Annotated in this window: 52 protein-coding genes and 2 pseudogenes (1 of these 54 running past the window's edge); 19 read left to right on the top strand and 35 right to left on the bottom strand. The window is 41.7% G+C overall.

The window, feature by feature from the left end:
• On the top strand, window positions 1–69 hold the 3' portion of the coding sequence (locus Q0541_RS27215) for a hypothetical protein (protein ID WP_298918529.1). Its footprint begins 156 nt before the window's first position; only the last 69 of its 225 coding nucleotides appear in the window; its start codon lies beyond the left edge, outside the window; its stop codon occupies window positions 67–69.
• Window positions 70–241: 172 nt separating this feature from the next.
• The gene (locus Q0541_RS27210; protein WP_298918527.1) at window positions 242–1,081 is read left to right on the top strand and encodes a NifU family protein; all 840 of its coding nucleotides are present in this window, start codon (window positions 242–244) and stop codon (window positions 1,079–1,081) included.
• A gap of 168 nt (window positions 1,082–1,249) precedes the next feature.
• Here the strand turns inward: Q0541_RS27210 and Q0541_RS27205 are convergent, their stop codons facing one another.
• On the bottom strand, window positions 1,250–1,492 hold the full coding sequence (locus Q0541_RS27205; RefSeq protein ID WP_298918524.1) for a hypothetical protein: 243 nt from the start codon (window positions 1,490–1,492) through the stop codon (window positions 1,250–1,252).
• 186 nt (window positions 1,493–1,678) lie between these two features.
• Here Q0541_RS27205 and Q0541_RS27200 point away from each other — a divergent pair, with 186 nt between their 5' ends.
• The 7 genes from Q0541_RS27200 to hypB all read left to right on the top strand — a co-directional run bounded on the left by Q0541_RS27200 (window position 1,679) and on the right by hypB (window position 9,322).
• Window positions 1,679–2,896, top strand: a complete 1,218-nt coding sequence (locus Q0541_RS27200) for a hypothetical protein (RefSeq protein WP_298918521.1) — start codon at window positions 1,679–1,681, stop codon at window positions 2,894–2,896.
• Window positions 2,886–5,234, top strand: coding sequence for a carbamoyltransferase HypF (hypF, locus tag Q0541_RS27195; RefSeq protein ID WP_298918518.1), 2,349 nt, complete (start codon window positions 2,886–2,888; stop codon window positions 5,232–5,234). The genes Q0541_RS27200 and hypF overlap by 11 nt, the downstream gene beginning before the upstream one ends.
• Before the next feature lie 83 nt (window positions 5,235–5,317).
• Entirely contained in the window at window positions 5,318–5,578 is a 261-nt protein-coding gene (locus Q0541_RS27190) for a HypC/HybG/HupF family hydrogenase formation chaperone (protein ID WP_298918515.1), read from the top strand.
• A gap of 168 nt (window positions 5,579–5,746) precedes the next feature.
• The gene (gene hypD, locus Q0541_RS27185; protein WP_298918512.1) at window positions 5,747–6,931 is read left to right on the top strand and encodes a hydrogenase formation protein HypD; all 1,185 of its coding nucleotides are present in this window, start codon (window positions 5,747–5,749) and stop codon (window positions 6,929–6,931) included.
• Between the two features lie 76 nt (window positions 6,932–7,007).
• Complete coding sequence (hypE, locus tag Q0541_RS27180; protein WP_298918509.1) at window positions 7,008–8,111, top strand: hydrogenase expression/formation protein HypE; 1,104 nt, start codon at window positions 7,008–7,010, stop codon at window positions 8,109–8,111.
• 12 nt (window positions 8,112–8,123) lie between these two features.
• On the top strand, window positions 8,124–8,465 hold the full coding sequence (hypA, locus tag Q0541_RS27175) for a hydrogenase maturation nickel metallochaperone HypA (RefSeq protein ID WP_298918506.1): 342 nt from the start codon (window positions 8,124–8,126) through the stop codon (window positions 8,463–8,465).
• A complete protein-coding gene (gene hypB / locus Q0541_RS27170) occupies window positions 8,456–9,322 on the top strand; it encodes a hydrogenase nickel incorporation protein HypB (protein ID WP_298918501.1) in 867 nt (288 codons plus the stop codon). The genes hypA and hypB overlap by 10 nt, the downstream gene beginning before the upstream one ends.
• Window positions 9,323–9,457: 135 nt before the next feature.
• Here hypB and Q0541_RS27165 read toward each other — a convergent pair whose 3' ends face one another.
• From Q0541_RS27165 to Q0541_RS27140, 6 genes are all read right to left on the bottom strand, one after another.
• Window positions 9,458–9,832, bottom strand: a complete 375-nt coding sequence (locus Q0541_RS27165; RefSeq protein ID WP_298918498.1) for a hypothetical protein — start codon at window positions 9,830–9,832, stop codon at window positions 9,458–9,460.
• Window positions 9,822–10,829 (bottom strand): LLM class flavin-dependent oxidoreductase, encoded by a 1,008-nt coding sequence (locus Q0541_RS27160; RefSeq protein ID WP_298918494.1) that lies wholly within the window; start codon window positions 10,827–10,829, stop codon window positions 9,822–9,824. Before Q0541_RS27160 ends, Q0541_RS27165 begins: the two co-directional genes overlap by 11 nt.
• A 21-nt stretch (window positions 10,830–10,850) precedes the next feature.
• Window positions 10,851–11,186: a hypothetical protein gene (locus Q0541_RS27155; protein WP_298918491.1), complete on the bottom strand. Its 336-nt coding sequence runs from the start codon at window positions 11,184–11,186 to the stop codon at window positions 10,851–10,853.
• 347 nt (window positions 11,187–11,533) lie between these two features.
• Window positions 11,534–11,845, bottom strand: a complete 312-nt coding sequence (locus tag Q0541_RS27150; RefSeq protein ID WP_298918488.1) for a hypothetical protein — start codon at window positions 11,843–11,845, stop codon at window positions 11,534–11,536.
• Between the two features lie 2 nt (window positions 11,846–11,847).
• The gene (locus Q0541_RS27145; RefSeq protein WP_298918486.1) at window positions 11,848–12,129 is read right to left on the bottom strand and encodes a hypothetical protein; all 282 of its coding nucleotides are present in this window, start codon (window positions 12,127–12,129) and stop codon (window positions 11,848–11,850) included.
• 39 nt (window positions 12,130–12,168) lie between these two features.
• Window positions 12,169–12,591 (bottom strand): hypothetical protein, encoded by a 423-nt coding sequence (locus Q0541_RS27140; protein ID WP_298918480.1) that lies wholly within the window; start codon window positions 12,589–12,591, stop codon window positions 12,169–12,171.
• A 1,022-nt stretch (window positions 12,592–13,613) separates the two neighbouring features.
• On the opposite strand from Q0541_RS27140, the gene cysK reads away from it, so the two are divergent.
• The 3 genes from cysK to Q0541_RS27125 all read left to right on the top strand — a co-directional run bounded on the left by cysK (window position 13,614) and on the right by Q0541_RS27125 (window position 17,419).
• Window positions 13,614–14,573: a cysteine synthase A gene (gene cysK / locus Q0541_RS27135; RefSeq protein WP_298918477.1), complete on the top strand. Its 960-nt coding sequence runs from the start codon at window positions 13,614–13,616 to the stop codon at window positions 14,571–14,573.
• Window positions 14,574–15,097: 524 nt separating this feature from the next.
• Window positions 15,098–16,327, top strand: a complete 1,230-nt coding sequence (locus tag Q0541_RS27130; protein WP_298918474.1) for a vanadium-dependent haloperoxidase — start codon at window positions 15,098–15,100, stop codon at window positions 16,325–16,327.
• Window positions 16,328–16,549: 222 nt separating this feature from the next.
• Window positions 16,550–17,419, top strand: a complete 870-nt coding sequence (locus Q0541_RS27125; RefSeq protein ID WP_298918472.1) for a hypothetical protein — start codon at window positions 16,550–16,552, stop codon at window positions 17,417–17,419.
• 511 nt (window positions 17,420–17,930) lie between these two features.
• Here the strand turns inward: Q0541_RS27125 and Q0541_RS27120 are convergent.
• From Q0541_RS27120 to fdxB, 7 genes are all read right to left on the bottom strand, one after another.
• Window positions 17,931–18,437, bottom strand: a complete 507-nt coding sequence (locus Q0541_RS27120; RefSeq protein WP_298918468.1) for an ArsC/Spx/MgsR family protein — start codon at window positions 18,435–18,437, stop codon at window positions 17,931–17,933.
• A 266-nt stretch (window positions 18,438–18,703) separates the two neighbouring features.
• A complete protein-coding gene (locus tag Q0541_RS27115) occupies window positions 18,704–19,315 on the bottom strand; it encodes a cupin (protein ID WP_298918465.1) in 612 nt (203 codons plus the stop codon).
• A 202-nt stretch (window positions 19,316–19,517) separates the two neighbouring features.
• Window positions 19,518–20,003 carry a hypothetical protein gene (locus tag Q0541_RS27110; RefSeq protein WP_298918462.1) on the bottom strand — a complete coding sequence of 162 codons (486 nt, stop codon included), beginning with the start codon at window positions 20,001–20,003 and terminating at the stop codon, window positions 19,518–19,520.
• Window positions 20,004–20,113: 110 nt separating this feature from the next.
• Window positions 20,114–20,713 (bottom strand): heme-copper oxidase subunit III, encoded by a 600-nt coding sequence (locus Q0541_RS27105; protein WP_298918626.1) that lies wholly within the window; start codon window positions 20,711–20,713, stop codon window positions 20,114–20,116.
• A 426-nt stretch (window positions 20,714–21,139) separates the two neighbouring features.
• Complete coding sequence (gene ctaD / locus Q0541_RS27100) at window positions 21,140–22,828, bottom strand: cytochrome c oxidase subunit I (RefSeq protein WP_298918459.1); 1,689 nt, start codon at window positions 22,826–22,828, stop codon at window positions 21,140–21,142.
• 96 nt (window positions 22,829–22,924) lie between these two features.
• Window positions 22,925–23,929: a cytochrome c oxidase subunit II gene (locus Q0541_RS27095; protein WP_298918456.1), complete on the bottom strand. Its 1,005-nt coding sequence runs from the start codon at window positions 23,927–23,929 to the stop codon at window positions 22,925–22,927.
• Between the two features lie 522 nt (window positions 23,930–24,451).
• A complete protein-coding gene (fdxB, locus tag Q0541_RS27090) occupies window positions 24,452–24,745 on the bottom strand; it encodes a ferredoxin III, nif-specific (protein WP_298918453.1) in 294 nt (97 codons plus the stop codon).
• Between the two features lie 1,063 nt (window positions 24,746–25,808).
• Between fdxB and Q0541_RS27085 the strand changes: the two genes are divergently transcribed.
• Complete coding sequence (locus Q0541_RS27085) at window positions 25,809–27,404, top strand: helix-turn-helix domain-containing protein (RefSeq protein ID WP_298918623.1); 1,596 nt, start codon at window positions 25,809–25,811, stop codon at window positions 27,402–27,404.
• Window positions 27,405–27,828: 424 nt separating this feature from the next.
• Here Q0541_RS27085 and Q0541_RS27080 read toward each other — a convergent pair whose 3' ends face one another.
• Window positions 27,829–28,806 carry a sucrase ferredoxin gene (locus Q0541_RS27080; RefSeq protein WP_298918450.1) on the bottom strand — a complete coding sequence of 326 codons (978 nt, stop codon included), beginning with the start codon at window positions 28,804–28,806 and terminating at the stop codon, window positions 27,829–27,831.
• Between the two features lie 1,104 nt (window positions 28,807–29,910).
• Between Q0541_RS27080 and Q0541_RS27075 the strand changes: the two genes are divergently transcribed.
• Window positions 29,911–30,663, top strand: a complete 753-nt coding sequence (locus Q0541_RS27075) for a Mut7-C RNAse domain-containing protein (RefSeq protein WP_298918620.1) — start codon at window positions 29,911–29,913, stop codon at window positions 30,661–30,663.
• Window positions 30,664–30,681: 18 nt separating this feature from the next.
• On the opposite strand, the gene Q0541_RS27070 is transcribed toward Q0541_RS27075, so the two are convergent.
• The gene (locus Q0541_RS27070; protein WP_298918447.1) at window positions 30,682–30,903 is read right to left on the bottom strand and encodes a hypothetical protein; all 222 of its coding nucleotides are present in this window, start codon (window positions 30,901–30,903) and stop codon (window positions 30,682–30,684) included.
• A 111-nt stretch (window positions 30,904–31,014) separates the two neighbouring features.
• On the opposite strand from Q0541_RS27070, the gene Q0541_RS27065 reads away from it, so the two are divergent.
• Both Q0541_RS27065 and Q0541_RS27060 read left to right on the top strand, forming a co-directional pair.
• Window positions 31,015–32,007, top strand: coding sequence for an ROK family protein (locus Q0541_RS27065; protein ID WP_298918444.1), 993 nt, complete (start codon window positions 31,015–31,017; stop codon window positions 32,005–32,007).
• A 20-nt stretch (window positions 32,008–32,027) separates the two neighbouring features.
• Window positions 32,028–32,168 (top strand): hypothetical protein, encoded by a 141-nt coding sequence (locus Q0541_RS27060; protein WP_298918439.1) that lies wholly within the window; start codon window positions 32,028–32,030, stop codon window positions 32,166–32,168.
• Between the two features lie 102 nt (window positions 32,169–32,270).
• On the opposite strand, the gene Q0541_RS27055 is transcribed toward Q0541_RS27060, so the two are convergent.
• The 11 genes and pseudogenes from Q0541_RS27055 to Q0541_RS27005 all read right to left on the bottom strand — a co-directional run bounded on the left by Q0541_RS27055 (window position 32,271) and on the right by Q0541_RS27005 (window position 42,285).
• On the bottom strand, window positions 32,271–32,861 hold the full coding sequence (locus Q0541_RS27055; RefSeq protein WP_298918436.1) for a Uma2 family endonuclease: 591 nt from the start codon (window positions 32,859–32,861) through the stop codon (window positions 32,271–32,273).
• 52 nt (window positions 32,862–32,913) lie between these two features.
• Window positions 32,914–34,023, bottom strand: coding sequence for a glutamate 5-kinase (gene proB / locus Q0541_RS27050; RefSeq protein ID WP_298918433.1), 1,110 nt, complete (start codon window positions 34,021–34,023; stop codon window positions 32,914–32,916).
• 353 nt (window positions 34,024–34,376) lie between these two features.
• Window positions 34,377–34,916 carry a YqeG family HAD IIIA-type phosphatase gene (locus Q0541_RS27045; protein ID WP_298918430.1) on the bottom strand — a complete coding sequence of 180 codons (540 nt, stop codon included), beginning with the start codon at window positions 34,914–34,916 and terminating at the stop codon, window positions 34,377–34,379.
• 53 nt (window positions 34,917–34,969) lie between these two features.
• Window positions 34,970–35,597, bottom strand: a pseudogene (locus Q0541_RS27040) (hypothetical protein).
• A gap of 262 nt (window positions 35,598–35,859) precedes the next feature.
• On the bottom strand, window positions 35,860–36,432 hold the full coding sequence (locus tag Q0541_RS27035; RefSeq protein ID WP_298918427.1) for a DUF3727 domain-containing protein: 573 nt from the start codon (window positions 36,430–36,432) through the stop codon (window positions 35,860–35,862).
• Between the two features lie 141 nt (window positions 36,433–36,573).
• Entirely contained in the window at window positions 36,574–37,071 is a 498-nt protein-coding gene (gene ruvX, locus Q0541_RS27030; protein ID WP_298918424.1) for a Holliday junction resolvase RuvX, read from the bottom strand.
• The gene (locus tag Q0541_RS27025; RefSeq protein ID WP_298918422.1) at window positions 37,052–38,308 is read right to left on the bottom strand and encodes a GNAT family N-acetyltransferase; all 1,257 of its coding nucleotides are present in this window, start codon (window positions 38,306–38,308) and stop codon (window positions 37,052–37,054) included. The genes ruvX and Q0541_RS27025 overlap by 20 nt, the downstream gene beginning before the upstream one ends.
• A gap of 205 nt (window positions 38,309–38,513) precedes the next feature.
• The gene (locus Q0541_RS27020) at window positions 38,514–38,720 is read right to left on the bottom strand and encodes a hypothetical protein (protein ID WP_298918420.1); all 207 of its coding nucleotides are present in this window, start codon (window positions 38,718–38,720) and stop codon (window positions 38,514–38,516) included.
• Between the two features lie 145 nt (window positions 38,721–38,865).
• Complete coding sequence (locus tag Q0541_RS27015; protein ID WP_298918418.1) at window positions 38,866–39,357, bottom strand: hypothetical protein; 492 nt, start codon at window positions 39,355–39,357, stop codon at window positions 38,866–38,868.
• A 236-nt stretch (window positions 39,358–39,593) separates the two neighbouring features.
• Window positions 39,594–41,753 (bottom strand): pentapeptide repeat-containing protein, encoded by a 2,160-nt coding sequence (locus tag Q0541_RS27010; RefSeq protein WP_298918414.1) that lies wholly within the window; start codon window positions 41,751–41,753, stop codon window positions 39,594–39,596.
• A 187-nt stretch (window positions 41,754–41,940) separates the two neighbouring features.
• On the bottom strand, window positions 41,941–42,285 hold the full coding sequence (locus tag Q0541_RS27005; RefSeq protein ID WP_298918411.1) for a hypothetical protein: 345 nt from the start codon (window positions 42,283–42,285) through the stop codon (window positions 41,941–41,943).
• A gap of 382 nt (window positions 42,286–42,667) precedes the next feature.
• Here Q0541_RS27005 and Q0541_RS27000 point away from each other — a divergent pair, with 382 nt between their 5' ends.
• The gene (locus tag Q0541_RS27000; protein ID WP_298918408.1) at window positions 42,668–43,099 is read left to right on the top strand and encodes a hypothetical protein; all 432 of its coding nucleotides are present in this window, start codon (window positions 42,668–42,670) and stop codon (window positions 43,097–43,099) included.
• 260 nt (window positions 43,100–43,359) lie between these two features.
• Here Q0541_RS27000 and Q0541_RS26995 read toward each other — a convergent pair whose 3' ends face one another.
• The 6 genes from Q0541_RS26995 to petB form a co-directional block, all read right to left on the bottom strand.
• On the bottom strand, window positions 43,360–43,731 hold the full coding sequence (locus tag Q0541_RS26995) for a hypothetical protein (protein WP_298918406.1): 372 nt from the start codon (window positions 43,729–43,731) through the stop codon (window positions 43,360–43,362).
• A gap of 270 nt (window positions 43,732–44,001) precedes the next feature.
• The gene (locus Q0541_RS26990) at window positions 44,002–45,192 is read right to left on the bottom strand and encodes a glycosyltransferase (protein WP_298918403.1); all 1,191 of its coding nucleotides are present in this window, start codon (window positions 45,190–45,192) and stop codon (window positions 44,002–44,004) included.
• Entirely contained in the window at window positions 45,174–46,193 is a 1,020-nt protein-coding gene (locus Q0541_RS26985; protein ID WP_298918400.1) for a GDP-mannose 4,6-dehydratase, read from the bottom strand. The genes Q0541_RS26990 and Q0541_RS26985 overlap by 19 nt, the downstream gene beginning before the upstream one ends.
• Window positions 46,194–46,821: 628 nt before the next feature.
• A complete protein-coding gene (locus Q0541_RS26980; protein WP_273768440.1) occupies window positions 46,822–47,265 on the bottom strand; it encodes an anti-sigma regulatory factor in 444 nt (147 codons plus the stop codon).
• A gap of 651 nt (window positions 47,266–47,916) precedes the next feature.
• Window positions 47,917–48,399 (bottom strand): cytochrome b6-f complex subunit IV, encoded by a 483-nt coding sequence (petD, locus tag Q0541_RS26975; RefSeq protein WP_298918393.1) that lies wholly within the window; start codon window positions 48,397–48,399, stop codon window positions 47,917–47,919.
• 261 nt (window positions 48,400–48,660) lie between these two features.
• The gene (gene petB, locus Q0541_RS26970; RefSeq protein WP_298918390.1) at window positions 48,661–49,308 is read right to left on the bottom strand and encodes a cytochrome b6; all 648 of its coding nucleotides are present in this window, start codon (window positions 49,306–49,308) and stop codon (window positions 48,661–48,663) included.
• A gap of 548 nt (window positions 49,309–49,856) precedes the next feature.
• Between petB and ctpA the strand changes: the two genes are divergently transcribed.
• Window positions 49,857–51,101 (top strand): carboxyl-terminal processing protease CtpA, encoded by a 1,245-nt coding sequence (ctpA, locus tag Q0541_RS26965; RefSeq protein ID WP_298918383.1) that lies wholly within the window; start codon window positions 49,857–49,859, stop codon window positions 51,099–51,101.
• A gap of 276 nt (window positions 51,102–51,377) precedes the next feature.
• The gene (gene aroQ, locus Q0541_RS26960; RefSeq protein ID WP_298918379.1) at window positions 51,378–52,058 is read left to right on the top strand and encodes a gamma subclass chorismate mutase AroQ; all 681 of its coding nucleotides are present in this window, start codon (window positions 51,378–51,380) and stop codon (window positions 52,056–52,058) included.
• A gap of 290 nt (window positions 52,059–52,348) precedes the next feature.
• Here aroQ and Q0541_RS26955 read toward each other — a convergent pair whose 3' ends face one another.
• Together Q0541_RS26955 and Q0541_RS26950 are read right to left on the bottom strand one after the other, a co-directional pair.
• Window positions 52,349–56,971, bottom strand: coding sequence for an AAA family ATPase (locus Q0541_RS26955; RefSeq protein WP_298918376.1), 4,623 nt, complete (start codon window positions 56,969–56,971; stop codon window positions 52,349–52,351).
• 402 nt (window positions 56,972–57,373) lie between these two features.
• A pseudogene (locus Q0541_RS26950) lies at window positions 57,374–57,671 on the bottom strand (hypothetical protein); the annotation flags it as partial.

The raw sequence follows: 57,671 nt of genomic DNA, 5'->3' as shown, positions 1-57,671 counted from the left end.
ATAATATTATCTAGCTTAGTAACGGGTATGATGATGCCATATCTCCTCAAGGATTTCAAAATGAAGTGAATTGTCCTTTGTGAATAATTAATAACCAATGCCTAAGTAGGTAGGCGCAAATAATTAGAAAATGGTGTAGGGTGTGTTACGGCTTGCGTAACGCACCGAAAACCTGAAATGGTGCGTTACGCTAACGCGGTAACACACCCTACAGTTACTAAAGCCTAATGCCCAATCACCAATGACTAACCTTGAAGAATTAGTTCAGGAAATTAACCGCTTTGAGACAATTATATCCGAGTGGGATGAAAGCCAACGGTGTGTAGCAGTAGGTCTAAAAAGAGCAATTGAAGCTTTGCATAAAGCTGCTTTGACTAGTTTGATTAAAAGCCTGAAACAAGAATCAATGTCAGCTTTACGTCATGCTGTTACTGATGAAGTAGTGTATGCAGTGCTACTGTATCACGAATTAGTTAAACCACCAAAACCACCATTAGCACAACGTGTTGAGACAGCACTTGAAGAAGTTCGCCCAGATTTAAAAAGCCATAATGGGGATGTAGAACTAATGGCAATTAAGCTACCAGATACAGTAGAAGTCAGATTAATCGGAACTTGCAGTAGTTGTCCGGCTTCTACTTTGACTTTATCTCAAGGAGTAGAACAGGCAATCAAAAACCATTGTCCCGAAATTACCAAAGTAGTTGCAGTCAATAACAACCCTACTGTTAATAACGCGAATTCTGGTTTAATCAGTCCCTTTTCTTCAAAAATAACTTCTACTTGGATGAAAGTGGCGACTATTGATCAAGTTCCGGAATTTAGTGTGTTGGCAGTACAACTTGCTGGGAATTTACTAATTTTACATCGTCAAGGTGTTAGGGTAACATGTTACCGTAATGCTTGCACTCATCTAGGATCTCCCTTAGAAAAGGGTAAGGTTGAAAATGGTATTATTACCTGTCCTTCCCACGGATTCCAGTACAAGTTAGAGACAGGTGAATGCTTAACTGCACCTGATATTTCGCTTCAGTCGTATCCAGTACAGATTAAGGAGGATAAGGTTTTTGTAAAAATCTAAAAATCATCATGCGAAGCTAACATCTCAGCAAATATACTTGACGATTAGGAAATCACGGCTATATTGCTTTTTAATTTCAATACTTCGCGCATTCATTTTAGTGTTTTGTGCAAATAAAAAGGTAGATTTCTTTCTCAATATATCTGAATTGTTTCTCATTTGTGTAATTCAGTTATTCATTTTAGTGTTTTGAGAAAGCAAAATGGCTAAATGCTTTCTCAAAATGTCTGATTGCTTTCTCATTTTGGTGTTTTCCGCAAGCAAAATGGCTAAATGCTTTCTCAAAATGCCTGATTGCTTTCTCATTTCAGTAGATTTAGCAAGCATTTCGGTAGATTCAGCAAGCAAAAAGGCATATTGCTTTCTCAAAATGCTTGATTGCTTTCTCATTTCAGTACATCCCGCACTCATGACAAATATTGCTATGTAGCAAAAGCCACTGAAGATTTGCATAAATCTTTTAATATTGATTAATACGGAAGTTTTTTAAAGATTTTTACTTAATCCAAAATAAAAACATATCCAAAATTGTTAGTGTTGTTACATGTTTATCAACATTAATGATTTTAAATAATTATCAGCGTCTATCTGCGGTTCATGGATATCCCAATCAAAATTAATCCCACATCACAATTACCGCCAGAAGCAACAGAAATTTCTCAAGAATTACCTCTATCACCTCAAGGTGCAAAGGTAATTTTAGGCAACATTATTGAACCACAAGGATTAGTGATACCTGTAGCACCCAGTCCCACAACAATGTTCGGCCCTCGTGCTGCTTGTTTGTTATCAGAAACTGGCCCCTTATGGGTATCAGATACGGGACATCATCGATTATTGGGATGGCAGAATTTACCCACGAGAGATAGTCAACCTGCTGATTGGGTAATTGGACAACCTGACTTTTATCATGAAGGACAAAATGCTAAAAATACACCAGGAAGGGCAACCCTAAGTGTACCAACAGGGATTTGTGCTTGCGGCAAAGGATTAGCTGTAGCAGATGCTTGGAATCATCGGGTTTTGATTTGGAAAAACTTACCAGAAGATAGCAATGTTCCAGCGGATTTTGTGTTAGGACAAGTTAATTTTACTAATAATGAACCAAATCGAGGAAATCAAGCAGCATCAGCCAATACAATGCACTGGCCCTATGGTGTTTTCTATCATCAAGGACGACTATTTATTGCTGACACTGGTAATCGAAGGGTATTAATTTGGGATCAATTACCAACAGAAAATGGTCAAGCTGCTGATTTAGTTTTGGGACAACCGGATATGATATCTCGCAATGAAAACGGCGGTGATTCTCCAACCGCAGCGAGTATGCGTTGGTGTCACGATATCACCTTTTGGGGAGAAAATCTGGTTATCAGCGATGCAGGTAATCACCGGATAATGATTTGGCAGGGAATACCAACAGAAAATAATACCCCTTGTGCAGTGGTTTTAGGGCAACAAAACTTTGATTTTGTGGAAATGAATCAAGGAGTTTATTATCCTAGTGCTAGTAGTTTGAGTATGCCTTATGGTGTGGGGGTAACTAAGGATTGGTTAGTAGTTGCAGATACTGCTAATTCTCGTTTGTTAGGATGGAGAAAACTAGAATCAATTTTATCACTGCAAGGTGCAGTAGCAAATGGGTTAGCAGGACAAACAAATTTTCAAAGTAAAGGTGAAAATCGTAATTTCGGACTACCTAAACGAGATAGCTTAAATTGGTGTTACGGAATTAAAATTTGTGGCAATACAGCGATAATAGCTGATTCTGGAAATAACCGAATATTGCTGTGGCAGTTTAACTATGCCAACTGAAGAAATTAGAGTTTGTGGTACTGTTCAAGGAGTAGGATTTCGCCCTACTGTATATCGTCTTGCTAAAGCCTGTGGTTTGCAGGGAGATGTTTGTAATGATGGTCAAGGTGTTTTAATTAGGGTATCTGGTAGCGAGGAAGCATTAACAGAATTTGTTGCCAGATTGCAAACAGAATGTCCACCGTTGGCAAGAATTAATCAACTAACAAGAATTATTTATGAAGGTGAATTGAAATTTGATAATTTTGTGATTTCTACTAGTGTCAGTAATGCCATGAAAACAGAAATTACCCCTGATGCAGCCACTTGTCCGCAATGTCAACAAGAAATATTCGACCCCTTTAGCCGCTTTTATCGCTACCCCTTTACTAACTGCACTCATTGCGGCCCCCGCCTGAGTATTATTCGTGCCATTCCTTACGACAGATGCAATACCAGTATGTCTGCGTTTGCCATGTGTTCAGAATGTGCAAAGGAATACCACGATGTCGAAAACCGCCGTTTTCACGCCCAACCCGTCGCTTGTCATGCTTGCGGCCCCACAGCTTGGTTAGAACGCGCTGATGGTAAATCGGTTACTGCTTCCATGTTCTCCATGATGGATGATGTCGATGCCGTTTGTACCTTGTTGCAAAAAGGTGAGATTGTGGGAATTAAAGGGTTAGGTGGTATTCATCTGGCTTGCGATGCAACTCAGGAAACTGCTGTACAAAAACTGCGTCAGCGCAAAAGGCGCTATCACAAACCCTTTGCTTTAATGGCGCGAGATATTGAGATAATTGCAGAATACTGCACTGTCAATGCCAAAGAAAAAGAATTATTGACAAGTCCTGCTGCACCAATTGTTTTACTACAAGCGACAGGTAAAAAAGTAGTAGCACCATCAATAGCATCGGGGCAGAATACCCTCGGTTTCATGCTACCTTATACGCCTTTACATCATTTAATTCTGCGGCGGATGAATCGCCCAATTGTTTTAACAAGTGGCAATCTTGCTGATGAACCACAATGTATTGATAATGACGAAGCAAGAGAAAAATTAGGGAAAATTGCTGATTATTTTCTCTTTCACAATCGAGAGATTATTAATCGGGTAGATGATTCAGTTGTGCGGGTTATCGGTGATAAAATCCAAACAATTCGCCGTGCCAGAGGATATGCACCAGCACCGATTAGTTTACCATTAGGATTTCAGAATGTGCCGCAAATTTTAGCAATGGGTAGTGAGTTAAAAAATACCTTTTGCCTATTGCGTGAAGGAGAAGCAATTCTTTCTCAACATTTGGGAGATTTAGAAAATGGTGCGACTTTCAATGCTTACCAAGATACTTTGAATTTATACTTAAATTTATTTGAACATCAACCAGAAGTAATTGCTATCGATAAACACCCGGAATACCTCTCTAGCAAACTTGGGAAAGAACTTGCAGATACAAATCAAATCAAAATTTATCAAATCCAACATCATCACGCGCATATCGCTGCTTGCATGGCAGAAAATGGTATTCCTATAGATTCACCTCCGGTATTAGGCATCGCTTTAGATGGTTTAGGTTACGGTGATGATGGTACACTCTGGGGCGGAGAATTTATTTTAGCTAATTACCGAAAATTTCAGCGACTAGCAACATTTAAACCAGTAGTAATGGTAGGTGGGGAACAAGCAATTTATCAGCCTTGGCGTAATACCTATGCTCAATTAATATCTGCTAACCTTTGGAATGATTGCCAACAACAATATAGTGATTTAGAAATCGTAAAATTTCTGAATAAAAAACCACTAAAGCTACTCAATCAACTTATGGATAAAGGGATTAACTCTCCTCCAGCTTCCTCAGTGGGGCGGTTGTTCGATGCAATGGCAGCGGCTATCGGTATTTATAGAGAAGAATGTAACTATGAAGGGCAAGCTGCGATCGCAATGGAAGCTATAGTAGATGTTAGCAGCTTAAATAATTATAAAGAAACGCCAAAATATCCTTTTAACTTTATATTTTCAGATAGGATTTATTGTATAGACCCGCGCCCAATGTGGCAAGCCTTGCTCAATGACTTACAGCAGCAAATTCCAGAACCAGTTATGGCTGCAAAATTTCACAAAGGTTTAGCTAATGCGATTGTGGAAATGGTTAAGCATCTTTGTCAAGAAAATCTGATTAATCAGGTTGTCCTAACAGGAGGAGTATTTCAAAATTGTATATTGTTAGAGCAAGTTACCAAACGATTACAAACCTTGGGAATAAAAGTACTTACTCACAGCTTAGTTCCAGCTAATGACGGCGGGTTATCTTTAGGACAAGCAGTTATTGCAGCCGCACAATTAATACATGAGTGTTAATATTTGGCAAACTGTTTCCTCAGAAATAATTCTCTCTGCATTCTCTCTTACCTCGTGTGGTTCCTTTATCTTAAAAAATAAAAATGTGCTTAGGAATCCCCGGACAAATTATAGAAATTACCAATGTTAACCATAAATTAGCCATAGTTAACATTGGTGGTGTTAAGCGCGAAGTAAATATTGCTTGTATCGTAGATGAACAACATCCCCCCGAAGCTTGTATTGGGGATTGGGTATTAGTACATGTTGGCTTTGCCATGAATCGAATTAACGAACAAGAAGCCGCAGAAACATTAGAACTATTGCAAGAATTAGCAGCAGCACAAACAGGGATTAGTACTTAAATAATAGAGCTTTTTTGTTTCACACAGAAGCGTAGAGGTGTAGAGAAAGAGTCAAAAACTCATGCCTTTCTTTCTTCCTTCGCGCCCTACCCTGCGGGAAGCCGCTTTGCGTCTACGTTAAAAAAAACTTTATACCACAAAAGCGAAATTAACTATTCGCCAATCCTTATGAAATATGTTGACGAATTCCGCGAACCTGAAAAAGCTGAAGCCATCCGCCGCGAAATCGCCAAATTATGCAACCAGCTAGAAAAACCCATCAAAATCATGGAAGTATGCGGCGGACATACCCACTCCATATTTAAATATGGTATTGAAGAAATATTACCCGAAGCCATTGAACTAATTCATGGGCCTGGTTGTCCAGTATGCGTTATGCCAAAAGGGAGATTAGATGATGCGATCGCAATCTCCCAAAATCATAACGTCATCTTTGCTACCTTTGGCGACGCAATGCGAGTTCCTGGTTCCAATACCACTTTACTGCAAGCTAGGGCACAAGGTGCAGACATCCGTATGGTGTACTCTCCCCTAGACAGTCTGCAAATTGCTAGAGATAACCCCGATAAAGAAGTAGTCTTCTTCGCCTTAGGCTTTGAAACCACAGCCCCCAGCACCGCCTTCACCATCCTGCAAGCCGCAGCCGAAGGAATTCATAACTTTAGTATGTTTTGCAACCACGTCCTCGTGGTTCCCGCCCTCAAAGCACTATTAGATAATCCCGACTTGCAACTGGATGGATTTGTTGGCCCTGGCCATGTCAGCATGGTAATTGGCACTGACCCTTATGAATTTATTTCCGAACAATATAATAAGCCAATAGTCGTCTCAGGATTTGAACCCTTAGATATTCTTCAATCCATTTGGATGCTATTGCAACAGCTAGTAGAAAATCGTTGTGAAGTCGAAAACCAATATAACCGAATTGTCCAAAAAAGCGGGAACACAGTAGCGCTACAAGCAATAAACAAAGTTTTCGCCATGCGAGATAGTTTTGATTGGCGTGGCTTGGGTGATATTCCCTATTCAGGATTACAAATTCAACCTGAATATGCCCAATTTGATGCCGAACTTAAATTTACCATTCCTAATCTCAAAGTAGCTGACCATAAAGCTTGTAAATGTGGAGAAATCCTCAAAGGAGTCTTAAAGCCTTGGGAGTGCCAAGTATTCGGTACAGCTTGCACACCAGAAACACCCATTGGTACTTGCATGGTATCTTCTGAAGGTGCTTGTGCAGCCTATTACAAATATGGGCGACTCTCCACTATTGCCAAAAGAACAATCGCCCAAAAACCAAAAGTAGCTATAACTCAAGAACCTCTCCCCGCCTGCGGCTTCTCTTCCGACTAATACATCTCACAAATACTCTGCGTACCTTTGCGCTTCCCTCTGCGTACCTTTGCGTTAAAAAAAAGTCAATTTTAATATGGATTTATCCTCCAAGAATCAAGTACAAAATCCTCTATTCCAGAAAATGGAACAAGTCCGCCGTCGCCAAGGAAAAGTGCGAGATACTCATATAACTCTTGCACATGGTAGCGGTGGTAAAGCCATGCGTGATTTAATAGATGATATCTTTGTCAGTAATTTTGATAACCTAATTCTCTCACAATTAGAAGACCAAGCCAGCTTCAACTTAGCCCCTCTCTTGCAACAAGGAGACAGACTTGCATTTACTACAGATTCCTATGTCGTAGACCCCTTATTTTTTCCCGGTAGTGATATAGGAGAATTAGCTATCAACGGCACAGTTAATGATTTAGCTGTCAGCGGTGCTAAACCTTTATATTTAACTTGTAGCGTCATTTTAGAAGAAGGATTACCCGTAGAAACCTTACGACGTGTAGCAGCCAGTATGAAAGCAGCCGCGAAAAAAGCTGGTATTCAAATTGTCACTGGTGACACAAAAGTTGTACATCGAGGTGCTGCCGATAAACTGTTTATTAATACTGCTGGTATTGGTATTATCCCGCGAGGTGTTAATATTTCCGCCCACAATATTCAACCTGGAGATGCCGTAATTGTTAATGGTGAATTAGGTAATCATGGGGCAGCAATTTTAATTGCTCGTGGGGAATTAGCCTTAGAAACTAATATTGAAAGTGACTGTCAGTCGTTGCATAGTTTAGTGGAAACTATTCTCCATGCATGTCCCCAAGTTCATGCTATGCGAGATGCTACACGCGGTGGTTTAGCTACAGTCTTAAATGAATTTGCTCTCAGTTCCGATGTAGGAATTCGTCTCTACGAAGAATCTATCCCAGTACGTGAAGAAGTTAACGGAGTTTGTGAAATTCTCGGTTTAGACCCATTGTATTTAGCTAATGAAGGTAAGTTAGTTGTGGTGGTTTCAAAAGAGAATGCTAACAAAATTTTATCAGCTATGAAATCCCATCCAGCAGGCAAAGATGCTTGTATTATTGGCGAAGTTATTACCTCACCTCCAGGTATCGTATTGTTACAAACAGTTTTTGGTGCGGAAAGGATTGTTGATATGTTGGTAGGCGACCAATTGCCACGAATTTGTTAATCTTTTAATAGTATGCACGAACTTGGAATTACCCAAAATATTGTAGCAATTGTAGCTGAACACGCCAAAGGTGCAAAAGTGCAACGAGTTTTATTAGAAATCGGCAAACTTTCAGCTATTATGCCCGACGCTATCCGATTTTGTTTTGATATTTGCACTCAAGGTACAGTTTTAGAAGGGGCGACATTAGAAATTTTGGAAATTCCTGGCTTAGGGCGATGTCGCCAATGCAGTGCAGAAATTTATTTAGATAAACCATTTGGTATTTGTAACTGCGGTAGCGGGCAATTAGATTTAATTACTGGTGAAGAACTGAAAATTAAAGAAATAGAAATAGAGGAATTATGTGTGTAACTTGCGGTTGTTCTGATGATGGCGAAACTAAAATTACCAATCTGGAAACAGGTAAAGCTGAAGATAATCACCATCATCATACTCACACTTTACTAAATGGGACTGTAATCACTCATTCCCACAGTCATGATCCTCATATAGAAGCACCTCAAATTCATGCTAAAATACACAACACAACAATATCCTTAGAACAAGATATATTAGCAAAAAATAACTTGTTAGCTGCCCAAAATCGAGGATGGTTCAAAGGTCGAAATATTCTCGCCTTAAATTTAATGAGTTCTCCCGGTGCAGGGAAAACAACTCTTTTAACGCGAACCATTAATGATTTAAAGTATCAATTATCTATCAGTGTTATTGAAGGTGACCAAGAAACTGCTAACGATGCCAAAAAAATTAAAGAAACAGGTTCTAAAGTCATCCAAATCAATACCGGAACAGGCTGTCATTTAGATGCATCAATGATAGACAGGGGTTTACAACAACTGAATCCGCAGCTGAATTCAGTTGTGATGATTGAAAATGTGGGAAATTTGGTTTGTCCAGCTTTATTTGATTTAGGAGAAAATGCAAAAGTCGTGATTCTCTCTGTCACGGAAGGAGAAGATAAGCCGATAAAATACCCGCATATGTTCCGTGCTAGTGATATCATGATTCTCACTAAAATTGATTTGCTACCTTATGTAGATTTTGATGTTAAAAAATGCATAGAATATGCTAAAGAAGTAAATCCTAAAATTCAGATTTTTCAAGTTTCTGCAACTACTGGTGCTGGCTTAGAGAATTGGTATGCGTGGCTAACTGAAAAGGTAACAAGCTTGTCAACACTAATCTCTTCCCAGTTGACGAATAGCTAAATTTTTTTGAACATAGACAATATTGTAACTGTTATAAAATTGCAACACCCTGCACTTTAGGAGTACAGGGTGGAAGACAGCGATAAGGATGAATAAGCTATATTTTGTGTGATTCCCAGTTCGTACTTATTTACCTCAAAGCCAATCTCGATAAGCTGATATTTCATTTATGCTGATTTCAAACGGCATCCCTTTGCCAAATGGGGGATAAACGCGGATTTTGCCATTTGTAGCAAACCGCTCTAACCTATTACCTAACTGGGGAATATTGCTGACTATATGCCAGTAAGATAAGATGTCAGGGCAGTCAATTATTAGTGTGAGGATGCTAGCATTTGTTGTCAGATACCACTGACAATTAGATAACAGTACTCGTGTAATGCGATCGCAAGCTTGAAAAAAGCATCTGCCAGTAGACTGTTCTAGTTCCATCTGCAACATTCCATCCTGTTTTGTTACCTCAGCGGGAGGTAAATCATCGGGAGGAAGCAGGTATAGTTTAGAAGACATAATTTCGCACCTCTTGGTTGTAGCGCGTCAAACTCTCTAGGTTTTTTTGCATATCTGAAGACGAGGGTTTGAGTGCTAGCGTACCTAAATTTAATTCGTCCTGAAATTTCTTGATTTTGTCTCGACAAGTCTCCACATCACCAATAATTGAGTTCTCAATCAAATAATCTTCGTCGAAACAAATGTTTGTGCGATCAAATGGTTTTTGGTTGGGATTGGTACTATTTTGCAATAATTGAGCCGAATTAGCTTTCATTTTCTGGCTAAATTGGCGGATGAAAGGTAACGCTTCACTCACTGCCTCATCAGATGTTTTGCCAACATAAAAAAAGCGTGCCAGCACGAAGTTTTCTGCACCACCAGAATTTAAGGCTCGATATTTAGCAAGAGTATCCTTCAATCTCTCCAGAGAAAACGGCGGCCCACCCATCAAGCTGAAGGAATGTTTAGCGGCAAACTCGATACCATCATCACCGCCAGTGGCAACATACACTGGTATTTGACTCTGCAATGGTTTTGGATAAATTGTCAGGCGATCGCATTGATAATGTTGCCCATTAAATGATACATCAGTTTCATATAACAGCTTCTGAATCAATGCGATCGCTTCTAGCATCTTGGGACGGGATTCACTTGGGAGTGTCGCAAAATGCTTGTTTTGTTGGGGGAAGGGCCCGCCTTTGGCAACTCCAAATAATAATCGTCCATTGCACAGGTTATCCAGCGTGGCGATATCTTCCGCGACTCTAATCGGGTTATGGAATGGCAGTAACACCGCCGCAGTGCCTAATTGGATGGTTGAAGTCAATCCTGCTAGGTGTGCCATTAAAACCAACATCGACGGGCTGAGATTGGATTCACTAAAATGGTGCTCACTCACCCAGGCTTCCTCAAAACCTAAGCTTTCTGCCTGTTTTACTAGCGCGACTTGCTCAAAGATGGCACGACGAGCATCTTGGTGATGATTATCGTAATTGCAGAAAATTCCAGTTTTCATTACTTATTTGTGATCGCTATTTTAGGTGGCAACCCACTGCAACTCCAACCATAGGCGTGGGTTGTTTTGTTTGAGCTTCGACATCGGATCGCGCAACAATCGCTTGGCATTCATGCAGACTACTTGCACTAGACCCATGTTGTCTGCTACTTCTCTGAGTATTTCTTTGTGGGCTTGCACATAGGAAATCATTTCGTCAGAACAATAAATTCCTATATATTGCAAGCGTCTGGCAGGCAGTCCCCAAAAACAGGTGATAACTTTCACATAACACCCATCTAGTAATTCCCCAACTTGCGGGTAGTAATGGTTGAGGACTTTTGTAAATTCCTTGGCTAAGATGTCTTCAGCAATCATTTGAAATGATATTTATGTAGCGTCTATCACGCTATTTAATATAACATAATTTGTCAGTTAAATATGACAAAATAGCTGATATGCTTGGAATAAAATATTAAATATTCAATTTTACATTACATAAAAAAAGAGGTGTACCTTGTTTGGTTTCACCTCATATTTGCATCAAGCACTATTATTAGAAATTAAATATAAAAGTATTGGGGTTAAGGCAGAAAAGAGGTATCCTAAAATTACCTAATTCCCAAACACAAATTACATTCAATTGAAAATTATGAATTCAAACAAAGTGCATTGAAGTAGCACATTTAAATTTGGAATTCCGAAAATTAAATTATTAAGTTTTCTTATCGAGTATTCCGTTCACAAACTAAGACCTCTGCTATAATATCTGGCACATTTTTGACGTCTGTGAATCCTTCAGAACCACCGATAGGTGATATAAATGTATAGTTTGGATCACATACTCCATTGTCATATACTTGAAGAAACCATCTATCTGGAAATCCTTGTACACCTAGTTCCACAGTGTACCAACTCTCGCCAATTAGACGAGAGTTAAAGATTGTGAACCACTCCCTATTCTCTTCTGAAATGTTCCAATCTGCCATGAGCAGTTCTAAAGCTATCTGTCCCGCATCCGTTGAAGTCAACAGCATTTTTACTCCTTATTTGCAGTTTCAGGATTTGCAACTTCAGTATTGGGAACTTCCGGGTATAAACCGAGTTCTTTAGCTAGCTCACGCCCTACAAAAAATAAGAATTTTGCACCATCTTGATTGCCTTCATGGGCAAACATGGTTGCGACTTGTAGGATTGCTTCTACTAAGCCAGAATCAATCAATTCTGGGTGAGATTCTAAAACTTCTGGTTCCTGACCATTAGGGCATTTAAGTAATTCATCAATCAGATTAAAATACAGTTGTTCGCGTTGTTCTGTCATGGTATTTTTGTTGAGTTGAGTGAGTAAATTGCAAATCGGTTACTGTTCGATACTTTGCTGCCACAGTCTTTCCAACATTTCAACTTGTTCTTTTAAAACAGCTGCACGATGAACAAGATATCTGTCGTAAAAGAGAATCCCTAACCCAATACAAATAGGGGTTAACAAGAAGAACCATTGCAGGATAGTGGTAAATTTATATTGTTCAGCAACAGTCAGCATTTGATGAACTACATTACGGTCAGAGAATTGGATGCTAGTCTGAGGGGAATGTGTACTTTCTGTCTGGGGAGCCAAGGCGGGAGCATCTCTACTAGTCTTGTTAACTTCGCAGGCTAAATTCTGGGATTTTACTAACTCCAGATGTCGCTCCCAAACTATGCCAAGTACTATTAGTTCTGGAGAAAGCACTGCTAAGGTAACTACGCAAACTATAAGAACATTTAAAAGTTTGGCTTTCATCTTGGCTCTCCCTTGCTAGGTAGTATGCACCCAGTAAGAAAATATCTTTTGCTGTTTATCCAAAGTAGTTATATATTTCTACCTTTCAAACAGTTTTGATATTAAAATATATGTAATAGGTAATTTTCACAATCATTAGTGGCCAGTTATTTTTCTAATTACCACTGACCACTGACCACTGACCACTGAAAAGTTACCAACCTTATCACAAAATGTAGGATTATTCAGTCATAAATAACGCACTCAGATTCAAAGAATATGGTTTCATCCTACTCTCAAAAGAGAGATTAAGAAGTCCCCCCTAGTTCACTAAGCTTTCACTCAGGAATGTTGGGGGGTAGAGGGGAATCTCTGCGTAAATCCTATATGATTTATATCAGCCGCTCTCCACAAAACAGTTTACTCTAGCCCCGTTAAGATTATTAAATTTATTAGAATAGTACTCAAAGCTTGTAATTCCCATCTGATAAGTCTTACAAAAATTTATTGGGGTATGGGTGCTAGTGTTTTTAGGACGGGGTTCTAGTATTTACGAGGTGGGGTTCTGGTATTTCTGCACTCAATCTCAAAGCAGTGTAGGCAATGGTTAAGGACTGTTTTTGATGCAATTTTGAGCAAACAAAACCTGCACTCAAAATCAAATATCAATATCTCTTGATAAAGATAGACTAATAAATTAGGAAAAACAATTAAATGTTTTGAAAGCAAATTATATTTCCATAACAAATAGAAAATGGTAAAAATTATATATATACAGAATTAGAGAAATTGAATTTCAGCCAAGAGGCAATAGTCAGCAATTCCAAATGGTAAAATAGAAGTATGGCTTGCCAGACCTCTGCTGAAGTGAGAATCAATGGGAACATCGGATAAAAGTTCTTCCTAAACTTTCGTTTTTTGTGGTTGAGTTAGAATATATAGTATATGCACTCATGGACGCTAAACTAAAAATTAAATACACAAAAGCTTACTGTTATAAGTAAATACTCTGTACTTAGATTTAGGATTTTAGGAGTTAAATAATGCGAATTGCTCAAGATGTAACAGAACTTATCGGACGAACTCCTTTAGTTCAACTGAACAAGATTCCTCAAGCTGAGGGAGTAGTAGCAAGAATAGTTGTCAAATTAGAAGGTATGAACCCAGCGGCTTCGGTGAAAGACCGCATTGGGTTAAGTATGGTGCTCTCAGCAGAAGCAGCTGGCTCAATTTTCCCTGGAAAAACCATTTTAGTAGAGCCTACCTCAGGTAATACAGGAATTGCTCTAGCGATGGTAGCAGCGGCGCGTGGCTACCGTTTGATTTTGACAATGCCAGAGACGATGAGCCAAGAACGACGAGCTATGCTCAGAGCTTATGGTGCGTCTTTAGAATTGACACCAGGTGTTGAGGGGATGCGGGGAGCTATTCGCAAAGCCGAAGAAATTGTGGCTAATACTCCCAATGCTTTTATGCTGCAACAGTTCCGCAACCCTGCTAATCCCAAAGTTCACCAAGAAACTACCGCAGAAGAAATTTGGACAGATACAGACGGGGAAGTGGATATCGTTATTGCTGGGGTAGGTACTGGTGGGACAATTACTGGTATTGCAGAAGTAATCAAACAGCGCAAGCAGACTTTTCAGGCGATCGCAATTGAACCCAGCAACAGCCCAGTTCTCTCTGGTGGTGAAGCCGGGCCCCATAAAATTCAAGGTATTGGTGCCGGATTTATCCCAGATGTTCTCCGTCTGGAATTGGTTGATGAAGTAATTAGAGTCAGCGATGAACAAGCGATCGCTTATGGACGACGTTTAGCAAAAGAAGAAGGCTTATTGTCTGGGATATCCTCTGGTGCAGCTTTGTGCGCCGCAATTCAAGTAGGTAAACGTCCAGAAAATGCCGGACGTTTAATTGTGATGATTCAGCCTTCCTTTGGAGAACGTTACCTCAGCACACCCATGTTTCAAGACTTGTCTTTAGAAACTGCTGCCGTCCGTTAAGGAAACTTGAACAGATCCAACAAGTTAGGAGCCAGAAGACTCGTGAATTCTGGCTCCTAAATGATATTTACATATACTTTCGACTACCTAACTCTACTGTTTAGTTAGCTATATACCTTAACGGTGTTTTTGGGCGATCGCTAGTTGAACTCCAACACTAGTTGAGGCCAAAACGATATTTTTCTCTACCTTAAGATAGATTTTAAAAGTTAACAGGAACAAATATGCTGTTACAAGCTACATTTTTGTTCCTGATAGATCATTTATAAAGTAAATTTTAAGAGCTTAACTGATATTTATTTTCGGTTAGGTTGGTGTTCCCGTATCCAGCAAAATTAAGTAAATGTTAGATTTTGGTTTGTGATAATCAAAGTTATTTTTAGCTTGCCAACCCATCTAGGTGCTGGCTCCCTAACCTACACAGGCTTAATCTTTACCTTATAAGTCATCTTTGATCAGAGCGATCATTTAGATTGTTCTCCAGTCTTTTTGACGACACATTTAGTATTTACTAAGCACTGGCAATGATGAAAAATTCGTTCTTCCTCAAGAGTGCATCTGTTGCATATCTGCTTGCTTTGACTGTTATTCCAGCGGCTTTTGCTCAGGTTCCCAATCAGCCTGATAGTGTACGCTTCAACCCTAAAGATACTTTCACGAATCCGCAGTTTCCAACAAGCTTAGATGATTCGCAGATTGTTGCTCCTACTGCTCCCAACTGGGTGATCCCCCAGAATCCGGTGAGAAGATTTGACAAGTTCATCCTTCCCGCACCGCCCTCTAATACCTCTGTCCAAACCGCAGATGAACTGAGGGAATTGAACCAATTGGCAGCTACTCGTAACAATCCTAATGTCATCAAAATTATCACTCGTTGGAACTTTGACCCACCTGCTTCAAACTATAACTACTATTTTGACCATTTAGTTCAACTTTATAAATACAGTCCACCCTTGGCAGCACGTTGTAGCGCCATGCTGAACGAAGGCATTTATGCTGGTCTTCTATCTGCGTGGTACAACAAATTCATCTACCTGCGTCCCCGCCCTGATCAAGTAACTGGTTATACTTTCAAAGCTGATAATCCGAAGCTACCCACACCTTACCACCCGTCTTACCCCTCTGGTCATTCCACCTCCGCTGGCGTATTTATGGCTGTGGGTCCAGCATGTTTTCCTGAAGAACCAGTGGAGAACTTCGTTGCCTTGGGTAGAGAAGCCTCCCTTGCCCGCAGGCAAGGAGGTGTACACTACTACTCTGACTCAGTAGCTGGTGAAGCCTTGGGGTATACCGTTGGTAGTACAGTAGTCAGGGGTTATAGAGACGACGGTTCTCCACTTGGTGGCAATACTGCTATTTCTGTGTATAGTCGTCCACCATCCTTTAATTCTAATGGTACGCCGACTACTACACTCGTGCAAAAGAAAGCCACCATTACTGTAGGACCACAACTGAGTTCAGACCCAAGTAATCCTGGCAAACTGAGGATCATCTTGGTACCCATCAGACAAAACGGACAGTTTTCAACTGCTCCTGTGGTGAAGAATCCACCTGACCCACTGTTCAATATCCCGGCAGCTAGTACAACACAACTTGGCCCTGTTACACCAACAACTGTCAACCCGACTGGAAGAGAAAGGAACGCCCCAGCTAGTTTCTCTGATCCAAAACCAGTCCCCGGTACAGGGAATGTAAATAAGTCTGCCCCTCTGCCCTCCTTAAATCAGATAGATTCCGCTCCCTCAAGCAAATAAATTTCCCAAAGCATTGGTTTATAAACCGTTTAAAATCAGCTGCTGTGTATTTAACTGGCATACACAGCAGCGTTTTAAAGAAAATTAGGAGTGAAAAGTTAAAAATCAAGAATTTATAACTCTAATTCCTGTACAGACGCGATTAATCGCGTCTCTCCTTAGCACAGACGCGATTAATCGCGTCTCTCCTTACTATTGACTTCCATACAAAAGATAATCCCAATGAAATTGCGGCTTCATTTGTGCCTTATGGTATTTAGTCTCACAGCTACCGCTATACCCTCAATAGCTCAAACTCCCACCTCCAGACAGAATCAAGTTCATACTCAGTCCCAAGCTGATCACAAACCGTCCTTTTTGCCAAAAATCCTCACTGATATTAAGATTGAACGTCAACCGCTTAAATCTAGTTTGTTATACGAAGGTATGACGCAAACTGAGATTGAAAAGGTGATGGGAAAACCAACTGATATCAAGGTGTTCTCCAACTCAGATTTGCACATTGAAATCCTGAATTATCGCCAAGAGCCAATTATCACCAAAGTCTCAATGATTGATGGTTATCTGTCGGGCGTTACTAGTGAACTCAAAACTATAACTACTAATAATATTCCTCGTTTTGCTCAGGGCATTAAAATTGGGATGAGCCGTCAAGAGGTGCTGAAGTTGATGGGCGAGCCTTTCTCTGAGCAGCGCAATGACATTTCTATTTACAAGCTTGAGCGACTCGCATATGTAAAAGATGGCCAGCTACCAGTAAATATAATTCTTACAGATGGTCGAGTCGAGGGTATGAACGTTGGATTGGAAACTCCAGATAAAATTTTGGGAGTCATATTGCCAGCAGAACCAGCCATGCCCAAAAGCGGGCCTGTTTACCAACGCATCCGGATTGGGATGAACCCGCAGCAGGTAATATCAATTTATGGTCAGCCTACTTTTGTGCAACCTTCAGTGTTTAAGCAGCAGCAGGTAGTAGACTTCGTGTACGCGACACTCAATACAGATGCTTCCACTAGGTTTACATTTATCAATAACGTGCTGACACGCTTCTCTTTTATTCCCCAAGCAAATTTATACCATTCTAAGTAGTGGGGCGCGAGTAGCAAATTCAGTTAATGTCGGCTTTTGCATGAATATAATTTTCTAATTTTCTGGAAAATCATAAGGAATAACGAGGTGATCTACTAGCTCCAAAATCTATATTCGTAAGTGAATGCGATCGCTCAAAATTGAAAAATTACTCAAAAATCGCTAGCGGACTTTTCAGGCGATCGTTATCTCAGCATTATCCCGATATGCCCCGATTAACAATAAATATTTGCGATCGCTATCTGTCATCAATAAGGATTGAAATGCTTGAATCAACGATGCATAGGGAATATTGCGCTTGAGCTAACCTCCCCGCTTGCGGGGAGGGGTTGGGGGTGGGTTCTTATGGGTAATTTGGCGGATATGATATCAGGTTTTAGGGACTTCCAGTTAAAATAACATCCCATTGTAGGGGCGCAAGGTCAAGATCCCCTACAAATGTACAAATAATTTTGGATAATTTATTTTTTGTCAGTCCCTTAACAGATTACATCACTGCAAAAATCCTGTATTAATGGTTGCAGCTGCCTTGCTTTTGATGTTGCTGAGAACCCTGACCGTGATTACAATCACCTTGTTTCTTAGGCTGATTATGACCGTGGGAGCAGTTTTGCAAATCTTGCTTCATCAGGTTTTCGCTCATTTCCTGCAAGGATTCATCCGCAGGCTTTAAGCCAATCCAAGCATCAATCTTTTGTACATCGAATCCTACCTCGCGGCGATTGTCTATTTCTAACAAAGGACGGCGAATTAACAGTGGCTCTCTCAACATCAACTGCAAAGCGGTTTCTGCATCAGTTTTTTCAGGAACTATTTCACCAGATTTTATCTTTGGAGAGGAAGGATTAAACCATTCGGCTACGGGGCGATCGCCAAAAAATGAACGCAAACGCTCAACTGTCCAAGGTTCTGTTAGCATGTCGTATGCTACCACCTCATGACCCGCAGCTGTTAGCAAAACTTTTTGCTTAGTACCACCTTGACAGCCTGGTTTACTATAAAAAATTACTCTTGCCATATTAACTACCTCCTAATTACTCAATTGTTTGTAGTTGGTGCTGCGTTAACTACGAAGCGATGAAATTAATCCTGACGATTCCTAATCAGGACTTACGCACTGAAAACCTGAAACCTAGATCCCCCCTTCCCTTATCTACGGTGTACACACAAGTCGGAAAACCTCATCCACTAAGACTTGTATAGACCGTAACCTTAAAAAGGGGGAACCGTAAAAGCGCACTTTTTAAGGGGGTTGGGGAATCTCTTATGCGTAAGTCCTAGTAATTAAAAATTCCTAGCCTTATCGGTAACTGAGTCAAACTCAAATCTCTCTTTCGGATCAGTTTCGCCGTAAACATTAAAAGTCACAGTTGGTTGATCACCGACTGCTTCTACACAATGAATTGCATCGGGAACGAAGCTGATAATATCCCCTGGAAATAGAGTTATCTCTCCCGTAGGTTCAATTTTGTCCTGAAATTCTGGGCTATGGGTGCGTCGCCAAAAAGTATTTTTTTCTTGACCTTTTAACACCGCCACTATTCCCCATGTCCCATGATTATGAATGGTTGATCGGGTTCCCGGTGCAAATGTTACTGTTTGCACTGTCAACGGAAAACCCAATTCATCGTATAGGAGTGAAACAGAGGTTCCCGTTTTGGGCGAAGGCTCTAAATATTGACTTCGCACCCAGTAAGAATTTACTATCAAGCGCCTTACGAGCATCTGAAGTTCTGGTAGACGACTGGCTTCATCGTCAACGCTATTGAGAACATCTTCCACCTCAGTTAAAAACCGATAAAGGCGGTAATTTTCTCTCAATAAATCCCATGCTCTCACAGATTTACAGGCTTGATACTGACCGTCCCCCGTTAGCAGCCAATCCTTACCTTTCATAACTTTTAAAATGATAGCTTATAAGATTGGAGGACAATGATTGGAGAGACATTAGGAACACTGCCTACATCAAGCTTAGTAGGTATGTTAATAGGAGGAATGATAGAGTTACTATTAGTACCCGCTCCCAAGAGGGAGTAAGAGGAATACGATGTAGTAGATAACCAATTGTTCATGATTGTTCACCTTGATACTTAACTAATTAATCATCTTCTTCTGCTGGACGTGTCAAAATATCCAGGAGAATTCCAGCTCCAAAATCATTCTTTTCGTCTATCTCTTTGACTTTGGTGCTGATTTCTTTTGCTTGCTCAAGTTCTCCTAAATTTGCTAGTACTAATCCAGAAGCGGCATAAGCATTTAAGTACAATCGGATTTGTGGGTCTTCTTTGCGATTGACTAATATAGGCTTAAGTTGCTCCCAGTCATCAGGAAATTTCTCTCGTTCTTTAATTTTATCTAATAATTTGACTGTTGTTTGCAAAGCAAGAGAATAATTATTTTTATAATAGAAATATCTATATGCTGCTACCAATACATCTGTATTTTCACCAGTCTCGGCTAAAGCTTGTTGAATATACTTTTCAGATTCTGATGTATTCTCCCAGCTTTGTGCAGCTAAAATTAATAAATTTTTGATGTCCTCTGGAACCTGAAACCATGAGAATTTGTTTGCATCAAGTTGCATAATAAACTCCTGGAGATGGAGAGTTAGGAGTAGAGACGCGATTAATCGCGTCTGTACAGGAGTTAAGAGTGAGGAGTTAGAAATTCTTAACTTCTAACTCCTAACTTTTGTTAAAACAGAGTCAGAACGTACACCAAGGTGAATAATACAATCCAGATAATGTCTACGAAGTGCCAGTAAATTTCTGTCATTTCGATGAAAGTATGATTGGTTGCAGAATATTCACCGGGACGGCGCGATCGCCACAATACACGTAATATCAATAACAGTCCCACAAAAACGTGCAAACCGTGGAACCCAGTCATGATATAAAAGCAGTTGGCGAAGACGTTGGTAGTCAGACCATATCCTAAAGTCGAGTACTCATAAACCTGACCACCCAAGAAAATTGCACCCATGATTGCAGTAATTCCATACCACAGTTGCATTCCCTTGACATCATTCTTTTTAATCGCCGTATCACCGAAGTGAATCACGAAACTACTGGACACTAGAATAATGGTGTTAATCGTCGGTACAAGTAGTTCTACTTCACTCCCTTCTGGAGGCCAAACGGCTGTAGTACCTCTAAAAAACAAATAAGTGGCAAAAAATCCCCCAAACATAAGGGATTCAGAGGCGAGGAAGGTTAACAGTCCCCAAACTCTTAAATCTGGATGTTCTTCGTGTCCTACACTGTGATCTTCGCTCGTTGTTGTAGCTATAGTCATAGATTTATTGACAATATTATCCACTGTGTCTGTTGTGGAAGTTTGAATAAAGAATGAAGTCTGAAGCGGCAAATTTTCATTCCTCATCCAAAATCCTTATTTAACCAAACTCTTCACTTGTTCAGAAATTCTCAAAATTCCGAGTTTCAAGTTCCAAGCTCGGAGTTCCGAGTTCTAATCTCGGAGTTCCGAATAATAATGCTCAAGTTTCGAGTTCCAAGCTTGGAGTTCCGAGTTCCAAGCTCGGAGTTTCGAGTTCCAAGCTCGGAGTTTCGAGTTCCAAGCTTGAAGTTCCAAGTTCCAAGCTTGGAGTTTCGAGTAATAATGCTCAAGTTCCGAGTTCCAAGCTTGGAGTTTCGAGTTTTCAAATCAAATAACTAGAAATTGCAGTCACCTTGAGTGCGATCGCAGTACTCACTCTACTAACTAAGCAGTAGCTTCCGGCGTTGCAGATGGCTGTATTTTAGTACTGTGACCATTACCATAGTCATAAGGGCCATGAGTCACAACCGGCAACACTTCCCAGTTTTCAATTGCAGGTGGTGAGCTAGTTGTCCATTCTAAGGTCAAAGCTTGCCAAGGATTATCACCTGCCAAGGGCCCCTTTAGCCAACTATAGATAATATTGATCGCAAAGGGAATTACCGATATCCCCAAAACAATTGAACCATAGGTACAAATTTTATTGAGGTCGATAAATTGGGGGTCATACATTGCCACTCGTCGCGGCATTCCTTGCAAACCCAACTCGTGCATGGGTAAAAAGGTCAGATTTGTGCCGATGAAGGTGAGGGCAAAGTGAATGCGACCCCAGGTTTCATTCAGCATTCGTCCGGTCATTTTGGGGAACCAATGATAAATGCCGGCGTAAATGCCAAACACGGAACCGCCAAACAGAACGTAGTGGAAATGTCCTACTACATAATATGTATCGTGGACATGAACATCAAAGGGGGCTGTTCCCATCGTCACACCACTTAAGCCGCCCATGACAAACATGGACAATAAGCCAATGGCGAAAAGCATCGCGCTGGTGAAGCGGATTTTACCACCCCAAAGGGTAGCAACCCAGGCAAAAATTTTAACGCCAGTGGGAACTGCAACTATCAGTGTGGAGATGGTGAAGAACATCCGCATCCAACCGGGTGTGCCACTGGTAAACATATGGTGTACCCAGACGAACAAACCCACAACGCAGATTGCCACACTAGAATAAGCGATCGCTTTATAGCCAAAGATTGGCTTGCGGGAGTGAACTGGAATTACCTCCGACATGATGCCGAAGATGGGCAGAATCATTAAATATACTGCCGGGTGAGAATAAAACCAGAATAAGTGTTGATAAATTACAACGTTACCGCCTGCATCTGGTTTAAAGAAGGAAGTACCAAAGTTGAGGTCAAACAACAGCAGAATTAAACCCGCTGCTAATACAGGTGTGGAGAGAAGTGCTAGCAGGGAGGTTGCCAAGATTGCCCAGCAAAACAAGGGCACTTGATCCCATTTCATGCTAGGAACCTTCATCAACAAAATGGTGATCACAAAGTTCAGCGAACCCAAAATTGAGGAAGTTCCCACCAAGACGATCGCAAGTATCCACATAGTTTGAGCGATTGGTGCTGTCACCAAGCTCAAGGGTGGATAAGCTGTCCAACCCGATTGCGAACCGCCAAAGATGAAACTACCTAATATCAGCGCACCTGCTGGTGGATTTAACCAAAAGGCGATCGCATTCAGCTTCGGGAAAGCCATATCCCTAGCACCGACCATCAAGGGCACCAAAAAGTTACCAAATCCCCCAATGGCGCTGGGGACAATCCACAGGAAGATCATAATCGTCCCGTGATTGGTCATGAAAGCGTTATACAGATTGGGGTCGAGGAAGTCTGCATCTGGTGTTGCTAATTCGACACGGAGAGCGATCGCCATCAGTCCGCCGATCAGATAGAACACGAACGCCGTCACTAGGTATTGGATACCAATAACCTTGTGGTCAACATTAAATGTAAAATAGTCTTGCCATTTCCACGCCTGCGGATGGGAGGTGTGGCCAACTACCATTTTCGGTTTATTTTCTTCTGGTGGAGTATTCCGTGGAAATTCTACCTGCGTCATATTTTTTCCCGTTATGCAAAGTCCAGGGTCAAACTTTTGACTCTTGTACAGACGCGATTAATCGCATCTCTACTCTTGACTCTTGTACAGACGCGATTAATCGCGTCTGTACTCTTGACTCATGACTACTGACTCTAGAGTTGCTGCACTAATTCCCATATCATGGGTGTGGGGCGCGAGAAACTCTGATATTGATAAGTCGGCTGGATTAACTGCAACGACTTGATTTAGGTTTTCCTTTTGAGCAATCTGGTTTTCTGTCCGCCAGCTTTTATATTCTTCCGGTGTGTGGACAATTACCTGTGTCCGCATTGAACCGTGATAACCACCGCACAACTCAGCACAAACTACGGGATATGTACCTGGTTTGGTGGCAACAAATCGTAGTTCAGTAGGGATACCGGGAAGTGCATCTTGCTTCAAGCGGAAGTTTGGCACCCAGAATGAGTGAATTACATCTTGTGCTGAAAGGTTGAGTTGGACATCAGCACCGACGGGAATGTGCAATTCCCCAGAGGTAATGCCACTATCAGGGTAGTTAAATAACCAGGCGTACTGCATCCCTTTGACATCAACAACTAAGTCGGCTGGTTTGTTTAAGGTTTGAGGAGACGCGCCGATACCAATTGTTGGGGCAATTGACGGGGCAGTTGTCGCTTGGGAAGTATCGCTTAATGTGGCAGCCAGAGCGGTTCCCGGCATCTGAGCAACATGAGCTGCTGAATGAGGATGACCCGCAGGATCAAAGCCTCCCATTCGGTTAAAAACATCTACACTGTAGATGCCCAAGAGGAGGACAATCACTGTTGGAATTGCTGTCCAAAAGACTTCTAAGGGCAAGTTACCTTCTATTGACACCCCATCGGTATCGTCACCCCGACGGCGACGAAACTGAATCAAAAAAACTACAATTGTTCCTTCTACCACTAAGAAGAGTGCGATCGCAATGGTAAACATGACGTTGAAAAAACCGTCTACCAAAGGCGCTTGTAGCGATGCTTGCACCGGCATGAGAGTGTGGTTTTGACCAATCCAAATGCTGATTGCTGTAACTACTATCCCAGCAACCAGAGTCCATAGTGAAACAGGAACTTGTTGCATACATGCTACCTGCTTTGTAAACCGTCTTTTAAGGTGTGATTTTCTGGGTTTTGGGCATTGGGCATTGTTATCTATTCCCTATTCCCCATTTCCCATTCCCTGTTTGTAACTACTAGGTTTTACATTTTCACAGGGCAGCGTTTTTTTGTTTTCACTTATTAACTTTCTAACGTGCAGCTAGAAAAAAGGGGGGAAACTTCCAGATTTTTTCCATATCTTTCCCCCATAAAATTACAAATTATATTTCCACTCCTATGACAAAGGTAGCCCCCTGCTTCCAGAAAAGCTAGTTGTTCCAAGAGGGCACTGTTAGTCCTAATATTGATTAGGCTATATTAGCAGCAAGTTTAAATTTGTTAATAGCTAACAATTTGCGATTTACGGATTTGTTTACTGTGAACTTTTTATCTAGCTCCAGTAAATATTGAGTATTCCCCTCAAGTTACCTTGCCTAGCACATTTGCGCTTTATACAAACAGTGCCTCCTTGAATGAACAACAATTTTGACTAACTCCAAAAACTTTAATTGCTTAATTCAACATGGGTGTAGCAGTTCTTGGGACAAATCCGTGAACACGCTTCACAACCAATACAGTTATCTGGAGAAGTAACTGCCATTACTTTCCGTTCAACTTCTTCTTCATCTTCATCTTCCACAAATTCCCCTTCTTCATTGAGTGCCTTTAAACCTAGCACATTGTACCCGCATACTTTAACGCATCTGCCACAGCCGATACATTTTTCCTTGTCAATTTCCTGAGCAAATTTTGGTGTCCAAGTCTTACCGCCAAATGTCAAACCAGTGAGTTGTGCCATGAAGAAATCCTCGGCAATTTTGCCTGTCAATCTGTTTGGACTTTAATCATATTATCCTAATATTTTATTTATTTATATTCAAAACTTACTTTTGTCTCATCAAATTTCGATAACCTTGAACACAATTTTACATCCTTTTTTATTTCAAATAATAGATGAAATTTATTCCTAATAATAATTACGAATGTTTAAGTTTTCCTCGTTCCCATGCTCCGCATGGGAACGCATTCATAGAGTCTCTGACTCAATGTATGACTGGAGGCAGCAGCCCCTAATCAAACAACCATAGGAACGAGAGAAGGAGAAATTGAGGGTTTCCAACCTACCTCCGTGAGTAAAGCCTTATGTAAATTCAGTTTCTAACCGCCGATTTAACTATTATTTCTAGCAAATACAACTATATCTATAAGAGTAATGATATTATTTTTCAACTATATTTATATTTTGGCAAACAAATCTAGATAAACAGTATATTTATATACAAAACCAAATGTTTATTAGTTACAATTTCATATCTGCAATATGTATTTTATAAAGCAACAATAATCATCAATTTAGTTTGATTTAAATATTTAGGTAAATGCTGACAAAACAAATATTGCTTTTTGCCATAAATAAACAAAATCAATTTATAAATTAACTGTAATTTTTATGGCAGAATATTATTAGATATTAAATATTAAAATTATTAATAAGTCAGGTAAAATATAATTAGAATAGATTTAAATATTTTCTATAAACAGTTTGTAGTCAAAATTAAAATGTTCATTAAGTGCGTAATTAAATAAATGTTAAGTTTTTTTTCTAAGCTCAGGACGAACAAACTCATCATTTTTTTTATGAAATGTATAGTTAATAAAGAAGTTTTATTAGGCTATGTTTTCAAGCCTTAAATAGCTTTTAATTGGATACAAAGTAAAAATATGGATGTGGGGAGTGAGTGTGGTGAGAAAATATTATTCTCGCCAGAAAAATAATGTGGTAGCGAGTCATGAATAAACAGGACTCATCCAGGGGAGACCTGAGCCAGACATCTCAACGATTAGAGTGGGAAAAGAGCCATATGCCTTATACAATTCCTAACAACAGTTGCGTTGGATGTGACAACTGCCGCCCCCAATGTCCTACGGGTGCAATCAAAATAGAGAACAATGAATACTGGGTTGATCCTGGTCTTTGTAATAATTGTGAGGGCTATTATTCAGAACCCCAATGTGTGATAGCTTGTCCAACTAATTCTCCAATTCCCTGGCAGGCGAAAAAGGGGAGATGCAAAGTTGAACCTAGAGATGCTACCAGCTTAGACTTGTTTTCTAACGGCAAGAATAACCCATTTGCTTCGGCGATCGCTATTTGGGAAGCTTGTAATGTATTGGCGCAACGCACATCGCTACATTGGGAAGCTGATGAAGAAGGCTACCTATCTTATGGGCGACAAGTCAACCAAGGCCGAGGTGCGATCGCCTTTCACATCCAAGATCCATTCAAAGTTAGCGACAAGGCCACAGATTTAGCAGCAATTGAGGGACTTGACATTAGAGCCGCTTGCATACATCTGATTTTTGCAGCTTATGCCACAGCCTTAGAGCAACCTTGGGAGCAAGAATTTGCGATCGACGAGCGACAAATTGAGAAATATTTGGGGATGGAGAAACGCAAAGACTTGAGCAAAGCTGCCAAGCTGGCTTTAATGAAAAATATCGTTCAGCAAGCTTGCTCACTGATTATCTCGATTGATTGGCCTCAACAAGGTCGAATTAACGGATTCTCTATTACAGGCAGCCGCTTATGGCATCTGGTGGACATTCAGCACCACTTTCAAGAAGACAATCTTGGATGCAAATATCTTGTTGGGCTAACTTTTAAAGTAAAAGCAGGCATTTGGGCACAATATTTCTTAAACAAACAAGCATGTAAAGAGCGAACTGCATTCTATCAATACGGCAGTCTCCCCAAAACGCTGTTAACCACAGTCATGAGCATTTGGCAGCAACATGAAGGTGCAGTCCGACTAATGCTGTGGCTGCTGTTTAAAACCAAAATGGGCAAAGAACAACGCATTACTATTCCTACCTTGCTGCGGATTGCTTACGGTGAAGAAAAAGTCGCCCTTGCATCCAGACAACGGGAAGAACGCAAACGTCTACTGCGAACTTTTGAAAGCGATTTGGAAATTCTTAATCATTATGGAATGAAACCACTTTTCGACCCAGTTACTTACCCACCAGAAATTCAACCTTTGTGGGCGAAGTTAGTTGATCTTCCTGAAGATCCAGATGAAGCATTAGAATTTTGGACTAATGACGGTGGTGCTGAAACTCGCCTCACAGACACAGGCCCCCGTGGTAAGTGGAATTTGCTAATGAATGCGCGGATTTTGGCTTTTGAACTCCCACCAGAGTGGGAACAGCAAATCTCAGAATCAGAAAAAAAGAAAACAAGAACTGCTAAAGCCAAAAGGAAGCCCAAAACTACAAACGATTTGCTGGGTGAACAGATTTTGCAGGCGCGAAAAAATTTGAATCTCTCCCAGAGGGAGTTGGCAAAGCTTACAGGTAAAAGCCAAAGCTGGATTCGAGATATCGAAAATGGTCGTTTAAAAGTCAAATTAGAAGACCAAGTACTGCTACGAAAAGTGCTAAATATGGATCAATCTTGATTTTGGATTTTGAATTTGGATTCTAAATGAGGAGTTATACCAATTTTCTAAAATCAGGCTACAGGTACAAGCCTGGAAACCCAGATGAAATCTGACTGACTTTCTTAATTACGTTAGCGAGTCTGCGTACCACTACGGGGAAGTAAACTACACGCAGCGTCTTATAGAGAGCGTCAGCCCCTTCCCTACGGGACGCTCTTGCGTTCGGGGAAGTCAAAAGTCACTCATTCAAAAGTCACTCATTCAAACATTTTGAACCCCATAAATAAATTTAGTTGCTCTGAGTCAACTGACGTAGTATTTCTTGTACTACGTATCTCGAAATACATTTTTTTTATTTTCCATAAATAAATTTAGGGGCTTGTACCTTTTTCTTTCTGGTCATTACAAATTACAAATTAGGTAGATGCATACCCTTAGCTTTTTATACACTATAACTCATCACTTTACTAGAACTAAGCCAAAGACTAGCTACAGCATATTTAGTGACGACCAACTCTTGTGTAGCATTGCATGAACTCTTCAGTTGTTGAGTTTTAGTTTCATCTTTCACAAGTTTAGCCTGGTAAGTGTAGAGAGAACCAGAAGGTTGTTCAAAACTTAGCTCACCCAGAATAGTATTATTGTCTAAACTTTGCTCCAAAATTTTGCCTGCAACTTTGTAGTTAAACCAATCCCATCCATTGCAGAGGATTAATTCTCTTTCCAAAATCTGAAGTGCAGCAGGCAAAATTCCCCAGCCTCGATAGACTTTATTTAAGCATTGAATATCGCCAGTCCGAGTCAAAATTGATCTAAATGAATCTTGATCGATACGACCATAGTATCTTCCTTCTGGCAAGTCTATGATTGTTGGTGCAAACCGATGTCCACCAAAGTGCGATGATTTCCAAACTCGCACATTGTCCAAGCACAAATCAGCATTACTCCCTGTAACATTGAAATAAAAGGGAGCGCCATATCTGGCACAGCACTTATCATGGCTACCGTGGGTACACACTAAAATATCTTTAGTTGCACTGGTTTCTACCTCAGAATTAGAACTGATACCCCATAACCATTTTTGGACAACTGCTGCTACTTGCTCAATATTTGCTAGCTTAAACTCTTGCTTATGGCATCCAGTACTTAGTCCCTCTTCTTTTTGATAAATCAAAAGCGTAGTGTGGTTTATTTTGTGTGATACATCATTAGCAATTAAGAGGAATCTAATCGGTAGTTTAGCACGCTTCACTTCCTTCACCAAAATCCTCAAATTCTCAGGTACCCATTTGGAATTAAAGGCTTCTGACGTCCAAGGTAAAGGACATTCAACTAAAATATAAGCTTGATAATTGGTGGCGCTACCAATAACATCTTCTCCCGCTTGCTGTGAATCATCAGAACAAAAAAAAGTATTCATCTCGCTGCACTCATTAGCATATTTTATGGACAAAAGGTATTACAAAATACAATTGTGTTTTTAGCTACAATATCCTTAGCTAAAGGAGATAAAAAAGAACAATATTCATTTCCCATTTAAAACTAGGTAGCCACTTAATAACATCATTATTGCTCAAGGTCTTTCCGGTTAATAAATTATCCATAATAGAGATAAACAGCGTCAAGATAGATTTTTCCGTATGAGCAGTGTTAATTTTGTATGTAGTTTTATTGCTATTTGGTATTTTATAAATTTTCACTTGTTGAAACTCGGCTTTTCTGAACTTGGTTTCTTTCTCAAAATCAAATATGTTCAATTTTGTGCAATCCCTTGGAGAGTAATAGGCAATAAACTCGCTTATAATATCGATGTAGCTGATATTACAATCAAAAATATTCCTATAGCAATATAGTTATTTGAAGTTTTGCTGAAATTATCTACATAGCTATCTACAGTAATTTTTTACACATAAAAATTTATTTTTGTACTGATGTTGTGATAAATATATTTCTAAAGATAGATGCGATAACACATGACAAAAATGTAATTCTTTGGTAGTCCAATACTGCTTTAAAACTTTTTCCCCACTATCTGCTTTTAATGCATTTTTCCATATAGCCATATTGCAAATAATTCTCAATTGATTGAAAAAAATAAAAACAATTAAGTTAGGGGTAAATGCTTTAGTGCCCCGTATTTCATGCCCCATAAGTTAATGTTCAAAACTAGTGACTAATTATTAGCAGCGTCACTAACATCAACATTAACAAACCTGTTATTTACCCTTCTACCTAATCTAACTTCCTGAAGCTCATGTCAGGGTTTCATTATAGGCATCTGACTTGACTGTAACTGAACTCAATAATAAATGCAAGTATTTGAGAATCTTTATAATTTCTTTACACTTTGTCGCCTCTAAAAGGTTAGTTAAATCAAGGTTAACGGGCATTGTATAGTGAAGATAGCTCACTTGAGTAAGCATTGATTCTTTCAAGACAATAGATAAAGTTTAGCAATTGTGACAAATTGTTGCCAGTAGGGGTACACACCTGTGCTACCCTACTAATCCAAATATCTGTAGCTATGGCGATCGCATATTTCTATTTTCATGCAGAATTGAATCATTTTTTACCACGGCATCACAAGCAAGTGAGAATCTCCCATTTTTTTGAGGAGAAAGCCTCAATTAAGGACATGATTGAGTCTTTGGGTGTCCCTCATCCAGAAGTTGATTTTATAAATGTTAATGGTGAATATGTAAATTTTTCTTACATAGTTTCGGATGGAGATACGATTAATGTTTATCCAATTTCAGCTAGGGGTGTTATTATACCAAGCGTTTCGGTTCTACCAAAACCGCTCAGTATTATTCGTTTTGTTTTAGATATTCATTTAGGTAAACTAGCGACATCTCTACGACTTTTAGGCTTTGATACTTTATACCGCAATGACTATGAGGATGAAAAATTAGCCCAAATATCCTCTAGCCAAGGGCGGATTCTCTTGACTCGTGATAAAGGTCTATTGATGCGTAGTTTGGTAACGCATGGGTATTACGTTAGAAACACTAACCCTGAACAACAAATCTTAGAAGTACTGCAACGCTTTGACTTGTTTAAATTAATCTCACCATTTAAACGGTGTTTGCGTTGCAATGGGTTATTAGAATCTGTAGATAAGCAATCGATCATTGACCAAGTGCCAGAAAATGTCCGATCGCAGATTGATCAATTCCAGTGTTGTCAAGACTGCGATCGCATTTATTGGAAAGGTTCGCATTATGAACGATTACAACAGTTTATTGATGGAGTACTTAACTCCCAAAGAGATAAGTAACTTAGTAATGGCAATTATTTAACCAGCTGAAACATTGCCACTAATTATTTGACTACCCCCAATTCTGGGATCTTCATCTTGGCGATTCAAATCATCAGGAGTGGGGTTTTGCTTACTCTGTCCACTAACTTCGTCTGGTTCAATGGGATCTGCTTCTTGAGCTTTATGGATATCAAGAGAGCGAGGAGGTTCTTTGGCGTGAGAGAAATCTATAAGTGGATTGGGTTGATCGGGAGTCATAAGTGGCTAAATGATCTAGTTTTCTTTAGTGTTGAATTTATTTTGCTTGCAAACATCTTTCTTGAGAAAGAAACCACGTATTGTAATAATTCAAAAGAGGTATAAAAAACTATGACATTAATTTTAGCTCTCGATTTTGGTGGAACTAAGCTGGCGGCAGCATTGGTAAATATCGGTTCTAGAAAGTGGTTGCGTTATGAACGTCATCTCTCGCCAGCGAATGCAAATGCTAGTACTGACTTGGAAATTATGCGATCGCTCATTTACTCTTTGCTGGAAGACACAAAACCTGCTGCGATCGGTGTCAGCTTTGGTGGCCCAGTAGACGCTTCTACGGGGACGGTGCGACTATCTCATCATGTCGTTGGATGGGAAAACATTCCCCTCAAAGCGTTGTTGGAGGAGGAGTTTGGTGTTCCTGTGGGTGTAGACAACGATGCCAATGTTGCTGCTTTGGGAGAACATCGTTTTGGTGCGGGACAGGGATACGATAGTTTGTTTTACATCACTGTCAGCACTGGTGTGGGTGGTGGTTGGATACTCAACGGTAAACCTTGGCGGGGTGCTGGTGGAATGGCTGGCGAAATTGGCCACATGGTTGTAGATCCTGCTGGGCCAGTTTGTTTATGTGGCAAGCGGGGATGTGTGGAACGTTTGGCTTCTGGGCCTTATATGGCGCAAAATGCTAGGGAAATTTTGGAAAATGTAGACGCACCAGCGGCTTCCCCGAGGGTACCGCAGAGGCGCAAAGGACTCAGAGATGGAGAAGTTTTGAGGGGTTTGGTGGGGGATAATTTAACGCTGTTAACGGGACAGTTGGTGGCTGAAGCTGCGGTGGCTGGAGATGATTTGGCTAAGGAAGTTTTGCACAAGGCTGCTTGGGCGCTGGGTGTAGGTATTGGTAATGTGGCGAACCTGATGAATCCACAGCGCTTTGTTTTGGGAGGCGGTGTAACGAAGGCGGGGGAGGATTTCTGGCAGGTGATGCGTCAAGTGGCGCGGGAGACGGCTTTGCCAGAAGTTGATTTTGAAATTGTGCCGGCGGTACTAGGTGATGATGCGCCGTTGTGGGGGGCTGTGGCGATCGCTTCTATGTTAGTCTGACATCTGCTGTAAGATATTTAATGCAGCTACAGTTTCTACAAAATTTTATGGCTGAACGAGAAATTATTCAAGAAATCATATTCCGTGAGAGCGTGCTATCTGAGGCGGAGTTATTGAAACAAGTTGAGCAAGCACCCGTATACCCATCCAATCCAAGTTGACAGTGGTTCGGCATACACAACTTAGTACAGCTTTGCATTAATTCGTAGCGCTATAGATAGATGTCATTCTGAACGTAGCCAAGCAGAGTGAAAAATCTCAGTCTACATTTGTTGAATACCCTGGCGAAACTCTCTAATTGCTTCTAAGGGAGACGATAACAAAAGACAACGATTGAGCAGGGATAAATCTAATTCTGCTAGCAACTCACTTTTAACAACTTTCTCATATTCTTGTTCTCGTAACCGATAAACCTCAAATGTCCCATCTTCCCAAAACCAAACTTCTGGGACTTGCATTAATTTGTACTTCTGTAATTTGATGGGACTACCGCTAGTAATCACTACTTCAATGCAGAGGTCTGGTACAGGTTTATCGGTTCCAAAGCAATAAGATAAGTCAGCTTGATATTCCACTATCTTGGGAATAACTTGGCTAAAACTCCCACTGGGGAAAAATTCAATACCCTGTTCCACGAAATACTGCCCCAAGAGCAAACCAATTAAACACTTAATCGCCTCATGAGGCTTACCAATACTTACAATTTCTAAAATTCCCTCACAATAAAACAGACGCACCCCTGGTACATTTTCAAAGCTAGCTTGAATCGCTTTGAACTGTTCCCAAGTTAATCCATGCCTGAAGAAGCGTTGTTCTTCTGGTAAGTTAATAGCATTTTCTAACGTTTGAGTCATAATATTTTTTACTCTCCCAGTTAGTAGTCACGAAATTTATCTTATTTACATCTTAAGTCAAAACCAAATTATCCCGGTGAATCACAGTTTCTACACCGACATAACCTAAAATAGTCGAAATTTCCCGTGAATGATGTCCACAAATCTTTTGCAGTTCATTGCTGTTGTAATTTACAAGTCCTCTACCAATTTCGTTACCGTTGGTGTCACACAATTGCACGGCGTCTTGTGCGTCAAACTTTCCTTCTAGTGCCTTAATTCCAGCTGCTAATAACGATTTTCCCGCTAGAGAAATTGCCGCGATCGCACCTTCATCTAAATACAATTTACCCGCAGGTAGAAGACCGTAAGCTATCCAACGTTTACGCGCAGAAGTTGGTTCAGGTTGCGGTTCAAAATGCGTCCCAATAAGTTCACCTTGGATAATTTTTTCTATATTTCGGGGAAATCGCCCTTGGGTAATTACAGTCCGCACTCCAGCAGCAATCGCAATCCTTGCAGCCGAAATTTTTGTCACCATACCGCCAGTACCCCACTGAGAACCTTGGGAACTTGTTTGTATCTGTAATTGAGCCAATTCTTTAATGCTACTAACTAAAGCGATCGGTTGAGCATCTGGCACGGAACGCGGATCGGCTGAGTACAGCCTATCGACATCTGTGAGCAAAAATAGCCAATCTGCTTTTACTAGGCTGGCAACCAATGCCGAAAGGGTGTCATTGTCGCCAAATTTTAGTTCGTCTATTGCTACGGTATCATTTTCATTGACTATAGGAATCACTCCCAGTCCCAGTAATTCTTTAAAAGTGTTGTAGACATTGAGATAGCGGCTGCGCTGTACCAAGTCATTCCGAGTTAGTAATACTTGAGCAATTGGCTGTTGTAAAGTAGTAAATAAATCATCGTATACCCGGATTAACCTGCCTTGTCCAACTGCTGCTACAGCCTGTTTTAGAGCGATCGCTTTGGGACGTTCAGTTAAGCCCAACCGCGCACAACCCACGCCCACAGCCCCAGAAGAAACCAAAATTACCCGGTGTCCCTGGTGTCTCAAATGGCAGAGTGTTTCCGCCAAAGTGGCGATCGTAGAAAGTGCTAATTGTCCTGTTTCTGGTTGAGTTAGGCTAGAAGTGCCGATTTTGACAACAATTGTTAGTGACATCTTTCAATTTTAGATTTTAGATTTTAGATTTTAGATTTTAGATTAGACATCTTGTATAAGTTTTTTTAGACTTGCCTACGCTAACAAACTAAAGCCTATGGAAACAGCCTTTTAGGCTTTAAATCCACCCACAAAGAAGTCTATTTTAGATTCAATCCAAAATCTAAAATCCAAAATTGTAAAGCGCCAATCCTTCTATAGTGAAGGCTGACGCTTTAGGGGTGTATATTTACTTAGTATGATTTAGGGTCTTTTTTGGCTGACCCCATGTTATTAATACTTATAATCCCCGATTTGTTGCTTCCAATAAGATTCCTTAATCATTTTTTTAGATTTACTTTCCTGACGATTTCTCAACTTTTGTGAATCTTGGTTTTCTTGGGGGTAATAGAGGCTCCGAGAATTTCAGATATCCAGACTTCAAAGTTGCGGATGGGATGAGAACGCAGAGCTGCATCTGCATGAACAATCGGTTCGACTAAAATGGTAAACATTCCCAGGCGATTACCTGCTAAAACATCGGTAAATAAGCGATCGCCTACCATCCCCACTTGATGCACTGGTAGATCCATTGCCCTAAGTGCTGCCCTAATTTTGCGTCGGGAAGGCTTGGCTGCACCTAAGTAGTAAGGTAGGTTGAGCGATCGCGCGATTCCACCAATTCGCGCTTCACTGAGGTTGTTACTGACTAAGCACAATGCAGTACTGGCACGAATTTGCTCTACCCAGCGTTGTAGTTCTGGTGAAGCCACCCCTACTCTAAAGGGTACTAAGGTTTCATCTACATCCAATACCAGCCCCTTCAGGCCATATTTTTGGATAATATCTGGTGTTAGGTTCAACACTGAACCTTCTAAAATCAAGTCAGGCTGTAAAAGATTGTTCCAGATCATAGTCAACAGTCAAATGTAGATAGCTCAGACAAATGAGCATAACCCAATATAGTTTAGTTAATCGAACTCCATCCTGGAATATCTCCCTGAACACTTTGAGATAAAATTCCTAAAATCTTATCTATCTCTTTGATGTAATAATTACTCAAATCAATAAATATATCGTTTTCTTCTAACTTCAAAAACTTCCAAATATCCCCTGTTGTTACCGCACCGTAAATTTTTCTGATTTCATTTCCTTCTTGTTGATTAAACAATTGTGCTGCCAACATTGCGGCCGCACATTCACCTAATCCACCTTTAATATTTTCATTTTTTGCTTCAATAATAACTACCACAGGCACATTAATTGTTAGTTGCTCTTTAAGAACGACTGATGATAAAGTCACAATAGCCATTCAGAGCTTTTTCTACATCTACATTAAAATCTGTTCCTGAAAATAAACTAATTGGATAATTAGCCCTGCGCCTTACCTCCAACAATATCGCAGTGATAATCATTTCTGAACGCGCTTTTTCAGTATTAATTGCTAAAGCCAGTTCTGTAGTTTCTTCTACGGAGTTTGTGAGTTTCTCGCTTGGCTGTAAAGGTTCTATGTCGGCACATAAATCAGTTTCTTCATCAATACGGATGCTAAATGACTTTTTAAATTTACTTAATGTAAAGTCGCTATAAGCCATTTTCAGCACCTCATACCAATTTTGGATTTTAGGTCGCACCTTTCGTGCGCTTCCAGCGCAACTTGAATTTTAGATTGAAAAGCCTTGCAAAAATGCTTTTTTCCAAATCTTAAAGAACACAAACTATCCCAATTTTGTGTCAATGTTTCATTGCTTCCACATTTAATGGGACATGACAAAAGGTTTAAGTAGATTTTGATTACAATGAAAATTCTCAATTAAAAAATTCAAAATGAAAATGTAACATTTTGAATTTTTAATCTTATTCCACTTCATTAAAAAGATGTTCCTCTAACAGAGGTTGCACTTGGCGAAACTCCTCTGGAGAGAGTAATTCAGGTTCACCTGTTTTTGCTATCCGTGCAAAAAACAACAGGGGATCGAGGGGTGTATAAATTGCATACTCCTGATCTTCATCATAGAAGCTAGCGAGTAGCTGTAATTGCTCTGGCTCTAAATCTGCCTCTTCGTCTTCGATTTCTAAGGTAAAGAGTTCTGATTCTTCAACTGGCGGTAAATCACCTGCAACTGTCAAAGCGTAGGCTGTGTTCTTCAGTATCAGGTTCTGCTCAGATAGTACAGCTTGGGCATTAGCAAAAATTTGATCAATGGTAGTGTCATCTTCTACCAGAACCGCTTCTTCTTCCTCACCGTCACCTTCCCAAGAAAAAATTTCTACAGGTGAATCTACAGGAAGAAGCAAAACGTATTCTTGTCCATCTACCTCCAGGGAATGCTCTATGTAACATTCGAGCGATCGCCCTTTGTCATCGGTTAAAGTGATGGAACCCGCATGAGCGTTATCATTTTCTTCAGGGAATGGAGAGGAAAACATAGCCGAAATGTAGAAGTTTAATAAATACCAGCAAGTTTGTCAATCGCTGAACTGCTTAATCACATATTATGTCAATCAAATAGCTTTATACGTAGATACAACTGCTGGCTAATCGTTTTCAGAATATCATGTTAAAAGGTATCAATACTCAATAGCCGCCACTGAACTGCGGGATTTAGCGCGCTTAACATCCAACCATTGTTGTAAAATCAAAGCGGCTGCCTTGCGGTCAATCAAACCTTTATGGCGTGACGGGGAGCGGTTCTCAGCTATCAGCAGTTGCTCTGCTTGAAATGAAGTTAATCGCTCATCCACATATTCCACAGGCAGTTTTAGTGCTCTAGCAAGTCTTATAGTAAATTTCTGAACTTGACGTGCCTGAAATCCTATTGAGCCATCCATTGAATAAGGTAAGCCCATAACTAGGATTTGCACCTCACGTTCATTAACTATTTGCCGGATTTGCTCGACATCCTGCTCAAAAGATGTACGATCAATTGTGGTGATCCCCGTGGCAATTAAACCCGTGCGATCGCACCCTGCTATTCCAATCCGCTTGCGACCGAAATCTAGTCCCAACGCTGAAATAAACGGTTTTGGTTGCTCTTGGGATATCACACTAATTCTCCTGCTGTGCATCTGCTGATTCAGGAATCGGCGATGCTTCCATGCTAGGGTTTTTTATCGAAAAGTTAATCGTTTCTGACTTGCTTGGCAGTGGTTTCTCTGACGATGGCAGCTTTGGTGGTTGTATCCATGACATCCCGCCTGGTATTGGTTTACGGGCCGGTTGTAAACCTTGCAGCATATCAGTCCACTGAATTCCTTCTAAGGAGACAAATTTAGACTCCCGTAGCTTGTGCCACACAGAGCGAGACATAACTAATGTGTGTTCTATGCGTTTTGCTCCAATTCGTTCCAAATACTCTTCTCGCTCTGCCTGATAGTCTGAGGAAGCTAATTGTAACCCTTGCTGGGGAAAATCTTGAGCAATCCGAGCCAGTTGAGATAGTAACTCTGGATACAGCCAGGTGTAAGCAGGATGAACCGTCAGCGTTGCCACGTGGGGAACTTCACCCTTACGGTCAAGTTGCACCTGAAAATACCCGATCGCAGCTTTGCGTTGGGGTTCAAATACGTAACCACTGACTACTTCTGTTTTGGTCAGCCATTGCTTGACTGCATCAGTTAAAGCGCCAAACAAACTGGTTTTAAAATCACGGGTATTGCGGTCAAAAACCTGACGTACCAGAGGTGGCATAGATGCCGTATCAAGTTGATACAGCAACTGGGCATCAGCATTACTCACCGGCAAGAGATTAGGCAAATCTGGCTCTGCTTGTGCCAATTCAACCAGTAATTCTGGCCTAATTTCCCAGTACGTCATTTCTGCCAGACGCTGGAATCCATTTTGTCGATATAGTGCCAGCGCCTCAATATCGTTGATGTTAACTTCCAGTAGCCAAGTGCGAGCTTCCAAAATCGATTCAAAGCAATGACGCAAAAGTTGCGAGCCAATTCCTTGTTTATCGACACCACGCTCTAACAAGACTTGATCAATGCGCCAAGTGCTGTGTGTCCGGTTAAAGGGTGACACTTGAATCATCCCTACAAGCATCCGCCCTTGTTCTGCTACATAGGCACAGAGGCGATACTGTAGCGGGTTAGGAAACCAACTCAAAAATTTGAGTAATCCATACCAGCGACGCAGCCTTTGCATCTGGCTTATAGCAAAACCTCCTCCTTGGGGAGTATGGGCTGCGAATGACTCTTGAGTTATGCGCTCAATGCCGTCCAGATCCCGGTATTGGACTGGTCGGATAACAACGCTGAGGTTTCGGGGAAGTAATGAAGTCATTTTAATTCGAGCCGCCATTCAGCTTTAACTAACTGCTCTTCAAAGGAACTGCTGCAATAATATTAACTAGTTTCTGCCCCTTACTATTGCGCCAAAAGGGTGATTTTAGTAACTCAATACTTAAAAAAAGCAGAAAAAGCAGACCTTGTGAGAACACCATTGGCATTGACCCAACAACATCTGCCTTTATTTTATTTGAATTTTGATTAAAATTTGTATATATTTACAGCCCTTGTCGAGAAACTAGCTTTTCAAAGTGGGCTTGGGTTTGATGGAGTAATTGCTGGCGACTATCTACCAGTGTTTGCTTCAGGGTTGGAACAAGATTGCGAGCTTGCAGAGTCATATGAAGTTGCAGGTTGGCGACATATTCACTGAAATCTTGATTCACTTCATCTGCGCCCGCATTTGTTAATAAATTTGATTCCATTGCCACTGTGTTCTCCTGTGTTAATCCTGTGCTGTCTCTCTTCAATAACCAAAAACTATCACGTTGTTTGGACTAACTTATGAATTTGCAATGAAGTTTAACGCTTTTTAGGGATAGCGATCGCTCTAGGGTTTTCATCTGCCCATTAAAATCTCAAACCAACACCACCTTGTACGGAGATAGCTGTACCACCGCTATCACGGTAGGCATCAAAAGCAATGATGGCGTTGCCAAAAAGGACAGTATTGCTATTTGGGATCATATAATCAATGCCCGGTTGTAAAGCAAAGCTAATTTTGTCGCCCACAGGAGAAGAACCACCACCACCAGCCAACACTAACCCAGCACCCAGGTAGGCATCAGCTTGCCAGTTAAGGGGGAAATCGTAAGAAACCGTTGGTACAACTGCCGTATTATTACCAATTAATACTTGGGCGCGGAGTGAAATTGGCGCTTCCAAAAGCTTGTAGCGTCCCGCTATAACTCCCCCGAATTGGATACCATCCGTAAAACCAATAGTGGGGCCTATACCGATATAGCTGCCATAGGCTACCTGAGCTTGTGCTGGTTTAGTACTCGCCAGACTCAAGACCAAGCCAGCCCCTAAAACTGAAACCAAATATGGAATATACTTCATAACCGAACTCCTCACACCATTTTGTTATTGGGCATTGGGCAATTCAATTTTAGATAATGCAATTGACGATAGCGCAGCGTAAAGCCTGCGGCATGGCAACTCTTAGAGAGTCTGCGTACTCCTACGGAGAAGCAAGCTAGCAAGAGCGTCTCGTAGAGAGCGTCTTTTGGATTAAACTTCAATTCTTTAATCCAAAATCTAAAATCTAAAATTCTTGCTCCCCTGCCCCCTCCATTCTACGGGCAACGGGGATGAATGCCTCCTTGAGTACAAATGTACGCTAATTGCTTGGCATCTAAATTTTTGGCTTGAGAAAAATCAACGCCTTGGACTACGGCAGATACTGAGCCTAAATCTGGGGTTTGGACAAATTGATCTGCTGGATCTTGTTTGCTAGGGGCGAGAATTGCCCCCTTAAAATCTGCTCCTGCTACATTTGCCCCTCGTAAATCTGCAAGACTCAAGTCGGCATTTTGCAAGTTGACGTTTTCCATCTGGGCAGAGCGCAAAACAGCACCAGCCAGACGTGTGGCGCTCAGGTTGGCATTGCTGAGATTAGCACGATCCAAATAGGCTCCTGATAAATCTGCCCCTTGCCAATCAGTGTTAGTTAAGTTGGCAAAGGATAATTGTGTTCCGATAGCAGTGACGCGACCTAAACGCGCAGCGTACAGATTGGCTTCGTTCAATTTAGCGTCGCCTAAATCTGCTCCAGTCAAGCTGGCTTTTTCCAAAACTGCGTTTCGCAGATCGGCTCCTACTAGTTGGGTGCTGTTGAGTTTAGCGTCAAATAGACGCGCGTTGGATAAGTTGGCTCTGTTAAGAGTGGCGCGGCTCAAATCGATCCGGTTCATCAAGACGCGACTGAGGTTAGCATCAGTAAGATTGGCTTGCTGCAACTGAGCTTGGCTTAAATCAGCCATCACATCGTCGTAGGTATCCCAGCGTCCATCTTCACCCGCACTCCGGAAGCGGCTACCCTTCAAACTGGCTTGGTTAAGATTTGCAGATTTTAACTTAACTCCTGATAAATCAACGTTGTCTAATACCAAGTTGAAGAAGGAACTTCCCGGAGTACCGCTTTGACCTAATTGGGTGCTACTAAGGTCAACGCCCTCGATTTTACCACTGTAAACAGAGAGAATCTTGTTGATCGTCCGCTGGTTTCTTTGTAGCCGCCCTTGCCGCAATTCCCGCTCTTGGGTTGCAGTACTACCCACAGACTCCAGTTTACCCACCAAAAACAGATTCTTATTTTTTAGTTCCGGGATGGCTTTGGGCCCGACAGTTGTCAAAGCTTGTTGAATCGTATCCACGAGGCTGGGGTTGGTTTCGCTAACTAAGAGATCCGCCAGAAATTTAATGGATTGTGGGTCATTAAGACCACCCATAGCCAGAATTGCACTTTGGCGTTGCTCGTTAGTCGCCCCAGAGTTGGGACTCAATTGTTTGACGAGTTCGAGGAACTGTTGGCTGTTGATTTGCTTAGTTGCTCGCTGGGATTGTTGAATTTGGATATAGACTTGAGTGCCGATTAAAGTTGCCAACACAGCAGTCATGCTTGTAAGCCCTACCCCAAACAAAGTCAGATTAGGATTTTGCTGGATCTGCCGCCATAAATTAGGCGACTGGTTGGTTTGGGCTGCTGCTAATTCTTCATTTCCCTCTTGCCATTCTTCTGCTTGATCATTACCGCCAGCAGACTGAGCTTGTCTGTTGTTAGCCAAGAGTGAGGAGGGCAAGGGGCGAGCCGCATCTATTGTATAAGTGCCTGCAAGTTGATCATGTAGTGCGCGACGCCCCCGGCGTGATGGTAAGCCTATCCCTTCACCCACAATCATTAACAAAGACAAAAATGTGAATAATCCTAAATTAGGAAAAGCAAAGCTGTAGCGCCACAGCAGATAGGCGATGGAAATAGGTACAGTCCAACGCCCAACTCCTTCTCTAATTACAACTGCCCCCAATCCGGGTGGCTTGCCTTGCTCGTTGACAACCCGCACTTTTAACCAACGTTTAGGAATTGTGCTACCAGTCTTAGCCAGTAAATACAATTGCCACCACGAGAGAGTTACAGGCGCTAACAGGGCGATTGTCCACAAAATATTAGTCGGCCATGCTACGTTACGGATGCCATAGCTCACAGGCAGAGCCAGGGGTCTAGCGATTGCTCTTTCGGTGACTACCAGTATGGGGTTAAGCGGCACTCGATTAAAATCGCTTCTAGAATTGGCATAGACACCAATGCCAAAGGGAATCAACCCACTGGTAACTACTAGTGTGATTTCAGCCGCCCAAGCAGCAAAACGCCTACTTGATAGCAACAGCGAATTGGCTCTTTCCGGTTTTTTTGACTGACCAGATTGATTACTTCTGTTGACAATTGGTGTCGTCATCGCATAATTCCCTTTGACATTATTTCTACGCCGCGATCAGCACAATTAAAATAGACTAAGCTAATCAGCAAAAACAAAAGCATATTGAAATAGAATTTAGGAGTCATAAGTCAGAAGCCTTTTGTATTCTGGCTCCTGACTCTCATAACTCCAGGCAGAGTGCAAAGTAAATGCATATCAACATCAATTATTGCTTACCTTGAAAGCTACTAGACGCAAAAAATTTGTATCCAACATACACTAACACTGCCAAAAATGCCAGACTAATTACAGATGCAACTAGTTTAAACACTGCTTGCAGCATCGCCAAGCCTACTAGCACCGTCACACCTGAAACTACCAGCTTTTTCGCCCCAGATAAGCTGTTGAACCAAATCTGAAATCGCTCCAGTTGCAAGTTCAAGTTGGCAAAAACAGACTGACGGATCTGTTTTTGTTCTTGTGGTTGGGGAACCACTTTAGGCGAAGAATTAATCTCTGCCTCTAGCTTATCGAGGCGACGCTGCAAGTCTTCTTCTCTTTGAGGATTCATCAATTTTTTCTACCTCAGCTAGGTCACTTATTCGACAGCAAACCAATCAAATTCTATTTTTGGTGCTTGTCTTAGTGATTTTAGCTAATGTCTGTGTGTGCAATGCCTTTCTGACGGGTAAAAATTATAATGATTTATGGAAGATTAACGTCTTACGGATTGAAGTGCGAAATGTCCGGTGAAATCTTTTGGTGCAAAAGCGCCACGGAACATAGATAATTTGCACGATTGATGGTCTCTACACCCATCAATCTTCACAAACAATCCTTAAATGAATGGTATTGCTTTATACGACAGTTTTTGGAACTAAGACGGATTGCTGTCGTCTATTAAATCAGACTATATAACATTGCTCTAGAAAAAATCTGGAGCATTAATTAAAATGAAAACGCTTAGGCTACTTAGAATTGTTCCCACAGCTTTGGCGATCAGTTTAGTTTTCACTGAGGCTAATTTGGCACAGACACCAACAATCCAAATTAATCGGAATCTCCAATCAGATCCACTGATTTTGAACGGAAAGTCTGGGGGAACAGTCAAAAGTAATTGTGGCAATATTACCACTGAACCTAGTCAAGTGATCCAGGTTACAGAGTCACTACCTTATTTGCGATTAACAGTAGAGAGTCAAGGCAAGCCAACGCTGTTGCTCAACGGGCCTGGGGGGCGCTTTTGTGTAATGGCAGATAGTTACTCTGGAGGCAAGTCAGAAGTTTCTGGTTACTGGCAGGCAGGAAAATACTCGCTGTATGTGGGCGAATTATCCAAGCAACAGTATAGCTATACCCTCTCAATCTCACAACAAACAAAATAAATAGTCATTTGTCCTTTATTAATGACTCATGACCAGTGAGCAACAACCTTGACCAGAAACAAAAAGGTACAAGCCCCTAAATTTATTTATGGAAAATAAAAAAAATGTATTTCGAGATACGTAGTACAAGAAATACTACGTCAGTTGACTCAGAGCAACTAAATTTATTTATGGGGTTCAAAATGTTTGAATGAGTGACTTTTGAATGAGTGACTTTTGACTTCCCCGAACGCAAGAGCGTCCCGTAGGGAAGGGGCTGACTAATCTTCCAGTGATTGGGCTGGAACTTCGACAGCAGTGACATCAATTGTGCCTTCTGGTGCGAAGCGCTGGAAATGACTGTTTTGTACTAACAGCGACTCTCCACAGTTAGGACATTGCAACTGACTGTTATTTAAACCTGTAAATTCATATCCACAGACGGGACACTGGTCAGCAACCAAGTTGCGTTGCAGCCACCAACGAAAGCCAAAAAAAGCCACAATGGGTGCCAACAACAGCAACCCGAAAATAATTAGTAACGAATTAACCAACCAACCCAAGCCCACTGATGCCAACAACCAAATAAGTGCCAGTAGGGTGAGCCAAGGGCGGAGATTTAAAAGATTCAATTGAAATGACTTAAAGCTCATTTTTTAAATGTCGTCCTGCTGCTATACAAAACTTGACCAAACTTTTTTAGAGCTAGTCATTCAACTAAAGAAAACTTTAGAGGGTCTGCTTCTTGTTTCAACCAAGGGAGTCAGCTCCTTCTTGTCCACAAGCGTAAATTCGGGTGTAGCCCACCCTACTTTTATCTTATTTTAACGAGTATTTTCTTGAAGCTTTTAGCCATTGTTCATCCATTATTTTCAGCTTAGTTTTATTTTCCCTCCCTCTAGGATAGCGATTTTAGTCATAAGTCATTTGGACTTAAATGGATCTATTACTGAGGATAGAAGCATTTTTTGCAAGTGCTGTTGGAAGGCATCTATACCAAACAGAGTGATCGCTTGTTCTCGCAGCCACTCTCGATCACAACGCTGGTCATCCCCTTGAAGCATTTCTATACAAGCTGCTGCTACAGCATCAGGACTGCGGTGTGGTACTCGCCATCCCAGTTTACCATCTTGTAAGGGGTCAGCGGAGCCATCGTCGTCACCGGATAATACAGGTACTCCACAAGCCATTGCCTCCAGATAAACAATGCCAAAGCCTTCTTGCGAAGGCATAATGTAGGCATCAGCAAGGCAGTAATGTTCCATTAATTCTTCTGTAGCAATGAAACCAGCAAACACGACGCGCTCGCTCACACCTAAATTTTTTGCAAGTTTAGCTAATCGCGGTTGGTCATCACCGCGACCAATTACCAAATATTTCACTTCTGGAAAAACCTGAGCGATTTGTGGTAATGCCCGAATCGTTACATCTACACCCTTGTAAATATCCCCTGACCATAACCGCGCGACTGTCATTAATACCTTAGCACCAGTTAAGCTATACTTCTGGACTAGTTCTGGCTGCTTGCAACCAGGAGTAAATTTATCCCCATCAATTGCACAAGGCATCATCTCTACGATTTTGGGGTTTAGAGCATTAGCAAGACAAGCGCGATCGCGGCTGTAGCGACTAATTGTCCAAATTCTATCTGCTGATGTCAGGGCGTGACGTTCTTGATTTTTCAGCGGTTCCCAGACTTCTTTGCCGTAAGTTAGTACGGTGTAAGGAATCCCCAAGGGCTGGCAAAGAGTTTGTACTAATACTGCTAAGTTAATATGACCGCAGAAAACTTGCTGCGGTCGGCTTTGCAACAGACACTTAAGTAAAGCTGCTGCCATTTGCAGTCTCCCCAAATAAGGAGACTGATTTTTAAAGTAATGAAATTTTAAGTTCTCGTCTTCAAACGGATTTAAGCTATCAGGACTATCTCGCAGTAAAAAGACTTCTGCCTTGTAGACTTGGCTAAATCTCAGATAGGCGCGAAAAATATCTTTTATATATGATTGAATACCACCTTCGTGGGCAAAAATTTCTAAAAACACGAAGACATGGTTAGTCTTTTTGTTAACTTTATCACCTAACTTTAGGTTTTCTGTCACTGTAGTGATCTGCATGTTAGATTATTGACACTCGCGGTATAAGGCGCGATCGCACCGCTTTGTAACCGCTCTAAATCTGTTTTTACCATTTTTTCTAAAAGTTTTTCAAAGCTCACTTGGGGTTCCCAGCCGAGGTTTCTTTTAGCTTTACTGCGGTTAGCTACTAAGTTAAAATGCTCATCTTTTCGCAATAAACTGGTATTTTGGACTACATGATGCGTCCAATCCAATCCGACAGACTCAAAGGCTGTGGCAACTAAATCTCTAACACTGTGTAGTTTCCCAGTACCAATCACATATTCTTCTGGCTGATCAACTTGCAACATTAACCACATTGCTTTTACGTAATCTCCTGCAAATCCCCAATCGCGTTTGGCATCTAGATTACCCATTTCTAGAGTGTCAGTTAAACCCAATTTAATCGATGCAGCTGCCAAAGAAACTTTGCGGGTGACAAACTGAGGTGGCCGTAGAGGGGACTCATGGTTATATAAAATTCCACTACAGGCAAATAGTCCATAGCGCTGTCTGTGATGCACCATCGTCCAGTGGGTGTGCATCTTGGCCGCAGCATAGGGATTTTTGGGACGAAAAGGAGTTTCCTCATCTTGAGGCGAAATAAATACATCGCCAAACATTTCCGAACTGCTGGCTTGATAAAACCTGGTAGACAAACCAACCTGTCGTACTGCTTCCAAAAGCCTGGTAGCCGTACCAGTTATCAGATCCAGGGTTGCCAACGGGTCGTTCCAAGAGTCGGGTACAAAACTGGGAGCCGCCAAATTGTAAATTTCTTGGGGACGCAGCTGTTCAACTGCGGTCAACAGCGCCGCATTATCTCTCAAGTCAACCGTAAAAATTTCTACCTGATTTGCCAGTATTCCCAGTTTTGTCAAATTAGGTTGTCGATGCGGGGGTACTAATCCTACAACTCGGTAACCTCGGTTGAGGAGCAAATGGCTGAGATAGTAGCCATCTTGACCAGTTATTCCTGTAATTAGGGCTGTCTTAGTCATATGTCCCCTATCTCCTCTATCTCCATGAAGCACTAAATTGCACTTGTTAGAGAACAAAAATTAAGACTCTCAACACTGCTGACAAATCTTAACAAGAGAGCTAGTGTAACTCGAATGCTATCTTTACTGTATTCATTAATTCTTTTTATACAACAATATTCTTTGAGGCTTTACAAACAAATCATAATTGCTAAGTAATTTCACGTAAAAAACATATTACCCCAATTCACATCACACATTACTGAAAAAGAAGTACACCTTTATCAATCAAATAACTACATATTTGAGCAGAAACTGATTCTGCTGATGTTTCTGTTTTGAAGTGAGTGGCTCAACTTTGGGCAAAATCTCCGTACCCCTACGTAGATATTTCTCCGGACAACGGTCACCAGAGGAGAAGTTCTGTTTGTCTTACTCCTAAGTATAATCAAGCTACGCACAGCATTTCCAAGAGTTGACTAGTACAGGTCGGCGTCAGTTTGCTTACCTTGAACAAGGGATTTTGCCCCAAGTCTTGTCAACTGAGATGGTAGGTGGATTAACGCGCCCGATGCTGGTACTCCTTGCCTAAAACCGAAAATTGGCATCGGAAGTATTCTACCTTCCTTTAGCCTTGACTGCTTCACTTTTACTTTTGTGCTTCTACAGAGTATTTGACGATCAGGAGGCAATTTCTACCATCTGCACCACGTTCGTATACAACACGGTCAGCCAACCGCCGCAGGAGAAACCATCCATACCCGCCTACTTGCAGAGTCCCTGGGGCTGGTTCTGCGATCGCATCAGGATTGAAAGGTTTTCCATAATCCCAAATTCTAATCTCTAGTCGGTCAATCCACAGATAAACCTTAATCTCAATCGTTGTTTCTGGGGGTAAAGCATGATGAGCGTGACGAACAGCGTTGGTAAAGCCTTCTGCTAATGCTAAATTGAGGCGATCAAGTTGGGTTTTTGACCAGCCAAGTTGAGACAAATGTTGCAGACAAAATTGCTCGAACCATTCTTGCACCTGGTTTAGGAGACTGAGTTCGCTCTTAACCGTCAGATGGTCTTGCTGCACTATACTAAGCATTAACTGTGACTTAAGTACAAGTAAACCCAAGTTGCTAGTTATTAAATTTTGCCAATAGCGCAAAATTTCTCTGATATAGGAAAATCTCAATTGAGATATAGATATTCTGTGTACCAAAATACAAAACATCAACTATTTTGGCGCTTCCAGGATTATAACTAGCAACTTACGTTAAGTAAGTGAAAAATGTTTTTATTTGGTGACTTTTGGTGATTTGAGATTTTGGAATAGCTTTTCAATCCAAAACTGAAGATCCCAAATGCAAGCTGGACTCTTAAAAAAGAATCCAGAACTCAGGAATCTTTTCGTAAAGAATTTAGAACCGCCACTAAATTCTTTTAAACCAAATTTTCAATTTGGCGTGATGTTTCACCGTTTATTCAAGAGTCCTTCAATCCCCGTAGGGCTACGGTTGACGCTGAAAGACTCGAAGAGGATGCGTTATCCCCCAGACTACTTGCTACAACTTAAGTGATATCAGCAAAGCAGTTGTTCCCCTTGGGTGATGACACGTTGGCGCAGCCTCCAAGAGTTGAGGTTGGGCTAATGAATTGTTTATTGTTAAAATTAACGCCTGTAAATTTATTTCAAAAGCACATCTGCATATGCTCTTGAAACTCACAGGCGTCAAAGCACTTTGTGGTGACTAATTTAGAATAGTCCCAAGGTCAAAGATTTATCCAATGGTAAGGCAGCACCAATACCCAGCCACAGGGTGACAAGGGTACCAAAGAGGAATACTGTGGTTGCAACTGGACGGCGGAAAGGGTTTTGGAACTTATTGACGTTCTCAATAAAGGGAACGAGGATTAGCCCCACTGGTACCGAACCCATTGCTAACACTCCTAAAAGTTTGTTAGGAAGCGATCGCAAAATTTGGAAGACTGGATACAAGTACCACTCCGGCAAAATTTCCAATGGGGTGGCGAAAGGATTTGCTGGTTCACCGTTCATGGCAGGATCTAGCACAGCTAGAGCCACGATTGCAGCGAACGAACCCATGATCACGATTGGAAAGACGTAAAGTAGGTCATTAGGCCAAGCCGGTTCACCATAGTAATTGTGACCCATGCCTCTAGCGAGTTTGGCTCTTAACTGAGGATCACTCAGGTCAGGTTTTTTTTGTGTTGACATTTTAAAATGTGCTCTCCTGCTTAAGTTAAATTAAAGCATTTGTGAAAGCTATCAGCTACTAGGCAACCCTAACAGGCGGTAAACAGCGTTTCGTTTGTCTATCTTCGGTCAGCCGCCTGGAGGGTTTCTACAGCTTTAGGCTTCAAATACAAATGTTTGTTTTTGGAACTTATGTGCAATTAATTTCTTGTGTTTCATAAGTTTAGAACAAACAACTTGATCTGAAAACTGATAAATGTTGCCTTTCACTAATAGCTGAGATTACAAAGGACCGGAAATGCCTTGCTTGCGGATCATCAAGAAGTGAAACAACATGAAGACTGCAATCAACCAAGGCAGCACAAAGGTGTGGGCGCTGTAGTAACGAGTTAGTGTTGCTTGACCAACACTCGAACCGCCGCGCAGCAGGTCGGAGATCAGAACGCCAACCACAGGAATTGCTTCTGGTACGCCGCTAACGATTTTCACAGCCCAGTAGCCAATTTGGTCCCAAGGTAAGGAGTAGCCTGTGACTCCAAAGGAAACTGTAATCACAGCCAGGATGACGCCACTTATCCAGGTCAGTTCGCGGGGCTTTTTGAAACCACCAGTCAGGTAAACCCGGAAGGTGTGCAAAATCATCATCAATACCATCATGCTGGCAGACCAGCGATGGATGGAGCGAATTAGCCAACCGAAGTTCACTTCATTCATGATGTACTCTACTGAAGAAAAAGCTTCAGCAACTGTTGGCCTGTAGTAGAACGTCATGGCAAATCCAGTGGCAAACTGGATGAGAAAGCAAACCAAGGTAATTCCACCAAAGCAGTAAAAGATATTGACGTGGGGAGGGACGTACTTGCTAGTGACGTCTTCGGCGAGTGCCTGAATTTCCAGGCGTTCCTCAAACCAGTCGTAAACATTGGCCATACAATCTCAAGTCCCTAAGAATCGGTTGCGGTTGATAAATCCCGAAGTTCTAAATCGGCGACCAAAGTTCCGATAGACCCAAGCCTCGGCATCCTGCGGATTCGCCTTTAGGCTTTCCTGTTCCCCATTGGCGATAGCGTCTTTGCTGGAGTTGTCGTTACCGAGGAGTAGGGTAGCAGCAGAATTGTCTACGGACTTCTCAGAAGCCGCCGCTTAGACTTCTCTCCCAATTAGCAATTTTGGGATTTTAGTAAAGGAGAGTTTTTTTGTTTGCTTGTCAGCTTTCAGCGTGCTAAGAGTCTTCAGAAACTTTACACTCTGTAAAGAAGGAATATATTGCGATCTCTTTACGCCCCTGCACAGAAAAAGGTGGACACAAAGTAGATTTTATCCTTTGGTGAGTGAATACAACGCATCAGTTGAGTGAACAACTTGATGAGAGAAATGCACCACTTCTATAAAAAAAGTAACATAATCGAGAGATAGATTTCATCAACAACAGGGCAAGTGAGCATTTCTAGGCAATTTGGGTTGAGGTGGAATTGATAATGGGGTTCATGAACAAACAAGTCTTTCGGGTTGGATTTTCATTGTTAATGGCGTTTTGGCTGGCGTTTGGTACGCTCACCCAGCCAGTGATGGCTTTGACGACGGAACAAAAGTTGGTTTCCGAAGTTTGGCGAATTGTTAATCGCACTTATCTAGATGAGACGTTTAATCATCAAAACTGGGCAGCAGTCCGGCAAAAGGCTCTAGAGAAGCCGCTGTCGGACTCAAATGCCAGTTATGCGGCAATTGGGAGGATGCTCCAGAGCCTCGACGATCCTTTTACCCGCTTTTTAGATCCGGAACAGTACCGCAGCTTACAGGTCAATACTTCTGGGGAACTGACTGGGGTAGGATTACAAATTGCCCTAAATGCTAAGACTGGGAAGTTGGAAGTAGTGGCTCCCATAGCAGGTTCACCAGCAGATAAAGCGGGGATTAGACCACGCGATCGCATTCTCAAAATTGAAGGCACCTCCACAGAAAATCTCACCCTTGATGAAGCTGCAACTAAGATGCGTGGCCCGAGTGGCAGCCTTGTCACTCTCCTGATCGAACGGGATGGAGAGGCAGAAACAGAAATTAGGCTAACACGCGATCGCATTGCTCTTAACCCTGTGGTTTCCGAATTACGTGTTTCCACTGAGGACACGCCCATTGGCTACCTCCGCCTCACTCAATTCAATGCCAACGCCTCAACGGAATTGGCACACGCTATTTCTAGTCTAGAAAAAAAAGGCGCTACTGCCTACATTCTAGATTTGCGAAATAATCCTGGAGGGCTATTGCAATCAGGAATTGAAATCGCCCGTCTATGGTTAGACTCTGGCACTATTGTCTACACTGTTAACCGACAAGGGATTCAAGGTAGTTTTGAAGCGTCTGGATCAGCCCTGACAAACGCTCCTCTCGTTATTTTGGTAAATCAAGGAAGTGCCAGTGCTAGTGAGATTCTCGCCGGCGCACTGCAAGATAACCGTCGTGCTCAGTTGGTAGGTGAAACTACCTTTGGCAAGGGACTAATTCAATCCTTATTTGAATTGTCAGATGGCTCGGGCTTGGCAGTCACAATTGCTAAGTACGAAACTCCTCAACACCGGGATATTAATAAACTAGGTATTAAGCCAGATAAAGTGATTTCCCAAGATCCAATTAACCGCGAACAGATTGGCACCCCAGAGGATCTGCAATATCAAGCAGCGGTGGAACTTTTGGTTGAAAACTCGGTAGTGGCGGGAAAGACTTAAAAAGCTAGAAGTTAGGAGTTTGCCTTGTTCCCAGTCTCTGACTGGGAATAACCAAATAAATTGTTATCCGATAGCTCTTGAACGTATTGCTGCCTATAAATACGAGCACATTTAGACCATAGAAACCAGAGTCTTCCATCAAACGCAACAGCTTTTTGTGCTGAACTTGCTTTTTGTTAGTAACTATGAGATATTTTATCTGAGATTTGAAATACTGTATTACTATCGAATTGCTGTAAATTACTGATAAGTACTAGGGTGTATTAACTTTTTGACATGAATTTAAGTTTTTTCAGAAAGCATCCACTGTTGTTTGTCATCATAATTTTATTTGGGCTTTTTTTCAGTAGTACAGTAGTTGCTGCCAACTTAAAATTGTATTTCGCTGCTCATAACTCTGGATCACTACAATCAGCAAATCCTCAAGCTATTACGAGCGCAGATCAACAACTACGTATAGATAAATTACTAAAATTGATCCAGCAGCGATTGTTAATTGCACATGATGTAGCCCGGTGGAAATGGAATCACAAACGTCCTATTGAGGATCTAAAACGCGAACAAGAGTTGCTTTTAAAGGTTAGGCAACAAGCAAAAATCTCTAGTCTAGAACCCGATACAGTTGCAGCATTTTTTAAAGCACAAATAGAAGCAGGAAAACTCATCCAAACAGTTGATTTTCAAAACTGGCAAAAGCAAGGCATTAAATCTTTTCCTAACGCGCCAGACTTAAACCAAACATTACGACCATCGTTAGATAAATTAAACACTGAATTTGTCTTTGCTTTAACAAAAGTGACTTCTGTTCTAGGTTGTTCGCAGATACAGGAATTAATTCAGTCACGGTCTCAGGTGATTATTCAGGGAGATGGTATTGATCAGCAAGTACAGAGCCTAGCAATTTCACCCCTGCTGAAATTTCCAAGCGCTTCTTGCAAAGTGCGTAACTTCCGTTGATCGGGCTAGTGACACTCTAAGGGAACTCCAAGAAATAAATTATCCAATTTCACGCCTATCAAAACGACTTTCTCTCCCCCTGCTCCCTGCCCCCTGCCCCCTGCTTTAAAAGCGATGGGATATTTATTTATTTGGAAGTCCCTAATACCAACGCGAAGTAAGCCAATTCTATCCCTAAAGGGAGGGACTTTGTAGTAGCCCTAAGCTATCTATATTGAGAGAACAACACCGAGGAACTGTCAAATGCCAAAGCGCGCTGCCACGATTCAGGGAGGCAGAGCCTCCTAGTATTATGTTAACTGTTGAGCAGAGTTCTGGAAATTTCGATAAAGTTGGGCATTTTGCAGAGAAATTGCGACTTTAGCGCAAAGTAAGTTGAGCAGTTCGACGCGATCATTGGTAAATGCTCCAGTTGCTAAATTGTTTTCTAAGTACAACACGCCCAACAACTTACCTTGATCCAAAATCGGGCTACACAAGACACTCTTGGGCTGCTGTTGCTGAATGTAGGGGTCATTGATTAATTGTGGATGCACCGTGGCATCAATAATCACTGCCGGTTGTAAGCTGCGTTTGACGGTATTAATTAAGCTAACTGGCAGATCAACAGAGTCTTCAACAGGCTCTGGGTTGAGCAATATTGGGTAAAAATTGATCTGGGTAATTCCCTTGTTCTGTAGAAAGGAAAGCTGTGCTGACGCCTGAATCAGTAAACGACCTGACTCCAAAAGCATGAACACACACTTATCAGCTCCCGCATTTTCAATGACAATATGCAGCAATACTGAGAGCAGTTTTTCGAGTTCGATTTCGCCAGAAAGGGTTTGGGAAGCTTTGAGAATGGTAGCTAAATCCAAAGCAACAGAGAGGCTGCTACTACTAGAAGTGGCAGAACTGGTAGAGGTGACACTTTCTAATGTAAAGATAGTTTCGTTGGTTGAGAGGGGAGAACGGGTTTGCTGGAGGATGGGGGCGAGTAATTGGGGATAGCGTTTTTCTAGGTCGGCGACTTTGGCTTTAGCACCCCAGCGAGCATAGCCATAGTAGGCTTGGGTCATATAGTCTTGAGCAATCCGTTCTTTGCCCCAGTTGAAGTAAAATTTGGCGGCTAGTTCATTGGCAAGTGCTTCTTCTTGGATGTAGCCTTGTTCTTTGGCTCCTTTGATGGCGCGATCGTAATAGTCTATTGCTTCTGCCCGATTGCCTAAGACCCGATACCGCTCGGCTTCGACCAAATCAAATTTGTGTTGAAAATTCATCGGTGCATGGGCTGCCCAGTAGTTGAGTTTTTTTTGGTTGGCAGCGATGCATTCCTTTATCTGCTCCTGTTCTGGGGCTGAGAGTTGCCCAAACCATGCTAGTTGGGCTAAAGACTCATAGAAATGAAAGATAGGTACATAAAAAAAAGCAAGGATAGCATCCAAATACTGTCTTGCCTGCCCAGCCTGTTCTACGGCTTGTTCAAACTCTGAAAACAGATAGGACACAACCAGTTTGTTAATCCACAGCAATGCTAATCCGGTGCGATCGCCCGTTGCTTGATGTAATGGAAGTTGATGCTGTTCATTGTAGGCTGCACCGCTCAACACCACAACGTCATCCGCATCCCCGATTAAATTCAGCAGAATTTGTCGAATCAACTGGGAATAGGTGAGAGTTAGATTTTGCTTGAGGTGCTTGAGCGCTTCACAATATTCCGCAATTTCCAACTCTAGTTGCCTTAAGTTCTGCCCTGTAAAATAGGAGTAAAAACCGTAGTTATACGCAGAGTAACCCGCGAAAGCCAGATCACCCACGTCTAAACAACTACAATAGGCAATCTGTAAGGGGTGTAATGTCTCACGCAGGTGCATTTTGCAATGCCTTGTGTACACACAGACTATTAATAAAGTTTTCCCCTTCAATTCTGAATTTTGATATCGTGATAGCAGGTCGAGGGCTAACTGACCAAATTCATAACCTAATTCAACCTTTTCCAACACGCCACACATCAATATCCCATAAGAGGCATAGCTAAAGGTCGAGGTTGATTCATTGCCATACACGACGGACAGATAAACCTTTTTTAAAATCACCAGTAAATACAGCAGTGGCTGATACACATAAGCAGAGGGTGCTACTGATGTCAAAATTCGAGCCGCCGCCAGGATGTTCGCATCCATTGCTTCGCTGAGGTTGAGTAACTCGGCAGGTAACCGCTCTCCAATCACATCTGAGACGTTACTAAAGGCATCCGCCACATCGTCCTGGGTAGGTGCTGCGGGCAGTTCTACTCCCAATTCCTTTAAGATGGCAAGAGCTGTTGCGATCGCTTGGGCAAACTGACCTTGAGCAGTTAATGCCTCAATCTTCACCTCATAAATGCTGATTTGATCTAATGGAGTTTTGGCGTGGTTCAGGACAAGGCTAGCGAAGCCTGCCATCTCCTCTAAGTCACCGGCCAAATAGGCGGCTTCTGTGGCGACTTGATGGAGTGCTAGGGTCAACTTATACTGATGCTGCCAACTGTTTTGGGCGAGTAACCCAATGCCCACCTGGGCATATTTGTAGGCAGCAGTATAGGCGATCGCTGCTTTTGCCTTGCGGCTTGCCATCAGGTTGAATTGGGCGAGGGCTTGACGTTCTGCGGATTGGATCAATTCAGCCGCAACGTTGAGTTGACTGACGATTTCAAAAATGCGTTCTTCCCGGTTGCTTTCGGGGGTGTTACTCAGGAGTAACTGTCCAATTTTTAGGTGAACGAGTTGTTTTTCATCGGTGGGAATCAGGGAGTATGCCGCTTGCTGGACGCGATCGTGCAAGAATTTGTAAACACAGGTGTCAACCTTCTGTGCTGATGTTTGGATTGGGGGAACTGATGACTCGGTTTGATAAAACTTGTAAACCTGATTGGTTGGAATGACAAATCCTTCTTGCAATGCTTTCCACAAGTCCGAAGCGGTTTCTGCCTGCGACTTCTGATAAACGATCGCCAGTGTTGCTAAATCAAACTGATTGCCAATACAGGCTGCCAGTTTAAGTATCGCTTGCGTCTGGGTGGGCAACTTTTGCAGTTGAATTGCCATGAACTCTACGACATTATCCGTTAGGGCAAGCGATGTCTCTTGACTCGCCGCTGCGCCTCTGGGCACAAGTGCCAGATCAAACTGCCACAAACCTGTATGCCAATCAAAGGTAATTCCTCCTTCCTTATGTAATACCTTGAGAAACTGGGTTGTAAAAAAGGGATTCCCTTTGGCTTTTTGATAAACTAATCTAGTTAACGGCAGGGCAGCTTCTGTTGAACAACTTAATGTATCGGCAATCAAACCATTCACATCAGTCTGACTCAAAGGAGCTAATGTAATCGTGTTGACCGTGGCTCCCTTCTCAATCTCTTCCAGGGTAAGCATCAACGGATGAGCCGCAAATACTTCGTTATCGCGGTATGCGCCAATAATCAACAGATAACCCCTCAGAGTTTCACCCATCAACAGCCTGATTAAATTCAGGGATGCTGAATCTGCCCACTGTAAATCGTCGAGGAACAACACCAACGGATGCTCTATTGTGGTGAACACCTGAATAAACTTGACAAACAGCAAATTGAAGCGGTTCTGTGCAGCATTACCCGATAATTCTGGTGCAGGCGGTTGCTTGCCAATAATCTGTTCTAATTCTGGAATCACTTTAATCATCACCTGTCCACTCTCAGACATTACAGACAGAATTTTGTTTCGCCACTGCTCCAGTTGAGCATCGCTTTGACTGAGCAGCTGTGCCATCAAGTCGCGGAAAGCTTGCACAAAGGCAGACATGGGAATGTTGCGATTGAACTGGTCATACTTCCCTTTGATGAAGTACCCATTCCACCGGACGATGGGCTTATGCACTTCATTTACCACGGCAGTTTTGCCAATGCCGGAGAAACCTGCTACCAGCATCAATTCTGATGCACCATTGGCAACCCGCCCAAATACCTCCAGTAAGGTTTCTACTTCCGGTTCCCGTCCGTAGAGTTTTTCTCTGATCAGAAAGCGATCGCTATTATCGTGCTGTCCTAAATCAAACCAACTATGTTTGCCTGTTTTCCACCATTGTTCTAAGCAGGTTACTAAGTCATATTTTAGTCCCAGCGCACTCTGGTAGCGGTCTTCGGCGTTCTTCGCCATCAACTTGCAGATGATCTCTCCCAGCATCAAGGGCATTTCGGAGTTGAGATTACAGATAGAGTCAGGCTGTTTGGCGATATGGCAATGCACCAACTCCATCGGCTTATCGGACTCAAAGGGCAGTTGTCCACTCAGTAGTTCAAAGAAAGTCACACCTAATGAATAGAAGTCGCTGCGGTAGTCAATACCCCGGTTCATCCGTCCAGTTTGCTCTGGCGATAGATACGCCAGCGTTCCCTCCAGTCCGTTGGGACTTTGGATCTCTTGGGTTTCTCGTGGTAAAAGCGAGGCAATACTGAAGTCAATCAGCTTAATTTCTCTGGTGTCAGGATGAATCAGGATGTGGGCTGGCTTGATGTCTTTGTGAATGATGTGCTGTTGATGTAACTCGTGTAAAGTGTCTATCAGTTGCAGCGCAATCGGGAGGAATCGCTTTAAAGTCAGTGATCGTCCTTGGCTAAATTCCCGCAGGGAAATGCCACTAAAGTCTTCCATTACTAAGGCGTAGCCGTTTTCATAGAGTTCCAAGCTGTAGGGTTTAATGATGCTAGGAATATCTAGGTTTTTGGCGATCGCATATTGGTTGCTAAACTGTACCAATTCGCTGAAACTGGGGTATTCTCGTTTTAAGAGCTTGATGATCACTGGTTGGCGATCGCATTCTCGTACTGCCCGATACACTTGAGTGCGAGAACTTGAATAAAGTCGCTCTCTGATTTGGTAGCCAGCGATCCTTACACTTCCATCAAGTTTTGCGCTCATAAATTTTTACGAGAATTCCTCTTTACTAAGGTTAGAATTCCCCAGACAACATATTTTTTAACTTATATTTTACACCAGTATCAACAACCGCCATAGTTTAAAAACCTATGGTTAATATTGCATTCCTCTTTAGAGTAGTCCTTTGAAGGTGACTCCTAAAATCTATTTTTTTCTCTGATATCTCTATGTTTAGTGCAGCTTAAAAGTAATTTATGCAACTACATAATTACACGAAACACAGAGTGAAGAGATTAAAGAGGAATTTTTTGACCAAGATTTTTACTCACCTTGAAAGGGCTAGTCCTAACCAATTATCTATGAGGTTGCATAGAACAAGAAGATTTTGCCCAAAGTCTGACCAAGCCTGATTTTGTGTAGTTTCACAAAGAATTGGTATAAGTCCTATAAGTTAACAAACGTTGGAAAATTTGCATTGGGGATTGGGAACTTGGGATAAGTCTTTGATAACTCGTGAACGAGTCTTTGAACTGCGTTAATGAGTCTTTGAACTCCGTGAACGAGTCTTTGAACTCCGTGAACGAGTCTTTGAACTCCGTTAACGAGTCTTTGAACTCCGTGAATGAGTCTTTGAACTCCGTGAATGAGTCTTTGATACTCGTGAACGAGTCTTTGAACTCCATGAACGAGTCTTTGAACTCCGTCAACGAGTCTTTGATACTCGTGAACGAGTCTTTGAACT

Source organism: uncultured Nostoc sp. (genome assembly GCF_937863485.1).
Taxonomy (GTDB): Bacteria; Cyanobacteriota; Cyanobacteriia; order Cyanobacteriales; family Nostocaceae; genus Nostoc.
This window is presented reverse-complemented; position numbering and strand designations above follow the sequence as displayed.

Bases quoted from the DNA above. Each gene is read 5' to 3' on its own strand.
- Q0541_RS27015 (WP_298918418.1), bottom strand. From the start codon at position 39,357: ATGAAGTATATTCCATATTTGGTTTCAGTTTTAGGGGCTGGCTTGGTC.
- ctaD (WP_298918459.1), bottom strand. From the start codon at position 22,828: ATGACGCAGGTAGAATTTCCACGGAATACTCCACCAGAAGAAAATAAA.
- Q0541_RS27055 (WP_298918436.1), bottom strand. From the start codon at position 32,861: ATGACTCAAACGTTAGAAAATGCTATTAACTTACCAGAAGAACAACGC.
- fdxB (WP_298918453.1), bottom strand. From the start codon at position 24,745: ATGGCACAACTCACTGGTTTGACATTTGGCGGTAAGACTTGGACACCA.
- Q0541_RS27130 (WP_298918474.1), top strand. From the start codon at position 15,098: ATGATGAAAAATTCGTTCTTCCTCAAGAGTGCATCTGTTGCATATCTG.
- Q0541_RS27010 (WP_298918414.1), bottom strand. From the start codon at position 41,753: ATGACGACACCAATTGTCAACAGAAGTAATCAATCTGGTCAGTCAAAA.
- Q0541_RS27005 (WP_298918411.1), bottom strand. From the start codon at position 42,285: ATGAATCCTCAAAGAGAAGAAGACTTGCAGCGTCGCCTCGATAAGCTA.
- Q0541_RS27150 (WP_298918488.1), bottom strand. From the start codon at position 11,845: ATGCTGTTGACTTCAACGGATGCGGGACAGATAGCTTTAGAACTGCTC.
- hypE (WP_298918509.1), top strand. From the start codon at position 7,008: ATGGATTTATCCTCCAAGAATCAAGTACAAAATCCTCTATTCCAGAAA.
- Q0541_RS27035 (WP_298918427.1), bottom strand. From the start codon at position 36,432: ATGTTTTCCTCTCCATTCCCTGAAGAAAATGATAACGCTCATGCGGGT.
- hypD (WP_298918512.1), top strand. From the start codon at position 5,747: ATGAAATATGTTGACGAATTCCGCGAACCTGAAAAAGCTGAAGCCATC.
- Q0541_RS27105 (WP_298918626.1), bottom strand. From the start codon at position 20,713: ATGACTATAGCTACAACAACGAGCGAAGATCACAGTGTAGGACACGAA.
- Q0541_RS27125 (WP_298918472.1), top strand. From the start codon at position 16,550: ATGAAATTGCGGCTTCATTTGTGCCTTATGGTATTTAGTCTCACAGCT.
- Q0541_RS27070 (WP_298918447.1), bottom strand. From the start codon at position 30,903: ATGACTCCCGATCAACCCAATCCACTTATAGATTTCTCTCACGCCAAA.
- Q0541_RS27060 (WP_298918439.1), top strand. From the start codon at position 32,028: ATGCAGCTACAGTTTCTACAAAATTTTATGGCTGAACGAGAAATTATT.
- Q0541_RS27110 (WP_298918462.1), bottom strand. From the start codon at position 20,003: ATGCAACTTGATGCAAACAAATTCTCATGGTTTCAGGTTCCAGAGGAC.
- Q0541_RS26985 (WP_298918400.1), bottom strand. From the start codon at position 46,193: ATGACTAAGACAGCCCTAATTACAGGAATAACTGGTCAAGATGGCTAC.
- Q0541_RS26990 (WP_298918403.1), bottom strand. From the start codon at position 45,192: ATGCAGATCACTACAGTGACAGAAAACCTAAAGTTAGGTGATAAAGTT.
- Q0541_RS27200 (WP_298918521.1), top strand. From the start codon at position 1,679: ATGGATATCCCAATCAAAATTAATCCCACATCACAATTACCGCCAGAA.
- Q0541_RS26955 (WP_298918376.1), bottom strand. From the start codon at position 56,971: ATGAGCGCAAAACTTGATGGAAGTGTAAGGATCGCTGGCTACCAAATC.
- Q0541_RS27025 (WP_298918422.1), bottom strand. From the start codon at position 38,308: ATGGCGGCTCGAATTAAAATGACTTCATTACTTCCCCGAAACCTCAGC.
- Q0541_RS26980 (WP_273768440.1), bottom strand. From the start codon at position 47,265: ATGCTTAGTATAGTGCAGCAAGACCATCTGACGGTTAAGAGCGAACTC.
- Q0541_RS27140 (WP_298918480.1), bottom strand. From the start codon at position 12,591: ATGAAAGCCAAACTTTTAAATGTTCTTATAGTTTGCGTAGTTACCTTA.
- cysK (WP_298918477.1), top strand. From the start codon at position 13,614: ATGCGAATTGCTCAAGATGTAACAGAACTTATCGGACGAACTCCTTTA.
- proB (WP_298918433.1), bottom strand. From the start codon at position 34,023: ATGTCACTAACAATTGTTGTCAAAATCGGCACTTCTAGCCTAACTCAA.
- hypA (WP_298918506.1), top strand. From the start codon at position 8,124: ATGCACGAACTTGGAATTACCCAAAATATTGTAGCAATTGTAGCTGAA.
- Q0541_RS27085 (WP_298918623.1), top strand. From the start codon at position 25,809: ATGCCTTATACAATTCCTAACAACAGTTGCGTTGGATGTGACAACTGC.
- Q0541_RS27145 (WP_298918486.1), bottom strand. From the start codon at position 12,129: ATGACAGAACAACGCGAACAACTGTATTTTAATCTGATTGATGAATTA.
- Q0541_RS27165 (WP_298918498.1), bottom strand. From the start codon at position 9,832: ATGTCTTCTAAACTATACCTGCTTCCTCCCGATGATTTACCTCCCGCT.
- Q0541_RS27160 (WP_298918494.1), bottom strand. From the start codon at position 10,829: ATGAAAACTGGAATTTTCTGCAATTACGATAATCATCACCAAGATGCT.
- Q0541_RS26995 (WP_298918406.1), bottom strand. From the start codon at position 43,731: ATGAGCTTTAAGTCATTTCAATTGAATCTTTTAAATCTCCGCCCTTGG.
- Q0541_RS27205 (WP_298918524.1), bottom strand. From the start codon at position 1,492: ATGAGTGCGGGATGTACTGAAATGAGAAAGCAATCAAGCATTTTGAGA.
- hypB (WP_298918501.1), top strand. From the start codon at position 8,456: ATGTGTGTAACTTGCGGTTGTTCTGATGATGGCGAAACTAAAATTACC.
- Q0541_RS27155 (WP_298918491.1), bottom strand. From the start codon at position 11,186: ATGATTGCTGAAGACATCTTAGCCAAGGAATTTACAAAAGTCCTCAAC.
- Q0541_RS27120 (WP_298918468.1), bottom strand. From the start codon at position 18,437: ATGGCAAGAGTAATTTTTTATAGTAAACCAGGCTGTCAAGGTGGTACT.
- Q0541_RS27095 (WP_298918456.1), bottom strand. From the start codon at position 23,929: ATGCAACAAGTTCCTGTTTCACTATGGACTCTGGTTGCTGGGATAGTA.
- Q0541_RS27210 (WP_298918527.1), top strand. From the start codon at position 242: ATGACTAACCTTGAAGAATTAGTTCAGGAAATTAACCGCTTTGAGACA.
- hypF (WP_298918518.1), top strand. From the start codon at position 2,886: ATGCCAACTGAAGAAATTAGAGTTTGTGGTACTGTTCAAGGAGTAGGA.
- ruvX (WP_298918424.1), bottom strand. From the start codon at position 37,071: ATGCACAGCAGGAGAATTAGTGTGATATCCCAAGAGCAACCAAAACCG.
- Q0541_RS27000 (WP_298918408.1), top strand. From the start codon at position 42,668: ATGAAAACGCTTAGGCTACTTAGAATTGTTCCCACAGCTTTGGCGATC.
- ctpA (WP_298918383.1), top strand. From the start codon at position 49,857: ATGGGGTTCATGAACAAACAAGTCTTTCGGGTTGGATTTTCATTGTTA.
- Q0541_RS27020 (WP_298918420.1), bottom strand. From the start codon at position 38,720: ATGGAATCAAATTTATTAACAAATGCGGGCGCAGATGAAGTGAATCAA.
- petB (WP_298918390.1), bottom strand. From the start codon at position 49,308: ATGGCCAATGTTTACGACTGGTTTGAGGAACGCCTGGAAATTCAGGCA.
- Q0541_RS27190 (WP_298918515.1), top strand. From the start codon at position 5,318: ATGTGCTTAGGAATCCCCGGACAAATTATAGAAATTACCAATGTTAAC.
- aroQ (WP_298918379.1), top strand. From the start codon at position 51,378: ATGAATTTAAGTTTTTTCAGAAAGCATCCACTGTTGTTTGTCATCATA.
- Q0541_RS27080 (WP_298918450.1), bottom strand. From the start codon at position 28,806: ATGAATACTTTTTTTTGTTCTGATGATTCACAGCAAGCGGGAGAAGAT.
- Q0541_RS27045 (WP_298918430.1), bottom strand. From the start codon at position 34,916: ATGATCTGGAACAATCTTTTACAGCCTGACTTGATTTTAGAAGGTTCA.
- Q0541_RS27065 (WP_298918444.1), top strand. From the start codon at position 31,015: ATGACATTAATTTTAGCTCTCGATTTTGGTGGAACTAAGCTGGCGGCA.
- Q0541_RS27115 (WP_298918465.1), bottom strand. From the start codon at position 19,315: ATGAAAGGTAAGGATTGGCTGCTAACGGGGGACGGTCAGTATCAAGCC.
- petD (WP_298918393.1), bottom strand. From the start codon at position 48,399: ATGTCAACACAAAAAAAACCTGACCTGAGTGATCCTCAGTTAAGAGCC.
- Q0541_RS27075 (WP_298918620.1), top strand. From the start codon at position 29,911: ATGGCGATCGCATATTTCTATTTTCATGCAGAATTGAATCATTTTTTA.